This is a genomic window from Xinfangfangia pollutisoli (assembly GCF_020179405.1).
GTDB classification, from domain to species: domain Bacteria; phylum Pseudomonadota; class Alphaproteobacteria; order Rhodobacterales; family Rhodobacteraceae; genus Pseudogemmobacter; species Pseudogemmobacter pollutisoli.
The window spans coordinates 1-52382 of record NZ_JAICBZ010000018.1; the positions used below are offsets into that span (position 1 = coordinate 1).

Below are 52382 nucleotides of genomic sequence, written 5' to 3' on the forward strand. Positions count from 1 at the left end.
GCCGGTCGTGGTGATCGCCGGCGGCGGCCATGTTCGCCGCGACTGGGGCGTGCCCGCCGTTTTGGCCCAGGCCGCGCCCGGGCTGCGGCTTCTGTCGGTCGGCCAGCTTGAGGCCGCCCCCGATGCCGCCCCCGCAACCGCCCCCGCGACTGCCTCCGACCCGGCCCTGCCCTATGACCTTTGGCTGATCACCCCGCCCGCGCCGCGCGACGATCCCTGCGCGGCCTTCTCGGGCGGTTGAGTTTCCCAGCCGCTGCCCCTAGGGTCCGGGGCCAGGCCGGAGGGGTTCGATGCTGCGCGACAGACGCATTCTGCTGATCATCGGCGGCGGGATCGCCGCCTACAAGGCGCTGGACCTGATCCGCCGCCTGCGCGAGCGGGGGGCGAAGGTCCGTGCCGTGATGACGCCGGCCGCCCAGGAATTCGTGACGCCGCTTTCGGTGGGGGCGCTGACGGCGGATCACGTCTTCACCGGGCTGTTCGACCGGCAGGATGAACAGGATGTCGGCCATATCCGCCTGTCGCGCGAGGCCGATCTGATCGTGGTGGCGCCGGCCACCGCCGATCTGATGGCCAAGCTGGCGCAGGGGCTGGCGGGCGATCTGGCCAGTGCCGTCCTGCTGGCCACCGACAAGCCGGTGCTGATGGCGCCGGCGATGAACCCGCGCATGTGGGCCCATCCCGCGACCCGGCGCAACCGCGCCACGCTGGCGGGCGATGGCGTCTTGTTCGTGGGCCCGGGACGGGGCGAGATGGCCGAGGCGGGCGAGGCGGGCGAGGGGCGGATGGCGGAACCGCTGGAGATTGTCGCGACGGCCGAGGCCGCGCTGGGCGGCGGGGTGCTGGCGGGAAAGCATGTGCTGGTGACCTCGGGTCCGACGCATGAGCCGATTGATCCGGTGCGCTATATCGCCAATCGCTCGTCGGGGGCACAGGGCACGGCGCTGGCCGCCGCGCTGCGCGATCTGGGCGCGCGGGTGACCTTCGTCACCGGCCCGGCCACGGTGCCGCCGCCCGGCGGTGTCGCGGTGGTGCGGGTGGAAACCGCGGCGCAGATGCTGGCGGCGGTCGAGGCGGCCTTGCCGGCCGATGCCGCGGTGATGGCGGCGGCGGTGGCGGATTGGCGGGTGGCCAATGCTGGCGCGCAGAAGATGAAGAAAGACGGCTCGGGCAAGGCGCCGGCGCTGGAATTTGCCGAAAATCCCGACATTCTGGCCCGTGTCTCGAAGGGCCAGCCGCGGCCGCGTCTGGTGGTGGGCTTCGCGGCCGAGACCGAAACCGTCATCGCCCATGCCACGGCCAAGCGGCTGCGCAAGGGCTGCGACTGGATCGTCGCCAATGATGTCAGCCCGGCGACCGGGATCATGGGCGGGGCCGAGAATGCGGTGACGCTGATCACCGATGCCGGGGCCGAGACCTGGGAACGGATGGGCAAGGATGCCGTGGCGCGCCGTCTGGCCGCCCGGATCGCCGAGGCCCTGGCATGAGCGGCGCAAAATTCTGGCAAGAATTTTGCCCGGAATTTTCGAAAATTCCGGGGCCCCGGCCATGACCGTGGTGATCCAGCTTCTGCGTGAACCCTGGGCCGATCCCGAGATCGCCTTGCCGCAGTACCAGACCGCCGGGGCGGCGGGCGCCGATCTTTGCGCGAATTTCCCGCCCGAGACACGGGCCGAGGGGCTGACGCTTGCGCCCCTGCAGCGCGCGATCTGCCCGACAGGGCTGCGCCTGGCCATTCCCGATGGCTATGAGATGCAGATCCGCCCGCGCTCGGGCCTGGCCACGCGGCATGGCATCACCCTGCCCAACACGCCCGGCACGATCGACAGCGATTATCGCGGGCCGCTGGGCGTGGCCCTGGTGAACCTGGGGACCGAGCCCTACACGATCCGCCATGGCGACCGGGTGGCGCAGGCGGTGATCGCGCCGGTGATCCGCGCCGCCTGGGCGGTGGTGGATGCGCTGGACGCGACCGAGCGGGGCGAGGGCGGTTTCGGCTCGACCGGGAAGCGGTAGGGGCGGGCGATGGGCGGCTTGCTGGGCTTTGCGCTGATCTCGGGCCTGGCGCGCTGGCGCGGCTGGCCGGCGGGCTTGTATCTCGCACTGCTGGCGCTGTGGTGGGCGGCGCTGGTTCTTCTGACCACGCCGCGGCTGGGCCTGCCGCAGGCGGCCGAATTCCTCGGCGGCAATGTCGTGCTGTGGCTGCTGCTGGGGCCATTGGCGGCGCTGGTCCTGGCCTATCACGCCCTGCTGCGCCGCCTGCGGGCACGGGCGCTGCTGCGGGTGCCGCCTCAGGCCTCTGCCACAGCAGCCCCCCCCGCGGCGCCCGCTGCCGCCTTCTCGGACGCCGAACTGACCCGCTATGCCCGCCATATCTTCCTGCGCGAAATCGGCGGGCCCGGGCAGAAGCGGCTGAAGGCCGCCAAAGTGCTGGTGGTCGGGGCGGGGGGCTTGGGCTCGCCCGTGCTTCTGTATCTTGCGGCCAGCGGGGTGGGCACGATCGGGGTGATCGACCCCGACCGGGTCGAGGCCTCGAACCTGCAGCGCCAGGTGATCCATGCCGAAGACCGCATCGGCCTGCCCAAGGTGGTTTCCGCCGAGCAGGCGATGCGGGCGCTGAACCCGCATATCGCCGTGCGGCCCTATTTTCAGGCGCTGGACGAAACCACAGCCGCCGATCTGATTGCCGAATACGATCTGGTGCTGGACGGGACCGACAATTTCGACACGCGCTATCTGGTGAACCGGGTCTGCGCGGCCCTGGGCACGCCGCTGATCGCCGGGGCGATCACCCAATGGGAAGGGCAATTGTCGCTTTGGCATCCGGCCTCGGGCGGGCCCTGCTATGAATGCGTCTTCCCCACCCGCCCCGCGCCCGGCATGGTGCCGACCTGCGCCGAGGCGGGCGTCGCAGCGCCCCTGCCGGGCATTCTGGGCGCGATGATGGCGATGGAGGCGGTGAAGCATCTGACCGGGGCGGGCGAAACGCTGCGGGGCCGGCTGCTGATCCAGGATGCGCTTTACGCCGAGACAAGGGTGATCGCGGTGAAGAGGCGCGCCGATTGCCCGGTCTGCGGCGGGCATTAGGCCCGCCGCAGCCTCGCCGCCTGCCGATTTTCGACGAAAATCGGCGCCCGCTTGCCAGTGGCGCGCCCACCGGGCTAACTGGGGCCAGTCAAACGGGAGCCTGACCCATGAACCTTTCCGCAGCCTTCGGCGCGGCCGCGCTGTCTTTCGCCGCCCTGTCCGCCTTTTCCGCCGCCGCGCAGGATCTGCCCGATCTTGCCGGGCGCGAAGTGGTGGTCGTCACCGAAAACGCCTATCCGCCGCTGCAATTCGTCGATGCCTCGGGCGCGGCGGTGGGCTGGGAATATGACGCCATGGCCGAAATCGCCAAACGGCTGAACTTTACGGTGAAATACGAAAACAGCTCGTGGGATGCGATGATCCCCGCCGTGGCCGAGGGCCAGTATGATCTGGGCATGACCGGCATCACCATCACCGATGAACGCAAGGGCCAGGTCGATTTCTCGGACAGCTACATGACCTCGGAATCGGTCATGCTGGTGCGCGGCGACGAGACGCGGTTCACCGATGCGGCCAGCTTCAACGCCGATGCCGATCTGCTGATCGGCGCCCAGCCCGGCACGACGCCCTTCTATACCGCGGTCTATTCGGTGCTGGACGGCAACGAGGCCAATCCGCGCATCAAGCTGTTCGAAACCTTCGGCGCTTCGGTCGAGGCGCTGAAGGCGGGCGATGTCGATCTGGTGCTGACCGATTCCACCGGCGGCGCGGGCTATGTGGCGGCCTCGGGCGGGGCGCTGAAGATCGTGGGCGCGCCGCTGGGCACCGAGGAATTCGGGTTCATCCTGCCCAAGGGCTCGGACCTGGCGGGGCCGATCAATGCCGCCATCGCCGCGTTGAAGGCCGATGGCACCTTCGAGGCGCTGAACAAGAAGTGGTTCCTTGATTATGCGATGGGCGGCTGAGGCGCGGATCGGGGAATGACGGAACGCTGACGGGACGATGATCCCGCAACCGAAGGCCGATGGCGATTTTCCCTGGTGGCTGGTGATCCTTGCGGTCACCGGCCTGTGGCTGTTCTGGGAAGTGCTGTCCGAGGCGCATTATGCCGCCGCGCTGGCGACGCTGGCCAAGGGCATTGGCGTGACCATTGCGGTTGCGCTGATCGCCTATGCCGGGGCCTGCGCGCTGGGGCTGGGGCTGGCGCTGATGGGCCTGTCGCGGCATCTGGTGCTGCGCCAGGCGGCGCGGCTGTATATCGAGGTGATGCGCGGCGTGCCGATCATCGTCTTGCTTCTCTATGTGGCCTTCGCGCTGGCGCCGACGCTGGTCTGGGCGGTGAACCAGGTCGCCGGGCAGGAAATCTGGCGGCCGCGCGACTTTCCCCTGATCGCGCGGGCGGTGATCGCGCTGATGCTGGCCTATTCCGCCTTCCTGGCCGAGATCTTCCGCGCCGGGCTGCAGGCGGTGGAAAAGGGCCAGATCGAGGCGGCGCAGGCGCTGGGCCTGAACCGCCGCCAGCGCTTTCGCCATGTGGTCTTCCCCCAGGCGCTGCGGATGATCCTGCCGCCCCTGGGCAATGATTTCGTGGCGATGGTGAAGGACAGCTCGCTCGTCTCGGTGCTGGGCGTGGCCGACATCACCCAATTGGCCAAGATCACCGCGGCCGGCAATTTCCGCTATTTCGAGACCTATAACGTCGCGGCCCTGCTGTATCTGGTGATGACGATCAGCCTGTCGCTGCTCTTGCGCCGGTTCGAGGCGAAGATGCGGGCGCGGTAGGGGAGGGGGCCGTCAGCGCCCCGCCGCCGCGGCGTGTCGCGGGGGCCGCAGGCGGGGAAGGCGATCCATCATTCTTTGGGGAATGGTGGGTGACCCTGCGGACTGTGTGTGCATCCCAGCAGCCCCGTTCGCTGAATGAGGATCGGGCAGGGGCTAATTTCCTTTCGTCCTGTTCGCTATCCAGATCAGTCACCCGGCTGCAGGCCCCGGTTGCAGCGCATAGAGCCGCGTTGCGCCGGGGTCTCTATTCCTCATCCTTCTTCGCGGCTGACGACCCTTTGCCGATTGCAACACCCGCTGTAAACGTAAACGCGGTTCCAACCAGTTTTAGTGCGTCGGCAATCCAAGGGCGTTCCACCGCAGTTCCTAGAAAGAAAAGGACCAAAAGCAGACCCAGCAACGCGACCGAAAGTATGATCGAAGCAGCGTGGCCTTTGTCGTCGGTTCCGTATTCGATTCCCCACCTGCAAAAGCGGAACACCTGATGTGGGGCGCCATTTGGTATGAATGGAGGCCAAGTTTTCGTATATTTATCAGGAGCTTCCGAGTTTACGGCCAGCGGCGGCAAGACAACGGTAAGGTCTTCCTTAGGCTTGTCTTGAGGCAACCAGCTTCCCCTTGAATACATCGCGAATTACTTCGACAGGGATCAAAGGTTTATCCGATAGATCACCATCGTGAAGGTCTTTGATGATTGTCCAAGGCTCACCCGGCGCATGGGTGGCGTTCGATAAAGCGATGCCGGTAAATGGTTTATGCACATCCCAAGTCTGCTTCAGGAACGACATAACTTCCTCGTTCGGAGGTTGCGGCTTCGAAATTCTGAAATCTAGTAAGGAAGTTCCGGTCTTGGTGATGGTGGTTGCGCGTTGATGCGTGATTGGATCGCGACCAGCAGACTTGAAGTCGCCGTATATTTCACGAACAACCGGCCCCCACGGCCACGCATAGACGTCTTCTTCGAACAGGGGGGTGTCCTTCTGCGCCAGCCACCAAGCTTGCGCATAGAAAACGAGCTTATACAGCTTCATTTGGTCAATGCGGGGGAAATTCCCGCTATCGGCAGCTTGGAGATCAAGGAAGGCGTTGGCCACAGCCGCCGCCGAAGTCGGGGCAGAACTGCTAGTCATTTTTACCTCCAATCAAGGGGTGAGTTATGCACAACTTACCCACAGTGTAGCATAGTTTGTTTACAGATGGTGTTTGCCTATCGCAATTGTCAAGATTTCCGGAAAACAGCCTGCCCAAGCGCCTGCATCTGGGTTTCGACGTTGGATCTAGGCATTTGTTGGAACGGCGTCAGGAAAACCACTCATTCCTCCAAGATATTGAGTTTACTTAAAATATCTTGGGGAATGGTGGGTGACCCTGGAATCGAACCAGGCATGGGTCGCCCCGGCGGAGTTACAGTCCGCTGCCGCACCTTGCAGCTCGTCACCCGACGGGGCGGGGTGTAGCCGGGGGCCCGCGGGGCGTCAAGGGTGTTTTGCTTGTGTTTTGCAAGCCTTTGGCGGCCGGGTTTTCCGGTGGCTTCGGCGGCCCCTTCTGCAGGCCTGGGCACGCCGGCGGGCGGGGGGCGCCTGCACCGAGGCGGCTTTGCCCGCCGCTCGGGGCCTTGCGCTGGGCAGGGACTTGCAGGGCGCGGGGTTTCCGCGCATTCAGGGGCGAACGGAAAGGATATGCCGATGAAGAAGCCGGCCTGGGTCGTCGACAAGGAACGCGCCAAGCGCGCCGAGGCGAAAGAGACGGTCTGGCTGTTTGGCCTGCATGCCGTGCGCGATGCCTTGGAAAACCCGCAGCGCGAGAAGCTGCGGCTGATCATCACCAAGAACGCACTCGACAAGCTGGACGCGGCGGTGGCCGCCTCGGGGCTGGAGCCGGAACTGGTCGATCCGCGCAAGTTTGCCGCGCCGATCGACGAAGGCTCGGTCCATCAGGGCGTGGCGCTGGAAGTGCGGCCCCTGAACTGGGGCAGTCTGGAAGATGTGGCGGTCTCGGGGCGGGGGGCGCCGCTCGTTGTGCTGCTCGACCGGGTGACCGACCCGCATAATGTGGGGGCGGTCCTGCGCAGTGCCGAAGTGTTCGGCGCGCGGGCGGTGATCGCGCCGCGCCATCATTCCGCCCCGGAAACCGGCGCCCTGGCCAAGACCGCCAGCGGCGCGCTGGAGCGGCAGCCCTATCTGCGGGTGACGAACCTTTCGGAAGCGATGAGCGCCCTGCGCGAGGCCGGCTATCTGCTGATCGGGCTGGATGGTGCGGCGCCGCTGATGCTGTCCGAGGCGCTGGACCAGGCCGGCACGCGGCCGGTCGGGCTGGTTCTGGGCGCCGAGGGCCCCGGCTTGCGCGAAAAGACCCGCGAGACCTGCGATCTTCTGGCGCGCATTCCCTTTGCCGGCGGCTTCGGCAGCCTGAACGTGTCGAACGCCGCCGCGGTCTCGCTTTACGCGGCCGCCACACACGCCGGCGTGAAGCCGTGATCACGAATGCGCGACACGGCTTTTAATCCGGCATTAGGGCTTCCATGTAACAGTACACAGGCACGGGACCCGGAACCCCCGTCCTTGATTCACTGTCCCTCGTTCCGCGACTTGGCGCCCGGCCCTTTGGCCTGGGCGCCTTTTTCTTTCTGGAGGTGATCATGGCGCATGATGTGACACAGGCTGCGGACAGCGGCGATGCCGCGCTGCGGGCGATCCTGGGCGGGGTGCGGCTGATCGCGCTGGTCGGCTGGTCGCCCAAGCCCGACCGGCCCAGCCATGGCGTGGCGGCCTATCTGGCGCGGCGCGGCTATCGGGTGATCCCGGTCAATCCGGGCCAGGCCGGGCAGCAGGCGCTGGGCGAGACCGTGCGGGCCTCGCTGGCGGACGTGGCCGAAAAGGACGGGCCGATCGACATGGTCGATATCTTCCGCCGCAGCGACGAGGCGGGGGCGGTGGTGGATGAGGCGATTGCGCTGGGCGCCAAGGGCGTCTGGATGCAGCTGGGCGTGATCGACCAGGCCGCGGCGGCACGGGCGCGGGCGGCGGGGCTTTGGGTGGTGATGAACCGCTGCCCGGCGATCGAGATTCCGCGGCTTGGGCTGTAGGGCGCGATTTTTCGACGAAAAATCGCAGCGGCGCCCGCGGGTCAGCCGCGGGCGGCCTTTTCGGCGATGCCGGATGTGCCCTCGCGCCGCGTCAGTTCCGCCTCGACATCGGCCAGCGTCACATCGCGGGCGGCCAGCATCACCAGCAGGTGAAAGATCACATCCGCCGCCTCGGCGGTCAGCTTCGCGCGGTCGCCCTTGACCGCCTCGATGATCGCCTCGACCGCCTCTTCGCCGAATTTCTCGGCGCATTTCTCCGGGCCCTTGGCCAGCAGCTTGGCGGTCCAGGATGTGTCGGGATCGGCCGCCTTGCGGGCGGCGATGGTGGCGGAAAGGCGAGCAAGCGCGCTCATGTCAGCCTCATCGGAATGCCGGCGGCGGCCATATGGGCCTTGGCCTGGCCGATCGTATAGGTGCCGAAATGGAAGATCGACGCGGCCAGCACCGCCGAGGCGTGGCCTTCGGTGATGCCCTCGACCAGATGGTCCAGCGTGCCGACGCCTCCGCTTGCGATCACCGGCACGTCCACCGCATCGGCAATGGCGCGGGTCAGGGGCAGGTTGTAGCCGCCCTTGGTGCCGTCGCGGTCCATCGAGGTCAGCAGGATCTCGCCCGCGCCTTTCGCGGCCACCGTGCGGGCAAATTCGACCGCGTCGATGCCGGTGGCCTGGCGGCCGCCATGGGTGAAGATCTCCCACCGTCCCGGCGCCACGGTCTTGGCGTCGATGGCCACGACGATGCACTGGCTGCCGAAGCGGTCGGCGGCTTCGGCCACCACATCGGGGTTGGCCACCGCGGCCGAGTTGAACGACACTTTGTCGGCACCGGCCAGCAGCAGCGCCCGCACATCGGCATGGCTGCGCACCCCGCCGCCCACGGTCAGCGGCACATAGATCTGTTCCGCCGTGCGGGTGACCAGATCGAACATCGTGCCGCGGTTTTCATGCGTGGCGTGGATGTCGAGGAAGCAGATCTCGTCGGCGCCCGCGCGGTCATAGGCCTTGGCGGCCTCGACCGGGTCGCCCGCGTCGATCAGGTTCACGAAATTCACGCCCTTGACGACGCGGCCATCGGCCACGTCAAGGCAGGGGATGAGACGGGTCTTCAGCATGGGCCGTGCATGAACCCGAAGCGGCAAAAAGGCAAGAGCGGCTCAGCCGCCGATGCGCCGCACCGCGCCGCGCACGATCAGGATATGGAAGGGCATCACCAGAAGCAGATAGGCCCGGCCCCACAGATTATGCGGATGCACCCAGGTCGACAGATAGATCCGCGCCCCCTGGCGCAGCACGGCGATGCGGAAATTCAGATGCCGGTCGTCAAAGCCCAGCACGCATTCGCCGGGATCGTCCTTCTGGACCGGGAACAGGCCCAGCGCCTCGGCGCCGCGCGGGGCCGCGGTCTGCAGCCCGAAGGGCCGCACCAGCGCATGGCGCAGCGCCAAAAGCGCCCGGGCCCAGCGCGGCATCTGCAAGCCACGCTCGGCCGCGGCGCGGGGCGACAGCGGGCTTTCGACGGAATAGCAATCCAGGAAATCGCCGGGCCGGTGCATGGACCAAAGGCTGGAGGCGGACGGCAGCGGGTCGGTGCGGATCTGGGCGGACATGCGGGCAGGGTGACAGGGCCGGGAGGCAGGCGAAAGACGGCATCTCGCCGCGCCCCGTCGCCCCGGCGCGCCCCGGCGCCCCGTTCAGCCCCAAAGCCGCGGTTCGGCGAATTCCAGCGAATTCCCGGCCGGGTCGCGGATATAGATCGAGCGCGGCGGCGTGCCCGCATGGCCGGGCCAGTCGACCACCGACTCAATCGTGACGCCGGCGGCTTCCAGCCGCGCCTGCCAGCGCGCCAGATCGTCGCGCGTGGCGGCAAAGCACAGATGGCCCGGCCCGCGCGTGCCATGCGCGGGCACGGGCAGGCGGCCCGCCGGGGCGGGAATCTCGGTTTCGGCGGGGTTGAAGACCAGAAGGATGCCCGCACCCACGCGGAAGAACAGATGCCGGCCGGGTTGTTCGCCGATCAGCTCCAGCCCCAAAATCTCGGTATAAAAGGCGCGGGCCGCGTCAAGATCGGCGGCATAAAGCGCGGATTCCAGGATGGCGGTGGGCCGAAGGTCTTGCGGGCGCAGGTCTTGCGAGGTCGGGTCTTGGGTCATGGCCCCAGCCTGCGCCAGGGGGCATCCGGGGTCAACCCGGCCGGCCCGGCGTCAGCCGCCGCCGCAGCGCTTGCAGGCGCGGAAGCCCGCCGCCTCGGCCGCGGCGCGGCTGTCAAGGATGCGCAGGTTCTGCCGCAGCGGCCGGCCGGGGCAGCCGTCGCGGCAATGAATGCCGGTCGTCGCCACCGCCCAGACCAGGCCGGTCCGGTCGCCCGCCTGAAAGGCCGCCCATTCGGAATCGCTTACCGCGCGCCCCGCGTGGCGCCGCGCCACTTGTCCAACCATATGCCGATCCTTCCCTGCATTGCCATCAGCCCCAAGGCGATCAGCAGGAAGCCGGCCAGATGCCGGGGCCGCAGCGCCTCGCCCAGAAAGATCCCGCCCAGGGCCGCGGCGCTGACCGGGATCAGAAAGGTCACCAGCGACAGGTTCGTCGCCCCCGCACTGGCCAGCAGGCGGAAAAAGATCAGATAGGCCAGCGCGGTGGACAGGGCCGCCATCGCCGCCACCGCCGCCAGCGGCGTGAGGCCCGGCCATTCCATCTGCCAGGGGCGATCCTGGGCCAGCCACAGCGGCAGCAGCAGAAGGCTGGCCGCGGTGACCTGGCCGAAGGCCGTGGCCAAAGGCGGCACGCCCATGCGCTTGAAGCGCCGACCCCAGATCGCCGCCAGCCCATAGCTGAAGGCCGCGCCCAGACAGGCCAGGATCGCCAGCGCCTCGCCTCCGGCCGCCCCGCCCACCATGACCGAGACCCCGGCCAGCCCGCAGACCAGGCCCAGGGCCTTCTGCGGGGTGATCCGTTCGTCGGTGGTGAAAAGATGCGCCAGGACCACCGTCCAAAGCGGCGTCGTGGCGTTGACGATCGCGGCCAGCGCGCCGTCGATCCGGCCCTGCGCCAGGGCGAACAGCGTGAAGGGCAGGGCCGAGTTCAGCGCCCCCATCACCAGAACCGCCCCCCAGGCCCGCCGCGGCAGGCCCTGGCCGCGCAGCGCCAGCACGGCCCCCAGGATCAGCGCCGCCAGCGCCACCCGGCCGAAGACCACGCTCAAGGGCGGCAGGTCGCGCAGGGCCAGCGCCACGAAGAAGAACGAGCCGCCCCAGAGAAGCGACAGCAGCAGAAGCAGGGCCCAGTCGGTGCGGCGCATCGGTGTCTCCTTCGCGCCTGTCCTGCCAGACCCGGGCCGCGAGGGCGACCCGGAATCTGCGCTTCCCGAGCGAAAGCCCGCGCCGCGGTTACTTGACCCGCGTCCAGGTGCCGCCATCGCGGCAGATGCCGATCACGCAGCCATAGACCTTCAGCGTATTGCCCGAGAGATCCATTTCCGAATTGTAGGTCTTGTCGCGGTCGGGCGACCAGATCTTGCCATCGTCATAATGACCGCCCTCATAGGCGACCATGTCCCAGACGATGCGCTTGCCCACATTCGGGCTTTCGATCTGCTTGCCCGCGCCGTCGAAGGCCTTGACCAGCGTGCCGCAGAAGGCAGCGCCGCAGGGCTTGATCTGGACATGGCCGAAATTGCCGTTGTCGTCGGGCTTGGTCTTCCAGGTGCCCTCGATCGGGTCGGCAAGCGCCGCCGTGCCCAGGCAGGCCAGCGCCATGGCCAGTGCGAATGTCTTCATCGGATCCTCCTCCGCTGATGTCTCCTCGGGGAGAATCCTTTGCGCCCTTGGCCCCGCCGATCAAGCGTGACGTGGGGTCGGGTGGCGGGTCGGGTGCGGGGCCGGGTGCGGGGCCGCGCGCCTCGGGCCGATCCGCGCCCCCTTGGCTTGGCCCGCCGCCCGTGCCAAAGACCGCCCAAAGCCGCAAGCCGCAAAAGGGGAAGCCCGATGATCCTTTATCCCGCCATCGACCTGAAAGACGGCCAATGCGTGCGCCTGTTGCGCGGCGAGATGGAGGCGGCGACCGTCTTTGGCGACGATCCGGCCGCGCAGGCGGCCAAGTTCCAGGCGGCGGGCTGCCGCTGGCTGCATCTGGTCGATCTGAACGGCGCCTTTGCCGGCCAGCCGGTCAATGCCGCCGCGGTCGAGGCGATCCTGGCGCGCATCTCGGTGCCGGCGCAACTGGGCGGCGGGATCCGCGACATGGCGACGATCGAGATGTGGCTGGAAAAGGGCCTGGCGCGGGTCATCCTGGGCACGGTCGCGGTGGAGAATCCCGATCTGGTGCGCCAGGCGGCGCGGGCCTTTCCGGGCAAGGTGGCCGTGGGGATCGACGCGCGCAAGGGCCGCGTCGCCACCAAGGGTTGGGCGACCGAGACCGGTGTGATGGCCACCGACCTGGCGCGCAGCTTCGAGGATGCGGGCGTGGCCGCGATCATCTACACCGATATCGACCGCGATGGCGCCATGCAGGGCCCGAATATCGAGGCGACCGAGGCGCTGGCGCGGGCGGTGACGATTCCGGTCATCGCCTCGGGCGGGGTGTCGCGGCTGGCCGATCTGATCGCGCTGCGCGAGACCGGGGTCATCGCCGGGGCGATCTCGGGCCGGGCGCTGTATGACGGGGCGATCGACCTGGCCGAGGCGCTGGCGGCGCTGGGCTAAGCGGCAAACCTCGCCCCCGGCCTTAGCCGAAGACCGACCAGCCGGTTTCGCGCGCCAGCCGCTCCATCGCCAGCGTGCCCAGATGCGAATTGCCGCGCGCGTTCAGCCCCGGCGACCAGGTGGCAATGGCGGCCCGGCCCGGGGCGATGGCCAGAATGCCGCCGCCCACGCCCGATTTGCCCGGCAGGCCGACGCGATAGGCGAATTCGCCCGATCCGTCATAATGGCCGCACATCATCATCAGCGCATTGATCCGCCGGATCCGCGCCGGCGAGACCAGCCTTGGCCCGCCCGGCGCGCCGGTCAGGAACAGCCCGGCCCGGGCGAGCTGCGCGCAGCTCATCTCGACCGCGCATTGATGCACATAGGTGCCGATGGTCAGCGCGGCGGGATTGCGCAGATTGCCATGCGCCGCCATGAACTCGGCCAGGGCGATGTTCCGATGCGCCGTCGCCTGTTCGCTGGCCGCCACCGCCTTGTTGATGTGAATGTCGTCATCGGCCGCGGCCAGGCGGATGAAGCGCAGCAACTCGCCCAGAACCTCGCGCGGCTGGTGGCCGGCCAGGATCGCATCGGTCACCACCAGCGCGCCGGCATTGACGAAGGGATTGCGCGGGATGCCGTTCTCATGTTCCAGCTGCAGGATCGAGTTGAAGGCATGGCCCGAAGGCTCGCGCCCGACCCGCAGCCACAGCTGATCGCCCAGCCGCCCCAGCGCGATGGCCAGGGTGAAGACTTTCGAGATCGACTGGATGCTGAAGCCCTGATCGGCATCGCCCGCCCGCAGCACCTGCCCGTCGGGCAGGGCCAGGGCGATGGCGAAGGGGGTGGTGGACTGGCGCGCCAGTTCGGGAATGTAGCTGGCGACCTGGCCGCGCTCGGGTTCCTGCGCCATCTCGGCGGCGATCCGGTCCAGGACCGGCTGCAGGGCCTCGGGCGTGAGGGGCGGGGTCAGGGTGCCCATTTCAGGAAGTTGGCGATGATCCGCAGCCCGGTGGCCGAGGATTTTTCCGGGTGGAACTGGGTGCCGATGATCGTGTCGCGCCCGATGATCGCGGTGATCGGGCCGGCATAATCGACATGGGCCAGCAAATGCGCCGGATCGGCGGTGCGGACCTGGTAGGAATGCACGAAATAGGCATGATCGCCGGTTGCGATCCCGTCCAGAACCGGGTGAGGGCGGTCGATCACCAGATCGTTCCAGCCCATATGCGGCACTTTGAGATGCGCCGCACCCGGTACGATTTCGGGCTCGATCCGCGTGACCTCGCCGCCGATCCAGTCGAAACCCGGGGTCTCGACATATTCCAGCCCGCGCGTGGCCAGCATCTGCATGCCGATGCAGATGCCCAGGAAGGGGCGGGCGCGGGTGGTGGCGGCCTCGGTGATCGCCTCATACAGGCCCTCGCGCGCGACCAGCGCCCGGCGGCAGGCCGGAAAGGCGCCGTCGCCCGGCAGGACCACGCGGTCGGCGCGGGCCACATCCTCGGGCCGGGACGAGACGATCACCTCGCCCGCGCCGGTTTCTTGCGCCATGCGCTGAAAGGCCTTTTCGGCCGAATGCAGATTGCCGGACTCGTAATCGACAAGGACGGTCAGGCTCATGCCGCGGCTCCGCCGCGGGGCAAGAATTTTCGAAAATTCTTGCTCGGAGTTTTCGAAAACTCCGGGCAAATTTCTTCGAAGAAATCTGCGCCCCGCATCACAGCGCCCCCTTGGTCGAGGGCAATTGCCCCGCCATGCGCGGATCGGGCTCGACCGCGGCGCGCAGGGCGCGCGCGACCGCCTTGAAACAGGCCTCGGCGATGTGGTGGCTGTTCAGCCCATGCACCAGATCGACATGCAGGGTGATGCCGCCATGGGTGGCCAGCGCCTGGAAGAATTCGCGCACAAGTTCGGTGTCGAACGTACCGATCTTGGCCGTGGGCATCGGCAGCGACCACACGAGATAGGGCCGGGCCGACAGATCCAGCGCGCAGGCGACCTGCGCATCGTCCATCGCCAGGTTGAAATGGCCATAGCGGCGGATGCCGGTCTTGTCGCCCAGGGCGCGTGCCAGCGCCTGGCCCAGCGCGATGCCGCAATCTTCCACCGTGTGGTGATCGTCGATATCCGTGTCGCCCTGCGCCTGGATGCGCATGTCGATCAGGCTGTGCCGCGCCAACTGATCCAGCATGTGGTCGAAGAAGCCGACGCCGGTGGCGATCTCGGCCTTGCCGGTGCCGTCCAGATTCACCGCCACCTCGATGGCGGTTTCCTTGGTCTTGCGGGTGATCTCGGCCTTGCGCATGGCTTTGTCCTTTCGCAGGTGCCTGCGCAGTAACCCGGGAAGGCCCGGCGCGGCAAGAGGGGGCGGCGTTTTGGCAGGGTCCGGCGGCCGGCGGTTCAGGCGGCCACAGGTTCAGGCGGCCGGGGCGGCGGCGGGTTGCGCGTCGGTGGCCCGGCCCAGCGTCTCCGAGGCGACCTCGCGCACGGTTTCGGCCACTTGCAGAAGCTGGCGGGCAAGCGGGCTGGTGCGGCGCCAGATCATGCCGATCGTGCGGCTGGGCTGCGGGGCCGCGAAATGCGCGATGGCCACGGGCGCGCTGGCCGGTGCCGCCCGGGTTTCGACCGCGACCGCCATTTCCGGGATCAGCGTCACCCCGATGCCGGCGCTGACCATCTGCACCAGCGTCGACAGCGAGGATCCGTCCAGCAATTCGCGCGGCTGGCTGGCGGCCAGGTTGCAGAAGGACAGCGCCTGATCGCGGAAGCAATGGCCCTCTTCCAGCAGAAGAAGCCGCATCTCGCGCAGCGCCGCGCGGTCGGGCACCGGCTTGCGGGCATCGGCACCGGGCCGCACCAGCACGAATGTCTCGGCGAACAGCGGCACCTCGCTGAGCGCGGGTTCCGAGACCGGCAGCGCCACCAGCGCCGCATCCAGACGCCCTTCGTGCAGTTCGCCGATCAGCCGCGCGGTCAGGGTTTCGCGCAGATGCAGGTCCAGCCCCGGAAACCGCTGGGCCAGGGCGGCCACGATGCCGGGCAGCAGATAGGGCGCGACCGTGGGGATCACACCCAGCCGCAGCCGGCCCGACAGGGCCGCGCCCTCGGCCCGGGCCAGATCGCCCAGCTCGTCCACCGCGCGCAGGATGTCGCGCAGCCGCGCTGCCACCGCTTCGCCAAAGGGTGTCAGCCGCACCTGCCGCGCCCCGCGTTCGAACAGGGGCGTGCCCAGCGCCGCCTCCAGCTCGCGGATCTGCATCGACAGGGCGGGCTGCGAAATGGCCGAAGCCTCGGCCGCGCGGCCGAAATGGCCGTGGCGGGCCAGCGCCTCGAAATAGCGGAACTGCCGAAGGGTGACGTTTAGCATTATAAGTTGCGCTTATCAGACCGATCAGGAAATACAAGTTTTGCCGATGACATCTGCCTGTTAGAACGATTCCAGACAGTGGGAATCGCGGGCGCCCAACCCTGGGCGCACCGGCGATCGGCATGACAAGCAGGAGAGCCAGATGGACGGCAACGGTGCGGGCAAATGCCCGGTGATGCATGGGGCGATGACGACCGGGGGCCGGTCGGTGACCGAATGGTGGCCGAATGCGCTGAATCTGGACATCCTGCATCAGCATGACACGAAGACCAACCCGCTGAAGGGCTTTGACTATCGCGCGGCGGTCAAGACGCTGGACTATGCCGGGGTGAAGGCCGATCTGCTGGCCCTGATGACCGACAGCCAGGAGTGGTGGCCGGCCGATTGGGGCCATTATGGCGGGCTGATGATCCGCATGGCCTGGCATGCCGCGGGCACCTATCGCCTGGCCGATGGCCGCGGCGGTGGCGGCACCGGCAACCAGCGCTTCGCGCCGCTGAATTCCTGGCCGGACAATGTCTCGCTGGACAAGGCGCGCCGGCTGTTGTGGCCGGTGAAGAAGAAATACGGCAACAAGATCAGCTGGGCCGATCTGATCATCCTGGCCGGCAATGTGGCCTATGAATCGATGGGCCTGAAGACCTTCGGCTTCGGCTTCGGCCGTGCCGACATCTGGGCGCCCGAGAAGGATGTCTACTGGGGCTCCGAGAAGGAATGGCTGGCGCCCTCGGACAGCCGCTATGGCGATGTGTCCAAGCCCGAGACGATGGAAAACCCGCTGGCCGCAGTGCAGATGGGGCTGATCTATGTGAACCCCGAAGGGGTGAATGGCCAGTCCGACCCGCTGAAGACCGCCGCGCAGATCCGCGAAACCTTTGCCCGGATGGCGATGGATGACGAGGAAACCGTGGCGCTGACCGCGGGCGGCCATACCGTGGGCAAGACCCATGGCAATGGCGATGCGAAAGCGCTCGGCGCCGACCCGGAAAGCGCCGGCCCCGAAGCGCAGGGTCTGGGCTGGGCCAACCCCAATCAGGGTGGCAAGGCCGCCAATGCGGTGACCTCGGGCCTGGAAGGCGCCTGGACCACGCATCCGACCGTCTTCGACATGGGCTTCTTCGAGATGCTGTTCGGCCATGAGTGGGAGCTGCGGAAATCCCCCGCCGGCGCCACCCAATGGGAGCCGGTGTCGATCCGCGAAGAGGACAAGCCGCTGGACGCGACCGATCCGACCCGGCGGCGCAATCCGATGATGACCGATGCCGACATGGCGATGAAGGTCGACCCGATCTACAACGCGATCTGCCGGAAATTCATGGCCGATCCCGACTATTTCAAGGAAACCTTCGCCCGCGCCTGGTTCAAGCTGACGCATCGCGACATGGGGCCGAAGGCGCGTTACATCGGGCCGGAAGTGCCGGCCGAAGATCTGATCTGGCAGGATCCGGTGCCGGTCGGGCCCAAGGGCTGGGACGTGGCGGCGGTGAAGGCGGCGATTGCGGGCTCGGGTCTGACGGTGGCCGAGATGGTGTCGACCGCCTGGGATTCGGCCCGCACCTATCGCGGCTCGGATATGCGGGGCGGCGCGAATGGCGCCCGGATCCGCCTGGCGCCGCAGAAGGACTGGGAAGGCAACGAACCCGCCCGGCTGCAGAAGGTGCTGGCGGTGCTGGAGCCGATCGCGGCCCAGGCCGGTGCCTCGCTGGCCGATGTGATCGTGCTGGCGGGCGGCGTGGGCGTCGAGCAGGCGGCCAGGGCCGCGGGCTTCGATGTGACCGTGCCCTTCACCCCGGGCCGCGGCGACGCGACCGCGGCGCAGACCGATGCCGACTCGTTCAAGGTGATGGAGCCCTTGGCGGATGGCTATCGCAACTGGCTGAAGAAGGACTATGTCGTCAGCCCCGAAGAGCTGATGCTGGACCGCACCCAGCTTCTCGGCCTAACCGCGCCCGAGATGGTGGTTCTGGTGGGCGGCATGCGCGCGCTGGGCACCAATCACGGCGGCACGAAGCACGGGGTCTTCTCGGCCCGTGAAGCGGCGCTGACGCCCGATTTCTTCGTCACCCTGACCGACATGGCCTATACCTGGGTTCCGGCCGGCAACGGGATCTATGAGATCCGCGACCGCAAGACCGGCGCCGTCAAGGGCACCGCCACGCGGCTGGATCTGGTCTTCGGCTCGAACGCGGTGCTGCGGGCCTATGCCGAAGTCTATGCCCAGGACGATTCGGCCGAGGCCTTCGTGACCGACTTCATCGCCGCCTGGGTGAAGGTGATGGAGGCCGACCGCTTCGATCTGCTGTAAGCGGCAGGGATCTGGCGATATCCTGGGCGTTTCGGCGCCCGGGGCTGCAAAAGCGGCGGCGACTTCGATCCGGGGTCGCCGCCTTTTTTCATCCGGTCTTTGCTTTTCGGCGCAAAACTCGGCGATGCTTGGGGCAGGTCTTGGGCGGGCAGGGGGCGGCGGCGATCATGGGCGCGATGCTGAACGGGCTGGGCGAGGTCGCGCTGGCGGCGATTGCCGTGTCGCTGGCGGGCACGATCGGGCTGTTGCTGGGGCGGGTGCAGATCCGCGGCGTCGGGCTGGGGATCGGCGGCGTCCTGTTCGCCGGCATCGCGCTGGGCGATCTGGCCGCGCGGGCAGGCGTGCATTTCAACGCCGAAATGTTCGATTTCCTGCGCGAATTCGGGCTGATCCTGTTCGTCTTCACCATTGGCGTGCAGGTGGGACCGGGCTTTTTCGGCTCGTTGCGGAAATCGGGGCTGCAATTGAACCTGGCCGCGCTTTCCGTGGTGGTGCTGGGCGTTCTGGTGACGCTGGCGGTGCATTGGATCTTCGATGTGCCGGTGCCGGCGCTGGTCGGGCTGATGTCGGGGGCGGTGACCAACACGCCCGGCCTGGGCGCCGCGACCCAGGCGCTGGCCGATCTGGGCGCCGGGCCCGAGGTGACGGCGCTGCCGCCCCTGGGCTATGCCATGGCCTATCCTTTCGGCATCGTCGGCATCCTTCTGGCGATGCTGCTGATCCGCTTCCTGACCCGGGTCGAGATCGGGGCCGAGGCGGCAGCCTATGACCGCCAGCGCCGGGCGGGGGCGGGCGAATTGCCCTCGATGAACGTGACGCTGCGCAATGCCAATCTGGACGGTCTGCCGCTGGCCGAGGTGCCGCGCCTGTGGGATGCCGGCGTCGTCGCCTCGCGCATGATGAAAGAGGGCGCGCTTCTGGTGCCCCGGCGCGAGACGGTGGCGCATCTGGGCGACACGTTGCATCTGGTCGGCCCGTCCGAGAAGCTGCATGCGATGCAACTGGTGCTGGGCGTGCCCAGCGACACGCCGCTGACCACCAAGGGCACCGATCTGACCTGGACGCGGCTGGTCGTGACCGACAAGCACGCAACCGGCCACCGGCTGGGCGCGCTGGGGCTGGACGGAACCGGGATCGCCACGGTCAGCCGGGTCATGCGGGCGGGGACCGAACTGCCGGCGCAAAGCGATCTGGTGCTGGAATTCGGCGATATCGTCACCGTGGTCGGCCCCAAAACCGCGGTGGCCGACACGCGGCGCGTCCTGGGCGATGAGAAGCGGCGGCTGGATCTGGTCGATTTTCCCGGCGTCTTCCTGGGCATAACGCTGGGCATCCTGCTGGGCTCGATCCCGATTGCCATTCCGGGCCTGTCGGCGCCGTTGAAGCTGGGGCTGGCGGGGGGGCCTTTGGTGGTGGCGATCCTGCTGGGGCGCAAGGGCAGCTGGGGGCCCTTCACCTGGGTCATGCCGCCGGTCGCCAATCATGCGCTGCGCGAGTTCGGCATCATCCTGTTCCTGGGCGTGGTCGGGCTGAAGGCGGGCGGCCGGTTCCTGGACACGCTTCTGCAGGGCGACGGTCTGGCCTGGGTCGCCTATGGCGCGCTGATCACGCTGATACCGCTGCTGATCGTGGGCTTCCTGGCCCGGCTGGTCTTCGGCTTCAATTATCTGACGCTGTGCGGCGTTCTGGCCGGGTCGATGACCGACCCGCCGGCCCTGGCCTTTGCCAATGCCCAAAGCGAATCCTCGGCGGCCTCGGTCGCCTATGCCTCGGTCTATCCGTTGGTCATGGGGCTGCGGATCTTCGCCCCGCAGCTTCTGGTCCTTTTGTTGATGTCATGACGGGGCGCGGGGAATGGCCCCGGGGGCAAGCCTGTCCCGGGGCCGGGTAGGGGCGGGTGCCTATTCGCCTTGCGCAGTCACGCTGCTGCCAGGCAGCGCGCCGATCAGGTCTTTCGGAGCGAAAAGCACCACCAGCGCCGCGACATAGACGGCAAGGAACAGAAGCACGGCAAGCAGCGGGCGGGCGGTCGGACTGCGTCTTTGGCTGTAGGTGTCGGACATTTCGGTCTCTCCCTTGGGCAGCTTCTCAGATGGGCCGATGCCGGGAAGAATAGCACGTCGCGCGCCAAGCCGGGTTTCTCATCTTCCGCGTGTATGCGGAATATTTTCCCGGTTCAGCGCGGGATCGGCAGAATATTGCTGCCGAATCGGCCAAGCCTTGCCGTTCAGGGGAAAACTTTCCGCAGTTGCAGCATGCCTCGGCCGCAGCGCGGCATGAAAAAGGCCGGCCTGGATGTCCAGGCCGGCCCGGTCTGCCGATCCGCAGGGATCAGTAGCAGACATACCAGTATTCGCAGTAGCCGTACCAGTCGCACCAGTATTCCCAGTAGCAGGCGCCGCGGGTCTTGGTTTCGGCGGCATCGCGCAGGCTGTCGACCTTGGCCACGATCATCGGATCGTCCTTGCCCAGTTCGGCCGCCTCATCCAGGATCTTGCCCAGGTCCATCGCCTGGCCCTTTTCCTCGATCGTGGTGCCTTCGGCCACGGCCAGCATCATTTCAACGCCGGTCACCAGCGCCAGGGCGTCGCCCTTGGCGCGGCCATAGTTGATGACGGCGGTCGCGGTCTGCAGGGTGGCCCGGGCCTCGGCCTGTTCGGTGGCGTTCGGGGCGGGGGTTTCGGCCATGGCGGCGGGGGCGGAAAGCACGGCGACGGAAAGGGTCAGGGCAGTGAGAAAGCGCTTCATGTTGAGTCTCCCATAATGAAATGTGCGCCCGCCCCTCGGATCGTCCTCTGCATCACCCTTGGGCCGGATGTAGGCAGACTTTGCCCCGCCGGGGCGCGCCGTTCAAATGAAAAACCCCGTCACCAAAGGCGACGGGGTTGGGATTTCCACACCTTGGGCGGGCGGGTGCAACCATGGGTAGAGATGGCCCCTCCGGGCCGCCCTAGCTGCGAATGCCGGCGAAACGGGCCTGCCAGTCGGAGCGTTCCTCGTCGGTGATCTTGCGGAACAGATTCTCGGGCACCGAGAACCCTGCGCCCGGCGCCAGATGGCGCATCGCGGCGGGCATGTCGCTGGGCCAGGACCAGTCGTCACAGCCCAGCGCCGCCATCATCGCCTCGGCCGCGTCGGGGATGAAGGGGCGCGACAGGACGGCGTAAAGCCGGATCAGGTTCAGCCCCAGCCGGATCTGCGCCTGGGCCTGTTCGGGATCGGTCTTGACCACCGTCCAGGGCGCCGAGGCCTGCAGATATTCATTGCCCGCAACCCAGATCGCCCGCAATTCGGCCGCCGCCTTGCGCACTTCGATCGCGTCCATCAGCCGTTCATAGTCGCGCACCCGCGCGCCCAGATCGGCGATCAAAGCCTCTTCCATCGGGCCGTAAGACCCACCCGCCGGCACCGTCTCGCCGAATTTCGACCGGGCGAATTTGGTGACCCGGCTGACCAGATTGCCCAGCACATCGGCCAGATCCTTGTTCACCGAGACCTGGAAATTCTCCCAGGTGAATTCGCTGTCCGAAGATTCGGGGGCGTGCGACAGTAGCCACCAGCGCCAGTAATCCGACGGCAGGATCGACAGCGCCTGGTCCATGAACACCCCGCGCCCGCGCGAGGTGCTGAACTGGCCGCCGTCATAATTCAGGTAATTGAAGGACTTCAGGTAATCGACCAGCTTCCACGGCTCGGCCGAGCCCAGGATGGTGGCCGGGAAGGACAGCGTATGGAAGGGCACGTTGTCCTTGCCCATGAACTGGTAATAGGTCACGTCCTCGGCGCCCTTGTCGGTGCGCCACCAGCGTTCCCAATCGGCATCCGGCCGGCCGTTCGCATCGGCCCATTCGGCGGTGCCGGCGATATATTCGATCGGCGCGTCGAACCAGACGTAGAAGACCTTGCCCTCCATCCCCGGCCAGGGCTGATCGCCCTTCTTCACCGGGATGCCCCAATGCAGGTCGCGGGTGATGCCGCGATCCTGCAGACCGTCGCCGTCATGCAGCCATTTCTTGGCAATGGACGTGGTCAGGATCGGCCAATCGGCTTTCGAGTCGATCCAGGCCTCGATCCGGTCCTTCAGCGCCGATTGGCGCAGGTACAGGTGCTTCGTCTCGCGCAGTTCCAGTTTGGTCGAGCCCGAGATCGTCGAATGCGGATCGATCAGGTCGGTCGGATCCAGCTGTTTGGTGCAATTGTCGCATTGATCGCCGCGCGCGCTGGTGAAGCCGCAATTCGGGCAGGTGCCCTCGATATAGCGGTCGGGCAGGAAGCGGCCGTCATCGACCGAGTAGAACTGCTTCTCGGTCACTTCGCGGATCAGCCCGGCCTCGTCCAGTTTCCCGGCGAAATGCTGGGTCAGCCGATGGTTGCGCGCGCTGGAGGACCGGCCGAAATGATCGAAGCTCAGCCGGAAGCCGCGGGCCAGATCGGCCTGTACCTCATGCATCTGGGTGCAGTATTCGGCGACGGGCTGCTTGGCCTTGGCCGCGGCCAGCTCGGCCGGGGTGCCGTGTTCATCGGTGGCGCAGATGAACATCACCTCATGCCCGCGCCCGCGCATGTAGCGCGCAAACAGATCGGCCGGCAGCTGGCTGCCCACCAGGTTGCCCAGATGCTTGATGCCGTTGATATAGGGAATGGCCGAGGTGATGAGGATGCGTGCCATGCGTGCGCCCTTCCAGAATTGCCCGCGCGATGTAGCGCATAGCGGCGCCAAGGACCAGAGACCAGCGTGGCCCGGCCGCTCGCGATTGCGTTGCTTGCCTGTGACGGCAGGCAGGTTAGCCTGTGGCGAACTGGGAGTGATGCGATGAAGATGATTCCGCTGGGCAAATCGGGCCTGACCGTATCCGAACTGTGCCTGGGCACGATGACCTGGGGCAGCCAGAACACGGTGGCCGAGGCGCAGGCGCAGGCCGATCTGGCGCTGGAGCGTGGCGTGACCTTCTGGGACACGGCCGAGATGTATCCGACCAATCCGGTCCGGGCCGAGACGGTGGGCCGCACCGAAGAGATCATCGGCGAATGGCTGGCCGCGCGCGGCGGCCGGTCGCGGTTGGTGATCGCGACCAAGATCACCGGCAAGGGCGCGGTGGTGCGGCCCGGAGAGCCGATCACCGGCCGCAGCATGCGCGCGGCGCTGGAAGGATCACTGCGGCGGCTGGGGACGGATTACGTCGATCTGTATCAGCTGCACTGGCCGAACCGCGGCAGCTATCACTTCCGCCAGGCCTGGTCCTATGCGCCGCATGGCGCCGACAAGGCGGCCGAGACGGCGCATATGACCGATGTGCTGACCACCGCCAAGGCACTGATCGACGAGGGCAAGATCCGCGCGATCGGCCTGTCGAACGAAAGCACCTGGGGTGCCGCGCGCTGGCTGCATCTGGCCGATACGCTGGGCCTGCCGCGCATGGCCTCGGTGCAGAACGAATATTCGCTGCTGTGCCGGCAGTTCGATACCGATTGGGCGGAATTCTCGATGATCGAGGACATGCCGCTTCTGGCCTTCTCGCCGCTGGCGACCGGGCTTCTGTCGGGCAAATATGCCGGCGATGTCACGCCCGAGGGCACGCGGCGCAGCTTTACCCCCGATCTGGGCGGACGGGTGACGCCGCGGGTGTTTCCGGCGGTGGCGGCCTATCTGGGCATTGCCGCGCGCCATGGTCTGGATCCCTGCCAGATGGCCATCGCCTTCTGCCGGTCGCGGCCCTTCACCACGCTGCCGATCATCGGGGCCACGTCGGTGGCACAGCTGGCCAGCAATATCGACGCGGCCGGTCTGACCCTGCCGCAGGTCGTGCTGGACGAGATCGTCGAGGCGCACCGGGCCCATCCGCGGCCCTACTAGGGCTTGCGCAGGCGCGGGTTTCGGCCCAGGACGGATCGGGATCGGGGGGCCAATGGCGGGGTTTGCGGCACGGCTGGGGGGCTTGGTTCTGGCGCTGGCGCTGGGCGGTTGCGTCTTGCCCGGCGGGGGCGGCGGCGGGAAGGCCCAGGCGCCGAACCCGGTGACCGGCGGCGAGATCGAGGTTTCGGCCCTGGACCCCCCGGCGCCCGAGGCTGTGGCTGTGGCTGTGGCGGCGCCCGTGCCTGCGCCGTCGGCTGTTCCGGCCGTCCCGGCCGCTGCATCAGCCCCGGCCGCCCCGGTCGTGGCAGCCGATCCGGCGCCGGCGCCGGCGGTTGCGAAAAGCCCCGAACAGATCGCCTGCGAGAAGAAGAAGGGCAGTTGGGCCAAGGCCGGCAAGGCCGGTTTCGCCTGCATCTTCCCCACCCGCGACAGCGGCAAGGCCTGCCGCAAGGGCGCCGATTGCGAGGGCCTGTGCCTGGCGCGCTCGGGCACCTGCGCGCCGATCAAGCCCTTGTTCGGCTGCAACGAGATTCTGGACGATATGGGGCGGAGGATGAGCCTATGCGTCGATTGACCCTTGCGCTGGTGCTGGCGCTGGCCGCCTGCGCGGCGCCGCCTCCGGTTGCGGCCTTCCGCAAGGCGGGGGCGCCGATCTGGTCCTCGGCCGCCTTCACCCCGGCGCGGATCGCCGGCGACTGGCAGCAGGCGGCGGTGTTTGCCTCGGGCAAGGGCGCGGGCTGTGCGCCGGGGCGGCTGCAGGTGGATCCGGGGCCGGGGGGGCTGACGGTGTCGGGCCGGCTGTGTCTGGACGGGCAGCAGGTCGCGCTGTCGGGCCCGCTGCGCCCGGTCGGGCCGGGGCGGCTTGCGGTGGCGGGAATGGAGGATTGGTGGGTGATCTGGGTCGATGCCGATTACCGCACCCTGGCCGTCGCCACGCCCTCGGGCCGGTTCGGCTTTGTTCTTGACAGGGGAAAGATTGGCCCAGACCGGCTGAAGGCCGCGGGCGAGATCTTTGACTTCAACGGGTATTCCAAGGCCCGGATGATCGCCTATTAGGCCCCGGGGACTGCGATTTTTCGACGAAAAATCGCAGCCTTCCCAGGCTGTTACAGCTGGAACTTCAAGGCCCGCAGATGGCGGGCCGCGTCGCGGGCGCCGATCTCGGCCTCGCGCACCAGCCAGTCGAAATGGCCCGAGACCGCCTCGACCCGCGGCGCATCGCGGAAGGCGATGTAATGCCTGCCCAAATAGACAACGGCAAGATTGGGCCCGAAGACGGTGACCGGGGCGGAAAACACCCGCCGCGCGTCAAAAAGGCAAAGCCGCAGCGTGGGATAAAGCTGGTCGCACAGATCGGCCATCCGGTCGATCTGGTCCAGCCTGACCTCGGCGGGCAGGCCGCGGTAATAGCCCGTTCCACTGGCAAGATTGTCCAGCTCATGCAGCGGCAGGGCGATTTCGTAATCCGACCGCGCCCCGCGCATCCAGGCCAGCCGCTCTTCAAAGGCGCGCAGCGCCTGGTCGGGGCTGCGGCCCAGTTGCGGCGCATATTCCCATTCCACCATCGCGCGCGTCTTCAGCATGTCGGGCAGGGTGGCCGGCACATGGCGGATCTTGTAGCCCGCCGCCTCGCGATGCCAGGCGAAGATCGTCTCGTCGATCAGCGCCCGCGGCGCCTCGGTCATGGTCAGCGAGGCGGCCAGCAGGTTCGCCGTGGGCTCGGGCCGCGCCGACAGGCCCAGCAGCCAGTCGCAGGACACGCCCAGCGCCAGCGCGCAATCGGCCGCCAGCTGCGCATTGGGCAGCCGCTTGCCCTGCGCCAGCAGCGCCGAGACGGTCGAGCGGTCCACCCCCACCGCCCGCGCCAGGGCCGCCTGGCTTAGCCCCGCGCGGCCCATCGCCTCGGCCAGGCGCAGGCGGAACAGGCTGGCGCGGTCGCGCTTGTCCATCATCTCGGGCATGTGTTTACCAAAGTCACCGATGTTGACCAAGTGTTGCGCATCTTCCGAATTCCCGGCCCCCTGCGCAAGCCCTATGCTGCGCCGTAAGATGTGGCAAAGGTTTCCCATGCGTGACAGCGCCTTCCCCGCAGGCTGGGCCGAAGAGGCGCCGACGCTTGCCCTGCTTCTGGCCAGTTACGGGCTGTTCGGTCTGGGCACGACCTGGCTGTGGCACGCCCAGCCGCTGCTGGCGGTGCTGGTGGTGGGCTGGGCCGCGGCGCAGTTCTGCTCGCTTCAGCATGAGGTGCTGCATGGCCATCCCTTCGCCAACCGCCACCTGAACCATGCGCTGGTCTTTCCGGCGCTGGGCTTTTTCTACCCCTATCTGCGGTTTCAAGAGACGCATCTTGCCCATCACCACGACCCGATCCTGACCGATCCCTATGACGACCCGGAATCGAACTATCTTGATCCCGCGGTCTGGGCCGGGCTGCCGCGCGGGCTGAAGGCGCTGTTGCGGGTGAACAACACGCTGGCGGGGCGGATGCTGATCGGGCCGCTGATCGGCTTCGGCTTTTTCCTGGGCGCGGATGCGGCGCTGATCCGGCGCGGCGTGCCGGGTGTGGCCCGGGCCTGGCTGCTGCATCTGGCGGGGATCGGGCTGGTCGTGCTGTGGCTGCGCGCGATGGGCGGCATGCCGGTCTGGGCCTGGCTGCTGGCCTGTTACCTGGCGGCGGCGCTGCTGAAGATCCGCACCTTCCTGGAACATCGCGCGCATGAGCTGTTCCGTGCCCGCACCGTGGTGATCGAAGATCGCGGCCCGCTGGCGCTGCTGTTTCTGAACAACAATTTCCATGTCGTGCATCACATGCACCCGGCCGTGCCCTGGCACCGGCTGCCGGCCTTGTACCGGCAGAACCGCGACCATTACCTGCGCCGGAACGAGGGCTACCTCTATCGCAACTATTGGCAGATCGTCCGCGCGCATCTGTTCCGCGCCAAGGATCCGGTACCGCATCCGGTCTGGCCGGTGGCGCGCGGTGAGGCCGAGGCGCCGCGGCGCGCGGCGGCGGAATAGCCGCTAAAGAAGGCGGCGGAAGGTCGGCACCGCGCCGGAATTGTCGAAGAAGGGCACGCCGGGCTGATCGCCGCCGCGCAGAAGATGCGTCACCTCGGCCAGCACGACTTCGGTGATGAAGGGCAGATCCAGCGCCCGCGCCTCGGCCAGGCCGATCCAGTGCAGATGCGACAGCTCGGCCCCGGCGCGGGACAGATCCTCGGGGTCTTCGGCCAGGCCCGCGGCATCGGCCAGGAAGAAGCGGGCGTCGAAGCGGCGGGTCCGGCCCGGCGGCGTGATGGCGCGGAAGACAAAGCGCAGCGGCGGGGTGTCGGCGCGCAGCGACAGGCCGGTCTCCTCGGTCAGCTCGCGCAGGGCGGCGGCGACCAGCGGCCCGGGCGGCGTTGGCCCCTGGGCCAGGCGCCCGGCGCAAAGGGGGGCCAGCGGCAGCGGCAGCGGCCAGTCGTCGCCCGGATCGACCGCGCCGCCGGGAAAGACGTATTTCGACGGCATGAAGGCCGCGCCGGCGCCGCGCTGGCCCATCAGGATGCGCGGCTGGCCCTGGTCATGCCGCGCCAGGATCACCGTCGCCGCCGGCCGGATCGGCGGCTCGGCCCTGTCAGGCGCGATCATTCAGGCGCGGTCGTCTTGCGCGGGCAGGGGCTCGCCAAAGCCATGCATGCGCTTGGCCCATTGCACCCCCACCAGCGCGCCTTTCAGCCGTGGCAGCAGGAACAGCGACAGCGCCACACAGCCCACCGACAGGATCGAGGCGGTGATCAGCGGATCGGGATCCCAGGCGGTGAACAGGAAGATCATGATCGGCGCCAGAAGATGGCCGACGATCAGGATGGTCAGATAGGCCGGGCCGTCATCGGCACGATGGTGATGCAGCTCTTGCCCGCAGACCGGGCAGGTGTCGCGGACTTTCAGATAAGCGCGCATCATCGGGCCGGCGCCGCAATTCGGGCAGCGCTGACGCCAGCCGCGCGCGATGGCGGGCCACAGCGGTCTTTCCGCTTCGGCGCCGCCGGCGGGCTCGGCGAAGGCGGGCAGGGCGGCAGAGGCAGGTGTCTGGATCATGGGCCTGTTCTTCGGTCGGACAATCTGGGGCTCGGCGGCCCAGAATGGGGCGAGCGTGGAAAAGATAGGCGCTCTTGGCACCAATTGACAGGCCAGGGCAAGGGCTGTGGCCGGATGTCGCAAGAGCGGGCGACGGAAATGCGCGGCCGCGGCGTTTGTCCTGGCAGAAATGGGGCGCAGCAGGCGCTTCGCCGATGAAGGAGTTTCCGATGAAAACCGATCGCCGTCTGGTCTCGGCCCTGATGCTGGCCGCCCTGTCTGCCGCGGCGCTTTCGACGGCGGCCCTGGCCAAGGGCAAGGGCGACATGCCGCTGCCGGTGCTGCTGGAGCGGTTCGAGGCGATGGATGCCGACAAGGACGGCAAGCTGAGCCAGGCCGAGATCGCCGCCTATCGCAGCCAGCGCTTTGCCGCGGCGGACGCGAATGGCGATGGCAAGCTGGACAAGGCCGAGTTGATGGCCTTTCAAAGCGACGAAAGGCAGGCCAAGGCCGAGGCCCGCGCCGCGCGGATGATCGCCCGCTTCGACAAGGGCGGCGACGGGGCGCTTTCGGCCGAGGAAATGCCCGCGGCCCGGGCCGGCGGGCGGGGCTTCGCCAGGTTGGATGCCGATGGCGACGGCGCCCTGTCGCGCGATGAACTGGCCGCGGCCCAGGCCGCCTTTGCCAGGCATGCCTGCAAGGGGGCGGATGCGGAAAGTTGCCGGGCCGGTCTGAACGGCGGTGCGGCGGGCCAGGCGGTTCCGGCCAACTGAGGCCCCGGGGCTTTGCGCATGGCGCGGGGATGCGGCTAAATGGCGGGGATGACCATGCCACGCGACCTTCAGGCCGAAACCTCGGACGAGGATCTTCTGGCGCTTTATGCGCTTGGCGATCCGGCTGCGGCGCGGGCGCTGACCCAGCGTCTGGTGCCGCGGGTGCTGGGCTATGCGGCGCGGCTTCTGGGCGGCGACCGGGCCGAGGCCGAGGATGTGGCGCAAGAGGCGATGCTGCGGCTGTGGCGCGCGGCGCCGGGCTGGCGGCCGGGCGAGGCGCAGGTCTCGACCTGGCTGTATCGGGTGGTGACCAATCTGGTGACCGACCGGCACCGGGCGCGGCGGCGGCGCGGCGGCGGCGCGCTGGGGCTGGACGAGGCGCCCGAAGTCGCCGATGCGGCGCCGGGCGCGGTGGCGCAGCTGATCGAGGGCGACCGGCTGGATGCGCTGGGTCGCGCCCTGGCCGCGCTGCCCGATCGCCAGCGCGAGGCGGTGGTGCTGCGGCATCTGGAAGGCCTGTCCAACCCCGAGATCGCCCAGGTGATGGGCATCGGGGTCGAGGCGGTGGAAAGCCTGACCGCGCGCGGCAAGCGCGCTTTGGCCGCTTCCCTGCAGGGGCAGCGCGAGGAGCTGGGATATGAAGGGAGATGAGACGATGACCGACACCGATCTCGACCACCTTTTCGCCGCGGCGCGGGCCCATTCCCTGCCGCCGGGCAAAGATCTGATGGCGCGTGTGCTGGCCGATGCGCTGGCCGAACAGCCGCGGGCGGCGGCGGGGCCGGTTCCCGTGCCCGTGCCCGTGCCGATGCCGATGCCGATCCGCAGCGCGCCGCGCCGCGGGCTTTGGGCCCGGCTGGCCGAGGCGGTCGGCGGGCGCGGGGTTCTGGCGGGGCTGGGCGGCGCGGCCTGTTTCGGGCTGGTGATCGGCTATGCCGATCCCACGGCGCTGGGCTGGCTGACCGGCGGCTTCGTCCCCGTCTCTGTGACCGAGGTGCAGCTTCTGCCGGGCACCGATTTCTTCCTGTCCGAGGGATAATTCATGACCGAGACCCAGACCTCTTCGCTCCCTCCGCAGATGCCGCCTCCCCCCCCGATCCCGCCCCGGGCGCCGGCGCCCGAGTACCGGACGCGCGGCTGGGTCAAGGCGGTGCTGGCCCTGTCGCTGGCGGCGAATCTGGCCGTGGCGGGGCTGGCGGTCGGCGCCTATGTGAAGAATGGCGGCCCGCCGCCCCGGCGTGACGAGATGGGGCTGGGCCCCTTGGGCGATGCGCTGAATGCCGAGGATCGCCGCGCGCTGCGGGCGGCCTTCCTGGCCGAATTCCCCGATCTGAAGCGGGGCCGGGCCGCGGTTCAGGCCGATTTCGCGGCGCTGGTCACCGCGCTGCGGGCCGAGCCCTTCGACGCCAAGGCGCTGGAGCAGGCGATCCAGGTCATCGCCGAGCGCAATGCGGCGCGGCTTTCGACGATCCGCGCCATCCTGACCCGCTATCTGGAAACGCTGGACCCGGCGGCGCGGGCGGCCTTTGCCGACCGGCTGGAAAAGGCGCTGGATCACGCCGCGCGCAAGGCCGAGGGCCGGCATGGCGACCGCGACAAGGGCGAGGAAAAGCGCAAGCCCGGGCACAAGGACGACAAGGCGCCCGGGACGACTGACCAGGACGACGACTGAAGACGCCGGGCCACGGCAAGCGGCCCTTGCGTCCCGTTCAAAGCCGGCCGTTCAGGCGGTGATGAAATCGCGCACGAAGGGTGTGGCGGGGCGGGCGCGGATGTCCTGCGGACGGCCGACCTGCTCGATCCGCCCGCCCGCTTGCGAGCCCGACATCACCACGACCAGATCGGCCAGTTCCATCGCCTCATCCTGATCATGGGTGACGAAGACGGTGGTCAGCCCGGTCTCGTCATGAATGTCGCGCAGGCCCTGGCGCAATTCCTTGCGCACCTTGGCATCCAGCGCGCCGAAGGGTTCGTCCAGAAGCAGCATCCGCGGCTCGATCGCCAGGGCGCGGGCCAGGGCTACGCGCTGGCGCTGGCCGCCGGACAATTGCGTCGGATAGCGCGGGCCGATCTCGGGCAGCTGGATCAGCTGCAGAAGCCGGGTGACGCGGCGGGCGATTTCCGCCTTGGGCGGGCGGCTGGCGCGGGGCCGGGCCTTCAACCCGTAGGCGATGTTTTCGAACACCGTCATGTGCCGGAACAGCGCATAGCTTTGAAAGACAAAACCCGCGCGGCGATCCTGCACCGAAAGCCCCGTCGCATCCTGCCCGTCAAAGCAGACCCGGCCCGATGTCGGGTATTCCAGCCCGCCCAGAATGCGCAGCAGCGTGGTCTTGCCCGAGCCCGAGGGCCCCAGCAGCGCCACCAGCGCGCCCGAGGGGATCGACAGCGAGACAGGGTGCAGCGCGGTGGTGCTGCCAAAGCTTTTGGCGATTTCGTCGATCTCGATCTGCATCGGACGTGGCTCCTTTTGGCGGATCGCCGGGGGCGCTGCCCCCGGACCCCGGGGATATTTGGACAGAGAGGAAGGTGGCAGGATCAATGGCGGTGCGCGGCGGAAAGCTGGTCGGCATGGCGCCGTTCCAGCGCGGTTTTCAGCAGAAGCGTGATCAGCGCCAGGCAGGTCAGCAGCGCTGCCATCGAGAAGGCGGCGACCGAGAGATATTCGTTATACAGCATCTCGATGGTGATCGGCATGGTCGCGGTCTGGCCGCGGATCTTGCCCGACACGACCGCCACCGCCCCGAATTCGCCCATGGCGCGGGCGTTGCACAGCAGAACGCCGTAAAGCAGCGCCCAGCGGATGTTCGGCAGGGTCACCGTGCGGAACACCCGCCATCCGCTGGCGCCCAGCGTCAGCGCCGCCTCTTCCTCGGCCCGTCCCTGTTCGATCATCACCGGGATCAACTCGCGCGCGACGAAGGGGAAGGTCACGAACATCGTGGCCAGAACGATCCCGGGCAGCGCGAAGACCACCGGAAAGCCCTGCGCGACCAGCCAGCCGCCCAGCAGCGAATTTGTGCCGAACATCAACACGATGCACAGGCCCGCGACCACGGGCGAGACCGAGAAGGGCAGGTCGATCAGCGTGATCAGGAAGGCCTTGCCGCGGAAGTCGAATTTGGTGATCGCCCAGGCGGCAGCGATGCCGAAGGCGGCGTTCAGCGGCACCGAGATCGCGGCGATCAGCAGGGTCAGCTTGATCGCCGAAAGCGCGTCGCGGCTGGCAAGGCTGGTGACCGCGGCCAGCCAGCCTTTGGCCAGCGCCTCGGCAAAGACCACAAGCAGCGGCGCGAAGACCAGAAGCGCCAGGCCCAGCACCGCGGCCAGGATCGCCAGGCGGCGGACCAGCGGCGTCTCTTCGGTGGGGTTGCGGAAGCGGGCGGGGCGGATGGGGAAGGGGGCGGTGTCAGACATGTCCGATCCTCCGGCGGCTCCAGATCTGGATCAGGTTGATCACCAGAAGCATCGCGAAGCTGATCAGCAGCATGGCAATGCCGATGGCGGCGGCGGCGTCGTAATTGAATTCCTCAAGCTGGATCACGATCAGCAAGGGCGCGATTTCGGTGACCAGGGGAATATTGCCGGCGATGAAGATGACCGAGCCGTATTCGCCCACCGCCCGCGCCAGGGCGAGCGCAAAGCCGGTCAGCGCGGCCGGGGCCAGCATCGGCAGGATGATGCGGGTGATCGTGGTCAAGCGCCCGGCGCCCAGCGTGGCCGAGGCCTCTTCAACCTCGCGGTCGATTTCTTCCACCACCGGCTGGACGGTGCGGGTGACGAAGGGCAGGCCCACGAAGACCAGCGCCAGGAAGATGCCCCATTGCGAATAGGCGATCTTCCAGCCGATCTCTTTCGCCAGGCTGCCGAAGGCGCCGTTCGGCGCGTAAAGCGCGGTCAGCGCGATGCCGGCCACGGCGGTGGGCAGGGCGAAGGGCAGATCGACCGCGGCATCCAGCAGGCGCCGGCCGGGAAAGCGGTAGCGCACCAGAACCCAGGCCAAGAGCGTGCCGAAGACCAGGTTGAACAGCGCCGCAAACAGCGACAGGCGGAAGGACAGGAAAAGCGCCGCCCAGACCCGCGGGCGGTTGACCGTGTCCCAGATTCCGGCCGGTCCGAAAGCGGCGCCCTTCATCAGAAGGGCGCCGATCGGCAACAAGACCACCAGGGACAACATCGTCAGGGTGACCCCCATGCTCAGGCCGAAGCCCGGCATGGGAGAGCGCTGGAACAGCGGGCGCGCGGTCATGCCCGGCTCACTTCGGCACATAGATCTGGTCGAAGATCCCGCCATCGCCGAAATGCTCGGGCTGCGCCTTCTTCCAGCCGCCGAAATCGGCGATCGTCACCAGATCCAGCTTCGGGAAACGTGCCACATCTTCAGGGGCGGCCTTCGACGTGTCCCAGCCGCGGTAGAAGTTCTTCCAGACCACGGCCTGGCCTTCCGGCGTGTAGAGGAAGTTCAGATAGGCCTCGGCCAGTTCGCGCTGCGCATCGGTCTTGATGTTCTTTTCGACCAGTGCCACCGGCGGCTCGGCCAGGATCGAGACCGAGGGCACGACGATGTCGAACTGATCCTCGCCCAGTTCGGCCAGCGCCAGATAGGCCTCGTTCTCCCAGGCCAGCAGCACATCGCCGATGCCGCGCTGAGCGAAAGTGGTGGTGGCGCCGCGGGCGCCCGAATCCAGCACCGGCACATGTTTGAACAGATCGCCCACGAAGGCTTTCGGGTCCTTGCCGTTCTTTTCCGCCCAGGCCCAGGCCGCCAGATAGTTCCAGCGCGCGCCGCCCGAGGTCTTGGGATTGGGCGTGATCACCTCGACCCCGTCGGCCACCAGATCGCCCCAGTCCTTGATGCCCTTGGGGTTGCCCTCGCGCACCAGGAAAACGATGGTCGAGGTATAGGGGCTGGAATTGTGGGGCAGTTTCGACTGCCAGTCCTCGGGCAGCAGGCCGGCCGCGGCGATCTTGTCGATGTCCGAGGCCAGGGCAAGCGTCACCACCTGGGCTTCCAGCCCGTCGATCACCGCCCGCGCCTGGGCGCCCGATCCGCCATGGCTGACCTCGATCTGCGCCGGGTCATGGCCCTGGGCCACCCACCAATCGGCAAAGACCTGATCCAGTTCGCGGTACAATTCACGCGTCGGATCGTAGGAGACGTTCAGAAGCGTCTCGGCCTGGGCCGGCTGGAAAGCGGCGCCGCCGCCAAGCCCCAGCACCGCCAGCGCCAGGCCCGACAGCGCGCCGCGCAGGCTGCGGGCGATCGGCCAGCCGGTCACCTCGCGGCTGCCATCATGCACGGTGATGCGGCCATCGGCATGCGCGCCGGTCTGCGGGCCCTGGGCGGTGACCGTTCCGGCAAGGGTGATGGTGGCATACATGGGCGGTTCCTTCGATTGCGTGTTGCGCCGGCGGGGCAGGGGAAGCGCCGGCATCAGGCCCAGGATCAGAGAGGGATAGGGGGCAAGGGCGATCATCGGCGATCTCCGATCTGGATTTGGTCGATGCGGATTTCCCAATGCTGCGGGTCACGGCCCTGCAGCAATTCGGCTTCCGCCTCGGCGGTGTTGCGGGTGTAAAGCACCAGGGGGGTGCCGTTGATCCGATGGGCGCGGCCGGTGCGGCGGTCGATCAGCCGGACGGCGGCCAGGCCCGAAAGGGGGGCGCCGGACAGGGCGGGGTCGATGCGGCTCATGCCAGCACCAGAAGGGCCAGGGCGACCCAGAAGACAGCGCCCAGCAGGACGGCACAGCAGAGTGCGGCACCGCCCGGGAAGGCGGCCGTACGGGCTTCGGGGCGCTGCGGTTCCAGCGCGCGGCGCGGAGCGAGAAGCTGAACACTCATGGCGGTCTCCTTCGGCAAGGAGGGCAGACGACCTGCCCGTCATGGGTTAATTACGACATGACAGGTCGAGTATTTCAAAGGAATATTCACGTCAAAATTGGTCGTTTTAATAGAATTTCATTCCCCGAGTCGAGGCGGGGCCGAGGCGTCGCTTTCGGGGAATATCGTTGTTTGCCCGCGGCTTGCCGCAGAAGGGCCGATGGCTGCCCGGCAGGGGCAGCGCCGGGGCCATGAGTCGGGCCAAGAAAAAGGGGGCCGAGACGGCCCCCTTGGCTGCTGTCGCGTGCGATGGTCCGGCGCGGGGCGGGGGCCTGGACTGGCCCCCCGTCGCCGGGGTCAGGCCACCCGCTCGCCCGCGACCCAGGTGCCGCGCGGCATGCCCGTGCCGGCGATGCGGCGCACGCGGACCAGATCGGCGCGCTTGCCCGGGGCGATCTCGCCCCGGTCGGTCAAGCCCGTCGCCCGTGCCGGTGCGGCGGTCACCGTGGCCACGCCGCGCGGCAGGTCATCCCACAGATCGCCCAGCATCAAGGCCGCCGACAGCAGCGCCGCCGGCACGTAGTCGGACGAGACGATGTCCAGAAGCCCGGCCTCGGCCAGCTCTCCGGCGGCGATATTGCCGGAATGCGACCCGCCGCGGATCAGGTTCGGCGCGCCCATCATCACCGCGATGCCCCGGGCGCGGCAGGCCTGCGCCGCCTCGCGCGTGGTCGGAAACTCGGCGAAGCGCACGCCATGGCCGGCACTTTGCCCCACATCGGCGGCGGTCGTGTCGTCATGACTGGCCAACACCGCGCCATAGCGCCGCGCCGCCGCCACTGCCGCCTCTTCATGCGCCTTGCCCATCAGCGCCGACAGCGCCTTCTGGTTCTCGACATGGGTGTCGAATTCCGCCTCGGACAACCCGTGCTTGCCGCGCACATAGGCCGCCAGCTGGGTCAGGTCGCGGAACTGGCGCTGGCCTGGCGTGTGATCCATCAGGCTGACGATCCCCACCCCGTCGTCGGGGCCGAATTTCGCCAGCTCGGCAATCAGCGTCTCGGAACAGACCTCGGCCCGCAGATGCAGCAGATGGCTGATCCGCAAGGCGCCCGCCCCCCGCAGGGCCAGGATCTCATCGGCCAGCGCGCGGGCATATTCGCCATAGTTCGACTTCGTGCGCGACACGACCGAGCCCACGCGCAGCGCGTCAAAGACCGTGGTGATCCCGGTTCCGGCCAGTTCCGCGTCATGGGCGATGATCGCCGCCGCATGCGGCCATTTCACCCGCGGCCGCGGCTCGATATGGCGCTCCAGATTGTCGGTGTGCAATTCGATCAGCCCGGGCAGCAGCAGATCGCCCTCTAGGTCGAGCGCGCCCGAGGGCACCGCGGCGCCCGGCTCGATCGCGGCGATCCTGCCGTCGCGGATCAGCAGACTGCCGGTCAGAACCGCATCGGGCAGCACAAGGCGGGCATTGGCGAGGATCGTCTCAGGGCTGGCTTGCATCTTCAAGGTCCGGTCGTTTCAGGGCAGGGTAGGGGCAATAGGACGGGCGCGTCACATCCATGTGACATCGGGGCAGTAGGGCGGCAGGCATGACAGACTACAGACGCTACGCGATCTATTACGCGCCCCCGGCGGGTGACTTCGCGCGCCGCACCGCCGAATGGCTGGGCTGGGATGTGCAGGCAGGGCAGGACATGGCCCAGCCCGATCTGCCGGGCCTGCCGCGTCCCCTGGCCGATCTGACCCGGGATCCGCGCAAATACGGCTTTCACGGCACGATCAAGGCGCCGTTCCGGCTGGCCGAAGGGGCCGATGCCGCAGGGCTTTCCGCCGCCGTCACGGCGCTGGCCGCGCGTCTGGCGCCGGTCGTCCTGCCGGGGCTGGCGCTGAAGCGGCTGGGCGGCTTCCTGGCGCTGCTGCCGGAAGGCGACGAGACCGAACTGATGGCTTTGGCGGCCGAGGTGGTCACCGGGCTGGACGCGTTCCGCGCGCCTCTGACCGAGGCCGAAATCGCCAAGCGCCGGCCCGAGCGGCTGAACCCGCGCCAGCGCGATCTGCTGGCGCAATGGGGCTATCCCTATGTTCTGGAAGAGTTTCGCTTCCACCTGACCCTGTCCGACAAACTGGATGAGGTCGAAGGCGCGGCGCTGGCCGCCGTGGCGGCGCGCTATTTCGAAGGCGCGCTGCCGCAGCCCTTCACGATCGGCGATCTGTGCCTTTGCGGCGAGGATGCGGCGGGGAGGTTCCATCTGCTGTCCCGTCACGCGCTGACCGGCTGAAGTGCGGCCAGCAGCCGCGCCGCGCCGATCTCGGGGCTTTGATCGTTCATCACCTCGACCCGGGCCAGACCTGCCGGGATCTGCAGCGCCGCCCTGGCGACCCGCGCGGCGATATCGGCCGGCGCCTCGCGTCCGCGGGCGGCAAGGCGGGCGGCCAGCACCGCGGCTGGTGCGGTGATCACGATCACCACCAGCCCGGGAAACTGCGCCGCGGCCGCCTGCAGCGCGGCGCGCGAGCCGTTGAAGATCACGTCGCGACCGGCGTCAAGCGGCGCCAGTTCGGCGCGGGGAATGCCATAGCCCAGCCCATGCGCGCGCCAATGCAGCGCGAAATCGCCCGCCGCCCGCCGCGCCTCGAATTCGGCTTCCGAGATCCCCTGGAAATCCTCGCCCCCCGCCGCTTCCGGCCGCGTGATCGCGCGGCGCACCACCGCCAGATCGGGCCGCGCCGCACGGGCCAGCGCGATCAGCGTATCCTTGCCCGCGCCCGAGGGCCCGACCACGGCGAAAAGCCTGCCACTCATGCCGCCAGCCCCGGGGTGAAGCCCGTCACATCGACCACCCGGTCGCAGACGCGCGCCCGGGCGCCTTCGTCATGGAAGATCCCCAGGATCGCCGCGCCGCGCGCCTTGGCCTCTTCGATCAGTTGCAAGACCACCTCGCGGTTGCCGGCATCCAGGCTGGCGGTGGGTTCATCCAGCAAAACTGCGGGATAGGCATGCACGAAGCCGCGGGCGATGTTCACCCGCTGCTGTTCGCCGCCCGAGAAGGTGGTGGGCGACAGGGCCCACAGCCGTTCGGGGATGTTCAGGCGCGACAGCAGGTCTTCGGCCCGGGCCAGCGCCTGATCGCGCGGATGGCCAAGCGCCAGCAGCGGCTCGGCCACCACGTCGCGCGTGGGCACGCGGGGGACAACGCGCAGGAACTGGCTGACATAGCCAAGCGTCGCGCGGCGCAGCGCCAGAACCTCGCGCGGGGCGGCGGTGGCGACATTCACCCCGGCCACCAGGATCTCGCCCCCGGCGGCCAGGTAATTGCCATAGACCATGCGCATCAGGGTGGATTTCCCCGCCCCCGAAGCGCCGATCAATGCCACACATTCGCCCGGAGAGACGGAAAGCGTGGCGCCGGCCATGACCGGGATCACCGCGCCGCCCTGATTGTGCAGGGTGAAGGATTTCGAAAGGTTGCGGATCGCGATCATGGGCCTAGACCTGCAGCACGGAAGAGACGAGAAGTTGCGTATAGGCATGCTGCGGGTCGTCCAGCACCTGATCGGTCAGGCCCTGTTCCACCACCCGCCCGCCCTTCATCACCATCAGCCGATCGGCCAGAAGCCGCACCACGGCCAGATCATGGGTGACGATGATCACCGACAGGCCCAGATCGCGCACCAGCCCGCGCAGCAGGTCCAGAAGCCGGGCCTGCACGCTGACATCAAGGCCCCCGGTCGGCTCGTCCATGAAGACAAGACGCGGCGCGGTCACCAGATTGCGGGCGATCTGCAGGCGTTGCTGCATGCCGCCGGAAAAGGCCGATGGCCGGTCGTCGATCCGGTCCGCGGCGATTTCCACCCGGCCCAGCCAGTCGGTGGCCTTGTCGCGGATCGCGCCGTAATGCCGGGCGCCCACGGCCATCAGCCGCTCGCCCACATTGCCGCCGGCCGACACGCCCATGCGCAGCCCGTCGCGCGGGTTCTGATGCACGAAAGCCCAATCGGTGCGCGACAGGCGGCGGCGGTCGGGTTCGGTCATCTGCAACGTGTCGCGCGGGCCTTCCGCCGTGGCGAAGATCACTTCGCCCGCATCCGGGGCCAGATGGCCGGCCAGGCAGGACAGCAGCGTCGATTTGCCCGAGCCTGATTCTCCGACGATCCCAAGGACTTCGCCCGGGAACAGATCGAAACACACATCGGCGCAGCCGATCCGCGCGCCATAGCGTTTCGTCAGGCCCGAGACCCGCAACAGCGGCTGGTCGGGGGCGCGAATTTTCTGCGAAAATTCGGGGCCGGTCGCAGATTGCAGCGTCATGCTTCGCCTCCCAGCCGGCCGACATGGCCCGCCTCGCGGCGGCAGCGGCAGAAATCGGTGTCGGAACAGACGAACATCCGCCCGCCCTGATCGTCGGTGATCACCTCGTCCAGATAGCTGTCCGAGGCCCCGCACAGGTCGCAATCGTGGTCGGCCTTCGACGGCGTGAACGGGTGATCTTCAAAATCCAGGCTGACCACCTTCGTATAGGGCGGCAGCGCGTAGATCCGCTGCTCGCGCCCCGCGCCGAACAGCTGCAAGGCGGCGCAATCCGACAGTTTCGGATTGTCGAATTTCGGGATCGGCGAGGGGTCCATCACATAGCGCCCCTCGACCTTGACCGGATAGGCGTAGGACGTGGCGATCTGGCCGTGCCGGGCGATGTCTTCATACAGTTTCACATGCATCAGCCCGTATTCCTCAAGCGCATGCATCTTGCGCGTCTCGGTCTCGCGCGGTTCCAGAAAGCGCAGCGGTTCGGGGATCGGCACCTGATAGACCAGGATCTGATCCTCGCGCAGCGCCTGTTCGGGGATGCGGTGCCGGGTCTGGATCACCGATGCCTCGCCCGTCGCCTCGGTCACCGCAACCCCGGCCGTGCGCTGAAAGAACTTGCGGATCGAGACCGCATTGGTGGTGTCATCCGCGCCCTGGTCGATCACTTTCAGCACGTCCGCCGGCACCAGACAGGCCGCCGTCACCTGCACGCCGCCCGTGCCCCAGCCATAGGGCATCGGCATTTCGCGGCTGGCGAAAGGCACCTGATAGCCCGGCACGGCGACGCCCTTCAGGATCGCGCGGCGGATCATCCGCTTGGTCTGTTCATCCAGATAGGCGAAGTTATACTCGTCCGGCACAGGGGCAGAGGCCGCATGATGATCAGCCTGGACGGTATCCTGACCCTGGTCGCCCTGGCGCTGATCTTCGGCGGCGCCTTTGCGCTTTACGCCTTCCTGATCGCGCGCGGCACCCGAAACTTCCTGCGCGCCATGCTGCGGCTGCGCGACCGGATCGACCGGTCCGACGATTCCCTGCGATAGTCCGATCACAGCAGCCCCCTGTCCTGTAGCGCGCCTTCCAGCGCGGCGGAATCGGTGAAAAGCACGGCCTCCATGCCGAAATCCCGCGCGCCGGCCACGTTCCTGGCGCTGTCGTCGATGAACAGGCAGGCCTGCGGGTCCAGCTCGGCCCGGTCGCAGAGACGCGCGAAAATCGCCGGATCGGGCTTGATGCAGCCCTCGTGCCCCGAGACGACCGTGACCCCGAAACTGGCGCCAAGCCGCGGATGGGCGGCCAGCCCGGCCGGCCAGGTTTCGGCCGACCAATTGGTGATCGCATGGATCTGCAGACCGCGCGCCTTCAGCCGCGGGATCAGCGCCCATGTGGCCTCGATCGGCTCGGTGATGCTGCGCGGGTAGTTCGGCAGATAGGTCGAAAACACCGCGCGGTCGGCTGGATCGGCGATCTCTTGCGCCAGGTCGGCGAAGGGCACGCCCGCATCGCCGCGCAGGTTCAGCGCCGGGAAATGGATGCGGTCCAGAAAAGCGTCAACCTTGGCGCGGTCGCCCAAGGCGGGCAGGAAGGCCTGCACGGGATCCCACCGGATCAGGACATTGCCGATGTCGAAGACCACGGCCTTGAGAGCGGGCGTCATTCTGCGGCCTCCTGCCGGGCTGCCTGCGCTTCGGCGCGCAAATGTCGGATAAGTTCAAGCTCTGACTGGAAATCCACGTAATGCGGCAGTTTGATATGCTCGAGAAATCCAGTCGCCTGGATGTTATCGCAATGGGCCAGAACGAATTCCTCATCCTGCGCCGGGGCGCCGCTGTTGTCTTCGCCCAGTTCCTTCCAGCGCAGCGCCCGATCGACCAGCGCCATGGCGATGGATTTGCGCTCGGTCTGCCCGAAGCTGAGCCCATAGCCGCGGGTGAATTGCGGCGGCTCGGTCTTCGACCCCTTGAACTGGTTCACCGTCTCGCATTCGGTGACCTCGATCTCGCCGATCTCGACGGCGAAACCCAGTTCGGGGACCTGCATCTCGACCGCGACCGTGCCGATCCGCAACTCGCCCACAAAGGCATGCGTGCGGCCATAACCGCGTTGGGTGGAATAGGCGAGCGACAGAACGAAGCCTTCATCGCCGCGCGCCAGCGCCTGCAGCCGCAGGGGGCGGCTGGCCGGAAGGCTCAGCGGTTCGCGCGTCAGGTCGGCGGGCGTGTCCTCGGCAGGCGGGGCGGTTTCGATCAGCCCGTCGCGGTTCAGGAACTTGGTGATATGCGGAACCGGATCCGGGCTTGCCGGCGCCACTGGCGCGGCCGGCGCCTCGCCATTGGCGGCCAGGGTGAAATCCAAGAGGCGGTGGGTATAGTCGAAGGTCGGGCCCAGGATCTGCCCGCCCGGCGCATCCTTGAACGTGGCCGAGACCCGGCGGGTGATCGACATCTTTCCAGTGTCAATCGGCTGCGAGGCGCCATGGCGGGGCAGGGTGGTGCGATAGGCGCGGATCAGGAAGATTGCCTCGATCAGATCGCCGCGCGCCTGCTTGATCGCCAGCGCCGCCAGATCCGGATCGTAAAGCGAACCCTCGGCCATCACCCGGTTGACGGCCAGGCGCAACTGCTCGCGGATCTGCGGCACGGTCAGTTCGGCGATGTCTGGGGCGCCCCGGCGCTCTTCGGCCAGGAAGGCATGGGCATTGTCGATGGCGCGCTCGCCACCCTTGACGGCGACATACATCAGACAAGCTCCACACGGGTTGAGCGCGGCAGGCCGGCGACCTGGTTTCCGCAGGTGAAGAAGATATCATAACCCAATGGAAACAGATCGTTATTTTCCGCAAAGCTAGGGCTTTCGGGCAGGCTGAGCCGTGCCGTGTCGCGGATCCCGGGGCCGGTCAGCCGCGATCCTTCGGGCGCGAGCCGCGGCAGTTCGGCGATCAGCGTGGCGGCGCGGTCGGGGTATTCGGCAGTGCCGATCGCAAAGCGCGACAGCGGCTGCAGCGCATCCCAGTTGCCAAAGGCGAAGGCCGCCGCCTCGGGCCCCACCAGCGGCGCGCCGGTCTGGAAGGCCAGCCAGTCGCGCACCGCCGGAAGATCATGCGAGGGCGCCAGGAAGACGGGCGTCGTGCTGTCCAGCAGAACCAGCGCCAAAGTCCCGGCCGCAGGGGAAAGCGGGGCGGGGGGCGCTAATCTTTCCAGCGTCAATATCGTTCCGGGCCGCGACAGGACGCTCAGCGCCGTGCGGAAGGCGCGGGCGCTGTCTTGCGGGGGAGTGACGAAGCCGCCGGTCAGGGATTCGGGCCTCATGCGTCTTCTCCGCGCACCAGGGTGAAGAATTCCACCCGCGTCGCCGCTGCCTTGGCGGCGCGCAACCCCCGCGCCGCGGCTTCCTCGGCCGCCAGCGGATCCAGCACCTGGGCGCGCAGCGCTGCCGCCCGCCCGGTCTGCATCAGCGCATCGACCAGCGCCGCGCGCCGGGCATGGTCACGGTCGCGGCCCTGCACATAGGCATGGCCCACCGTGCCGCAATCGGTCAGGCGCAATGCGCAGCGCGTCACCGTCATCTCGCCCAGATTGAACGGCGCGCCGCTGGCCGAGACCCGGCCCCGCACCATCACCGCGCCGATTTCCGGGGCGCGCAGGTCGGCATGGGCGGGAAGCGGGGCGGGCAGCAGCGCCGCCAGCCGCTCGGGCCGGGCCCGGGCCAAGAGGCCCATCCAGGCGCGGCGGTCTTCGGTCGGGAGTTCCTGCACAGACATCTTTCCCACTTGTCGAGTTATATAGACAACTATACAAATATCCGGCGCGCCGCGCTACCCCTGCTGTGCGATTCCTTGATGAAGATTAGGTGACAGATGGCCCGATCCGCCCTGTGGCGCGAGATTGCCGAGACGCTTGCGGCCGAGATCGCCCGCGGCCAGTTCCCGCTGGGGGGCAAGCTGCCGACCGAAGCCGCGCTTTCGGCACGCTTTGGCGTCAACCGCCATACGGTGCGCCATGCGCTGGCCGATCTGGCCGCGCGCGGGCTGACCCATGCCCGCCGCGGCGCCGGGGTCTTCGTGACCGGCAGCAGCACCGACTACCCGCTGGGCCGCAGGGTGCGCTTTCACCAGGCGGTCGAGGCCTCGGGCAAGGTGCCGTCGCGCCGGCTGACCCGGAACGAGACCCGGCCGGCCGATGCCGAAGAGGCCGCGGCGCTGGGCCTGTCTGCGGGCGATCCGGTGCATGTGGTCGAGGGCGTGTCGATGGCCGATGGCCAGCCGATCGCAGTGTTCCGATCTGTCTTTCCAGCGGAAAGATTTGCCGATCTGCCGGCGGCGCTGGCCCTGCACCAGTCGATCACCGCGGCGCTGGCCGATTGCGGCCTGCCCGATTACACCCGCGCGACGACCCGGCTGACCGCGACGCTGGCGCCCGCGACGCTGGCGCTGCAACTGCAGCTGCCGGCCGGGGCGCCGGTGTTGCAATCGGTGGCGGTCAATGTCGATGGTGCGGGCAATCCAGTGGAATTCGGCACGACCTGGTTTGCGGGCGAAAGGGTGACGCTGACCGTCGCCGGCGGCTGAGCTGTCATATCGGCGTTGCAGCTTGCAGTTATCCACAGCAGACACCCTTCACCTGCGAGCTGAAAATGCCGGATCTTCTGCCTCCGCTGCGCCTGACCGGCGCGGCCGTTCTGATCGACGGCGCCCTTCGGCCCGAGGCGCTGGGTCTTTCCAGTGGAGAGATCACCGCCGGCGGCGATCTGCCCGAGGTCGATCTGTCGGGCTACTGGCTGTTGCCGGGGATCGTCGATCTGCATGGCGACGGGTTCGAACATCAGATCCATCCGCGCCCCCGCGCCGACTTTCCCCTGCGCGCCGCCCTGGCCTCGACCGAGCGCGAGGCGGCGGCGCATGGGGTGACCACGGCCTATCTCGCCCAGGGCTGGAGCTGGGAGGGCGGGATCCGCGCGCCCGATCAGGCTGAAAAGCTGATCGAGGCGGTGCAGGCCTATCGCGCCGAGGCGCTGATCGACCTGCGGGTGCAGATCCGGGCCGAGACCCATCTGGTGGCCGAAGTGCCGCGGCTGATCGCGGCGGTGGAACGGTTCGGCGTGGGCTATGTGGTCTTCAACGACCATTCCGAGGAAGGCGTGCAGACCCGCCGCCGCGACCGCGAAACCTTTGGCATCTGGGCGCGCAAGGCCGGGCTGACCGGCGAAGAGCTGTCGGCGCGGCTGGATGCGGCGCGGGCACGGGCGCGTGAGGTGCCGCGCGCGCTGCATAGCCTGGCCGAGGCTTTCGACAGGCTGGGCGTGCGCTATGGCAGCCATGACGACCCCGATGCCGAGACGCGGGAATTCTACCGCATCCTGGGCGCGCGGATCGCCGAATTCCCGATCCGCCGTCCGGCCGCGGCCGCGGCCAAGGCCAATGGCGATCCGGTGCTGATGGGCGCGCCGAATGTGGTGCGGGGCGGCAGCCAGGCCGCCAATCTGTCGGCCGAGGCGCTGATCCGCGACGGGCTGTGCGATGCGCTGGTCTCGGATTACCACATTCCGGCCTTGCCGATGGCGGTCTGGGCCCTGGTCGATCGCGGCATCCTTCCCTTTGAAAAGGCGTGGAAACTGGTCTCGGCGGCACCGGCGCGCATCATCGGCCTGGCCGATCGCGGCCGGATCGAGATCGGCCGGCGCGCCGATCTGGTGGTGATGAACCCCGCGACCCGCGGGATCGAGGGCGTCATCGCCGGTGGGCGGCTGGCGCATCTGTCCGCCGGGCTGGCGGGGCGCTTTCTGCGGCTGCCGGCGCGGCTGCGGCTGGCGGCGGAATAACGCGGGCTCAGCCCTGGTATTTCTCAAGAAACTCCTCGGCGGGCAGGGCGCGGAAATCGGCCAGGGCCGCGCGCAGCCGGGCGTGATCCCAATCCCACCAGGCCAGGGCCAGCAGGCGCTGGGCCACCGCATCGGGAAAGCGGGCCCGCAAGGGCGTGGCGGGGCAGCCGGCGACGATCATGAAGGGCGCGACATCGCGGGTCACCACCGCGCCCGAGGCGACGATGGCACCGACGCCCACGGTGATCTCGGGCTTGATGATCGCGCCATGGCCGATCCAGCAATCGGCGCCCAGGCGGGTGCGGCGGGCGGCGCGGGTGGCGAAGAAATCCGCGTCATCCTCGACATCGTCCCAGTAACTGGCCGAGCGGTACAGGAAATGGTGCTGGGCGGCATTCCTGTAGGGGTGATCGGTCGGGCCGATCCGGGTCATCGCGGCGATATTGGCGAATTTGCCGACCGTGCTATTGGCGATATCGGCCAGCCGGTCGCAATAGGCATAGTCCTGGAAGGTCGAGTTCAGCACGATGCTGCCCGCCCCCACCTCGCACCAGGCGCCGAAGGTCGAGTTCACCACCCGGGCGCCGGAATGGATCAGGGGCGTGTCGGGGGAAAGCTTGGGCATTGCGGGGTCCTTTTGTGCAAGCTGCGGCGCGTTCCGGCAGTCAGGGCCTAGCCCTTGTCCGTCGCGCCACGGATCAGCCGGCGGCGCAGCCAGCCCGAGAAGGCGTCCATCGCCATGACCATCAGGATGATCAGCACGATGTAATAGGCGACTTCTTCCCAGTCCTTCTGGGTGATGATCGCCTGGGTCAGCAAAAGCCCGATCCCGCCGCCGACGATGGCGCCGATCACCGTCGCGCTGCGGGTGTTCGATTCCAGATAGTACAGGACCTGGCTCAGCAGGATCGGCGTGATCTGCGGAATGACGCCGACCCGCGCCCTTTGCACCGCATTCGCCCCGGTCGAGCGGATGCCCTCGACCTGCTTTTCGTCAATATTCTCAAGCGCCTCCGAGAACATCTTGCCGAACGACCCGGTGTCGGTCAGGAAGATCGCCAGGGCGCCGGTCATTGGGCCCGGGCCGAAGGCGCGCGACAGGATGATGGTCCAGATCAGCCCGTCCACCCCGCGGATGAAGTCGAAGACCCGGCGGAAGGCAAAGCGGATCGCGCCCAGCGGCATGAAGTTCGACGCGGCCAGGAAGGCCAGCGGCAGGGCCAGCATGGCGGCCAGCATCGTGCCCAGGAAGGCCATCAGCACGGTTTCGAACAGCGCCCAGGCCACGTCGCGATGGTGCCACATCTTGTTGGTCCAGATCTCGGACAGCATGTAGCCCAGATTGGTTTGGCCGGCGTCGATCCGTGGCGCGGTGGTGGCCAGCTGCAGCAGCTCAAGCGGGCCCTTGCCATAGAAGGGGCTGTCGAGGGTGAAGAAGAACAGCTCCCACCCGGGCTGGTATTTGAAGGTTTCCACCTTGGAGCGGGAATAGCTGAACCGTCCCGCCGGCGTGGTGACCGAGATCTTGTTGTCCGAGGCGTTGATCCATTTCGGCAGCGGCTGCGGCGCCTCCAGCGCCAGCTTGCCGCCCGCGGGCCGGATCGCGACCGTGCCATAGCCCGGGATCACATAGCGCGCGCCCTGATCGTCATAGGTGACGATGTTTCCATCGCCAAGATCAATGGTCGTGACATCGCCCGCCACCGTCACCCAATCGGGCAGCCGGCCCGGCGGATAGGTGCCCTTCGCCTCGCCCTCGATCGCCACGGTCAGCTTGCCCGATCGGTTGTCGCGGGTGACATGCGTCTTGTAGGACCAGAAATCCGACAGAAGGATGCCGGCATTGTCCCAGCGCGCCCGCGCGGCAAGCCCGGCCAGATCGAAGGCGAGGGCCGCGTAAAGCAGATAGGCCAGCACCGCCACCGGCACGGCAAAGGACAGAAGCCGCCGCCGCGCCATGCCGGTCAGAACGGTCTGGGACAGCGCCGGGGACAAGGTGGGGGACATCGGGGCCGAGGTCATGCGCCTGCTCCTTTCACCAGCCGCGCCCGTGCCGTGTCGGACAGGCGGTCGATGATCACGATGGTCAGAAACAGCAGCAGGAAGATCGCCACGACCTTGTCGTAGCGGCCCTGGCCCCATTGCATCGCCAGTTTCAGATCGTGGCCGATGCCGCCTTCGCCGACAAAGCCCAGGATCGCGCTGGCGCGGACGTTGATTTCAAGCCGCATCAGCGCATAGGACAGCCAGTTCGGCGCCACTTGCGGCAGGATGCCCAGCGCCATGCGCTGCCCCCAGCCGGCGCCGACCGAAGCCAGCCCCTCGACCGGCTTCAGATCGGCGTTTTCGGCCACTTCCGAAAACAGCTTGCCCAAGGCGCCCGAGGTATGCAGCGCAATGGCGATCACCGCCGGCACCGGCCCGCCGCCGAGAATATAGATCAGCACCAGCGCGATGACGATTTCCGGCATGGCGCGGGCGGCATCCATGAAGCGGCGGAAGACCGGGATCAGCCGCGGCCAGGGCGCCAGGCCCCGGGTCGACAAAAGCGCCAGCAGCACGGCGGCCAGCCCGCCCAGCAGGGTTGAGACCGCGGCGATGTTCAACGTTTCCACCAGCGAGGGCAGGAATTGCACGAACAACGCGGGCAGATTGGCACGGTTGCGCCAGGCTTCCGACAGAACCTCGGCCGGGAAGGCGCCCAGCATCGGCAGGCCCGACAGGAAGCCGCCGGCATTGCGGTATTCGGCCAGCCGGAAGCCCGACACCATCATCGCGACGAAGATCACCAGCAGGATCCCGCCATACATCCGTTTGCGGCGCAGCTGATCAAGATAGGCGGTCTGGATCCCGGGCAGGGCCCGGGGGGCGGCAGCAAGGGGGCCGGCGGCGGTCTGGGCCATGCGGTCACGGGTCCTTGGTCAAGCGGGAAAAGCTCCGGCCGGGTGCCGGACATGAAAAGGCCGGGCCCCGATGCGGGGGCCCGGCCGGGTGAAGTGGCGGTTACTGGCCTTCCTGCAGCTTGCGCGCCGCCACGATGCCCAGATAGTCCTCGTGCTTGACCGGCACGAAATCCTTGGCATCGCCGGCGGCGACGGCATAGGCGCAGTCGGGGTTCTTCTCCCACAGATCGGCGGTCAGCGTGGTGACCTTGTCCTTCACGTCTTCCGGCAGCGCCTTGCGCACCACCATCGGGCCTTCGGGGATCAGCTTCGACTGCCAGATCTGCACCAGATCGTTCATGTCGACCAGGCCCGCATCGGCGGCCTTGCGGAAGGCGCCGGAATTGTAGCCGTCTTCCCAGTTGCCCAGGCCATCGGCCCAGCTCACGCCCGCGTCGAAATCGCCATTGGCGACGCCGACGATGGTCTGCTCATGCCCGCCCGACATCTTGACCGCGGAAAAATAGTCTTCCAGCTTGCCGTAGGTCTCGGTCAGCTCGGCGCCCGGCACCAGATAGCCCGAGGTCGAGTTCGGATCGGCAAAGGCGAAGACCTTGCCCTTGGCATCGTCCATCGAGGTGATGCCCGAATCCTTGCGGGCGAAACCGATGGAGTAATAGCCGGTCGAGCCATCGGCATTCTGCTTGGTCAGCTTGACGTCCACCGCGTCCGGGTCGGTCAGGTAGATCTTGGCATAGCCCGAGGCGCCCAGCCAGGCCATGTCCAGCGTGCCGCCCAGCAGGCCCTGGATCACGCCGTCATAGTCGGCCGGGGTGAACAGCTTGACCGGCACGCCCAGCGTCTCTTCGATCGCCTTGCGATAGCATTCGTTCGAGGTCATCCGGTCCTGGGCGTTTTCGCCGCCCAGAATGCCGACGTTGAATTCCTTGATCTCTTGCGCCTGGGTGGCGCCGGCCAGCGCGGTGGTGGCGGCAAGCGCCAGGACGAGGTGTTTCATGGGATGCTCCATGCGGGGGTTAAGGGAAAGCGTCGGCCCCGAAAGCGGGGCGGGGAAAGGTGATCAGGCCATCAGGCTTTCGGCATAGGCGTCATCGGCCCGGTGATCGCTGGGGATGGCGGTCGAGGTCGCGGCCTCGTTGAACGTGTCATCGGCGCCGTAGATCTCGCGCGCGACCTGGGTCGACAGCTGGTCGGGCGTGCCGTCAAACACGATGCGGCCGTCGCGCATGCCGATGACCCGGTCGCAATAGCGCCGCGCCGTGTCCAGCGTGTGCAGATTGGCAATGACCATGCGGCCGTCTTCGACATTGATCCGCTTCAGCGTGTCCATCACGACCTGCGCATTCATCGGATCAAGGCTGGCGATCGGCTCGTCTGCCAGGATGATCTTCGGGTCCTGCATCAGCGCGCGGGCAATCGCCACGCGCTGCTGCTGGCCGCCCGACAGCGCCTCGGCCCGTTTCGGCGCCTGTTCGGCAATGCCCAGCCGGTCCAGAATCTCCAGCGCCTTCAGAATGTCGGCGCGCGGCCACAGGTTGAACAGTGTGGCCAGGGTCGAGCGGCGGTTCAGCGTGCCATGCAGCACGTTCGAGGCCACATCCAGCCGCGGCACCAGGTTGAACTGCTGAAAGATCATCGCGCATTGCGATTGCCATTCCCGCTTGGCGCCGCCCTGCAGCGCCAGAACGTCGCGGCCTTCGAACAGGATCTGCCCCGCCGTGGCATCGGTCAGCCGGTTCATCATCCGCAGGAAGGTGGATTTTCCGGCGCCCGACCGGCCGATGATGCCGACAAAGCCGGCCGTGGCGACCTGAAAGCTGATCGCATCGACGGCGGCCTTCTTGCCGAAGACGCGGCTGACGTTCCTGACCTGCAGCAGCATGCGCCCTCCTGGGGCTGGTGATATCCTGCCGACCGGCTAGAGGCCGCGGGTTACGATCGCGCGGCGAAACGGTGAAAGTTTTGCAACGCCGGGCGCGGCGACTGTCGTGAAACTGTCGCAGATCCGAGACGATAAGCCGGGCCACAGGCGCGGCGTGGCCGCGGCAGATTCGGGATCGGACGAAGGGCAGGCCGGTGGCGGAAGACGAGGATCAGCTCCCCCAGGGGGCAGAGGCGGACCTGATCGCCGCCGTGGCGCAGGCCGAACAGGGCGATCCGGCCTTGCAGCGCAGCGACCTGGCCTTTTCGGCCTTGCTGCACGAGGTCGTGGTCGAGATCGACCGGCAGATGGCGGTGTTTCTGGGATCCGAACAGGACAGCGGCCCGCACAAGACCCGGGTGGCCTTGCGGCGCCTGACCACGGCGCTGGATGCCTTCGCGCCGATCCTGAAGCGCAAGGCGGCGGGCCGGGCCCGGGCCGAGGCGAAGTGGATCTTCCGCCGGCTGGGACGGGTGCGCGATGCCGATGTCTATCTGGCCGGGCGGCGCAAGCGCGGCGCGCCCGCGGCCGAGATCGAGGCGCTGGCGCGCGACACGCTGGCGCTGCGGGCAGAGATGCGCGAGGCGCTGCGGCTGAAGAAGGCGGTGGCCTTCGCGCCGGCGCTGCTGCGCGATCTGTCCGAGGGCTTGCTGCTGAAGACCGGGCAAAGGGGGCTTGCCGCGCGGGCGCGCCCGGTCTCGCGCCTGGCGGCGCGGGCGCTGGATGCGGCCTGGGCCGCGGGGCTGAGCCATGGCAAGGACATTGCCGGTCTCAGCGAAGAGGCGCGGCATGAATTCCGCAAGGACATGAAAACGCTGCGCTATACGGCCGAATTCTTCGAACCGCTCTGGCCGGTGGACCGCTGGGCCGAATTCGAGGCCGCGCTAGAAGATCTGCAGGATGCGCTGGGTCTGTTGAACGACCTGGCGGTGGCGCGGCGCAAGGCCGGCAAGAAGGCCCCCGCCCGCGCGACAGATCGCGGCGACGAGGCGCAGGCGCTGGAGGCGGCCGAGGCGCTGTGGCGCCGGCTGCTGCAGGCCGGGCCATTCTGGACCTCGGGGGGCTGATTTCGCGCATCGGGCATGCCTTTGATCCGGATCAAGGCCGGCTGCCTGAAATCCGGGCAGAAAAAGCACCGACGCGCAGAAAATAGCCAGAGGACGCCATGCATCGCCTGTTCATGATTCTATATTCCATCATCGGCACCTCGCTGGCCGGGGCCTTCGTGGTCGCGGCGCTGGTGCTGAGGATGGATACGCTGCAGCCGATCATCGTTGCCGCGGCGGTGGGCGCGGTTCTGGCGCTGCCGGTGGCCTGGATGGTGGCGCGGCGTCTGGCCGGGTAAGGCGCCTGCGCCGGGGGATCAGGCGGTCAGGAAGACCCGCACGGTTTCCTCGAATTCCCGGGGCTTGTCGGCATGCAGCCAATGGCCGGCCCCGGGCAGTTTCGCAAACCGCGCCTTGGGAAACAGCGCCCGGATCCGGTCGCGGTGTTCCGGCCGGACATAATGGCTTTCGGCGCCGGTCAGAAACAGCGCCGGCCCGTCGAACTGGCCCTCGGTGTCGGGCCAGCCGACGATCTTGTCCATCTCGGATTCCAGCACCGGCAGGTTCAGCCGCCAGCGCGGCCCGCCCTGGGCCTTCAGGTCCAGCGATTGCAGGAAGAAGGCGCGCAGGCCCGGGTCGTCGATCGTCTCGGCCAGCCGCCGGTCGGCCTCGGCCCGGGTGGTCAGGCCGGTCAGGTCCAGCGCCTGCATGTCACGGGCATATTGGCTTTGGTCATGGCGATAGGCGACGGGGGCGATGTCGGCCACCACCAGCCGCCGCAGCAGTGCGCCTTCGGTCAGCGCCAGCTGCATCGCGGCCTTGCCGCCCATCGAATGACCCAAAAGATCGACCGGCCCGCCCAGGCTGCGGATCACCTGGGCCAGATCGGCGGCCATGTCGGGATAGGACTGGCTGGCAAAGCGCGGGCTTTCGCCATGGTTGCGCATGTCGACCGCCACCACCTCGCGGATATCGGCCAGGCGGCGGGCAATGACGTTCCAGTTCCGCGCCGAGCCGTACAGCCCATGGGCGATGACCAGGGGCGGGGCGCCCGAGGGCGTGGCGGCGGGGTGGCGAAGCGTGGCAAGCATGCCGGTTTCCATAGCGAAACGATCTGTCCGGGGCCAGAGTGGTTGAAGCCGCCGCCGTCACGGCGCTATGAAGCCAGGGGAAGCGCGGGCCCGGGGCAGGAAGATGAGTGCGGTGACGATCATCCAGATGGCGGATCGCGTGGCCTCGCTGTTGGAGGACCGGCTGGGCGCGCGCGGCAAGACGCTGCGCGACAAGCTGCGCCGGGCCGGACGGCGCCTGCCGCGGCGGGTGCGGATGGCCGGGCTGGCCCTGGCCGAAGCGGCCGAGATGGCGCAGAACCCCAAACTGCTGGTGCGGGTGGACGAGGCGCAGGTCGCGGCCGATTACGACATCGTGCTGCGGCATCTGGGCGGGGTGAACCCGGCCGCGCGGCGCCGCGGCGCGCTGCTGGATTTCGCGGCCTCGGTGGCCTTCGGGCTGCTGATGCTGGGCGTCGCCCTGGTCTTTCTGCTGGTTTGGCGCGGCCTGGTCTAGGGGTCAGCGCCCGCGCGCCCTGGCCTGGGCGGCAAAGCCGCGGCCCAGCGCGCCCCAG

General features: G+C 68.1%; 64 protein-coding genes, 1 tRNA gene and 1 pseudogene. 26 read left to right on the forward strand and 40 right to left on the reverse strand.

The window, feature by feature from the left end:
• The 6 genes and pseudogenes from K1Y73_RS07840 to K1Y73_RS07865 form a co-directional block, all read left to right on the forward strand.
• Positions 1-241: pseudogene (locus tag K1Y73_RS07840) on the forward strand (hypothetical protein); the annotation flags it as partial.
• Between the two features lie 49 nt (positions 242-290).
• A complete protein-coding gene (coaBC, locus tag K1Y73_RS07845) occupies positions 291-1487 on the forward strand; it encodes a bifunctional phosphopantothenoylcysteine decarboxylase/phosphopantothenate--cysteine ligase CoaBC (RefSeq protein WP_225027695.1) in 1197 nt (398 codons plus the stop codon).
• A gap of 61 nt (positions 1488-1548) precedes the next feature.
• On the forward strand, positions 1549-2016 hold the full coding sequence (gene dut, locus K1Y73_RS07850) for a dUTP diphosphatase (protein WP_225027696.1): 468 nt from the start codon (positions 1549-1551) through the stop codon (positions 2014-2016).
• An 18-nt stretch (positions 2017-2034) separates the two neighbouring features.
• The gene (locus tag K1Y73_RS07855) at positions 2035-3087 is read left to right on the forward strand and encodes a HesA/MoeB/ThiF family protein (RefSeq protein ID WP_404819071.1); all 1053 of its coding nucleotides are present in this window, start codon (positions 2035-2037) and stop codon (positions 3085-3087) included.
• Positions 3088-3194: 107 nt separating this feature from the next.
• Positions 3195-3992, forward strand: coding sequence for a transporter substrate-binding domain-containing protein (locus K1Y73_RS07860; RefSeq protein WP_225027699.1), 798 nt, complete (start codon positions 3195-3197; stop codon positions 3990-3992).
• 37 nt (positions 3993-4029) lie between these two features.
• Positions 4030-4809, forward strand: a complete 780-nt coding sequence (locus K1Y73_RS07865; RefSeq protein WP_225027701.1) for an amino acid ABC transporter permease — start codon at positions 4030-4032, stop codon at positions 4807-4809.
• A 587-nt stretch (positions 4810-5396) separates the two neighbouring features.
• Here K1Y73_RS07865 and K1Y73_RS07870 read toward each other — a convergent pair.
• Both K1Y73_RS07870 and K1Y73_RS07875 read right to left on the reverse strand, forming a co-directional pair.
• Positions 5397-5939, reverse strand: a complete 543-nt coding sequence (locus tag K1Y73_RS07870) for a Panacea domain-containing protein (RefSeq protein ID WP_225027702.1) — start codon at positions 5937-5939, stop codon at positions 5397-5399.
• A 226-nt stretch (positions 5940-6165) separates the two neighbouring features.
• Positions 6166-6249: transfer RNA gene (locus K1Y73_RS07875), tRNA-Tyr, on the reverse strand.
• Between the two features lie 245 nt (positions 6250-6494).
• Here K1Y73_RS07875 and rlmB point away from each other — a divergent pair.
• Positions 6495-7286 carry a 23S rRNA (guanosine(2251)-2'-O)-methyltransferase RlmB gene (rlmB, locus tag K1Y73_RS07880; protein WP_225027703.1) on the forward strand — a complete coding sequence of 264 codons (792 nt, stop codon included), beginning with the start codon at positions 6495-6497 and terminating at the stop codon, positions 7284-7286.
• Positions 7287-7447: 161 nt separating this feature from the next.
• Complete coding sequence (locus K1Y73_RS07885; protein WP_225027704.1) at positions 7448-7894, forward strand: CoA-binding protein; 447 nt, start codon at positions 7448-7450, stop codon at positions 7892-7894.
• A gap of 41 nt (positions 7895-7935) precedes the next feature.
• On the opposite strand, the gene K1Y73_RS07890 is transcribed toward K1Y73_RS07885, so the two are convergent.
• From K1Y73_RS07890 to K1Y73_RS07920, 7 genes are all read right to left on the reverse strand, one after another.
• A complete protein-coding gene (locus K1Y73_RS07890) occupies positions 7936-8247 on the reverse strand; it encodes a phosphoribosyl-ATP diphosphatase (protein ID WP_225027705.1) in 312 nt (103 codons plus the stop codon).
• On the reverse strand, positions 8244-9005 hold the full coding sequence (gene hisF / locus K1Y73_RS07895) for an imidazole glycerol phosphate synthase subunit HisF (RefSeq protein WP_225027706.1): 762 nt from the start codon (positions 9003-9005) through the stop codon (positions 8244-8246). Before hisF ends, K1Y73_RS07890 begins: the two co-directional genes overlap by 4 nt.
• 42 nt (positions 9006-9047) lie before the next feature.
• Positions 9048-9500: a DUF2867 domain-containing protein gene (locus tag K1Y73_RS07900; protein ID WP_225027707.1), complete on the reverse strand. Its 453-nt coding sequence runs from the start codon at positions 9498-9500 to the stop codon at positions 9048-9050.
• An 84-nt stretch (positions 9501-9584) separates the two neighbouring features.
• The gene (locus tag K1Y73_RS07905) at positions 9585-10043 is read right to left on the reverse strand and encodes a VOC family protein (RefSeq protein WP_225027709.1); all 459 of its coding nucleotides are present in this window, start codon (positions 10041-10043) and stop codon (positions 9585-9587) included.
• A gap of 51 nt (positions 10044-10094) precedes the next feature.
• A complete protein-coding gene (locus K1Y73_RS07910; RefSeq protein WP_225027710.1) occupies positions 10095-10328 on the reverse strand; it encodes an Ada metal-binding domain-containing protein in 234 nt (77 codons plus the stop codon).
• Positions 10286-11188: a DMT family transporter gene (locus tag K1Y73_RS07915; protein ID WP_225027711.1), complete on the reverse strand. Its 903-nt coding sequence runs from the start codon at positions 11186-11188 to the stop codon at positions 10286-10288. The genes K1Y73_RS07910 and K1Y73_RS07915 overlap by 43 nt, the downstream gene beginning before the upstream one ends.
• Positions 11189-11276: 88 nt before the next feature.
• Positions 11277-11666, reverse strand: a complete 390-nt coding sequence (locus K1Y73_RS07920; protein WP_225027712.1) for a DUF2147 domain-containing protein — start codon at positions 11664-11666, stop codon at positions 11277-11279.
• 207 nt (positions 11667-11873) lie between these two features.
• Between K1Y73_RS07920 and hisA the strand changes: the two genes are divergently transcribed.
• On the forward strand, positions 11874-12590 hold the full coding sequence (hisA, locus tag K1Y73_RS07925) for a 1-(5-phosphoribosyl)-5-[(5-phosphoribosylamino)methylideneamino]imidazole-4-carboxamide isomerase (RefSeq protein ID WP_225027713.1): 717 nt from the start codon (positions 11874-11876) through the stop codon (positions 12588-12590).
• 22 nt (positions 12591-12612) lie between these two features.
• On the opposite strand, the gene K1Y73_RS07930 is transcribed toward hisA, so the two are convergent.
• The 4 genes from K1Y73_RS07930 to K1Y73_RS07945 form a co-directional block, all read right to left on the reverse strand.
• Complete coding sequence (locus K1Y73_RS07930; RefSeq protein WP_225027714.1) at positions 12613-13554, reverse strand: glutaminase; 942 nt, start codon at positions 13552-13554, stop codon at positions 12613-12615.
• On the reverse strand, positions 13542-14195 hold the full coding sequence (gene hisH / locus K1Y73_RS07935; RefSeq protein WP_225027715.1) for an imidazole glycerol phosphate synthase subunit HisH: 654 nt from the start codon (positions 14193-14195) through the stop codon (positions 13542-13544). The genes K1Y73_RS07930 and hisH overlap by 13 nt, the downstream gene beginning before the upstream one ends.
• Before the next feature lie 97 nt (positions 14196-14292).
• Positions 14293-14880 (reverse strand): imidazoleglycerol-phosphate dehydratase HisB, encoded by a 588-nt coding sequence (gene hisB / locus K1Y73_RS07940; protein WP_225027716.1) that lies wholly within the window; start codon positions 14878-14880, stop codon positions 14293-14295.
• 111 nt (positions 14881-14991) lie between these two features.
• Positions 14992-15942 carry a LysR substrate-binding domain-containing protein gene (locus K1Y73_RS07945; protein WP_225027717.1) on the reverse strand — a complete coding sequence of 317 codons (951 nt, stop codon included), beginning with the start codon at positions 15940-15942 and terminating at the stop codon, positions 14992-14994.
• A gap of 142 nt (positions 15943-16084) precedes the next feature.
• Here K1Y73_RS07945 and katG point away from each other — a divergent pair, with 142 nt between their 5' ends.
• Positions 16085-18247, forward strand: coding sequence for a catalase/peroxidase HPI (gene katG, locus K1Y73_RS07950; protein ID WP_225027718.1), 2163 nt, complete (start codon positions 16085-16087; stop codon positions 18245-18247).
• Positions 18248-18387: 140 nt separating this feature from the next.
• The gene (locus K1Y73_RS07955; RefSeq protein WP_318248228.1) at positions 18388-20088 is read left to right on the forward strand and encodes a putative transporter; all 1701 of its coding nucleotides are present in this window, start codon (positions 18388-18390) and stop codon (positions 20086-20088) included.
• 60 nt (positions 20089-20148) lie between these two features.
• On the opposite strand, the gene K1Y73_RS07960 is transcribed toward K1Y73_RS07955, so the two are convergent.
• The 3 genes from K1Y73_RS07960 to metG form a co-directional block, all read right to left on the reverse strand.
• Positions 20149-20310 (reverse strand): hypothetical protein, encoded by a 162-nt coding sequence (locus tag K1Y73_RS07960; protein WP_225027719.1) that lies wholly within the window; start codon positions 20308-20310, stop codon positions 20149-20151.
• Positions 20311-20578: 268 nt separating this feature from the next.
• On the reverse strand, positions 20579-20995 hold the full coding sequence (locus K1Y73_RS07965; RefSeq protein ID WP_225027721.1) for a hypothetical protein: 417 nt from the start codon (positions 20993-20995) through the stop codon (positions 20579-20581).
• Between the two features lie 202 nt (positions 20996-21197).
• Positions 21198-22916, reverse strand: a complete 1719-nt coding sequence (gene metG / locus K1Y73_RS07970; RefSeq protein ID WP_225027723.1) for a methionine--tRNA ligase — start codon at positions 22914-22916, stop codon at positions 21198-21200.
• A 144-nt stretch (positions 22917-23060) separates the two neighbouring features.
• Here metG and K1Y73_RS07975 point away from each other — a divergent pair, with 144 nt between their 5' ends.
• From K1Y73_RS07975 to K1Y73_RS07985, 3 genes are read left to right on the forward strand one after another with little or no spacing between them, the layout of a single operon-like run.
• Positions 23061-24101: an aldo/keto reductase gene (locus K1Y73_RS07975; RefSeq protein WP_225027725.1), complete on the forward strand. Its 1041-nt coding sequence runs from the start codon at positions 23061-23063 to the stop codon at positions 24099-24101.
• Between the two features lie 52 nt (positions 24102-24153).
• Entirely contained in the window at positions 24154-24675 is a 522-nt protein-coding gene (locus K1Y73_RS22010) for a hypothetical protein (protein WP_263626559.1), read from the forward strand.
• A complete protein-coding gene (locus K1Y73_RS07985; protein WP_225027727.1) occupies positions 24663-25157 on the forward strand; it encodes a lipocalin/fatty acid-binding family protein in 495 nt (164 codons plus the stop codon). Before K1Y73_RS22010 ends, K1Y73_RS07985 begins: the two co-directional genes overlap by 13 nt.
• 50 nt (positions 25158-25207) lie before the next feature.
• On the opposite strand, the gene K1Y73_RS07990 is transcribed toward K1Y73_RS07985, so the two are convergent.
• Entirely contained in the window at positions 25208-26062 is an 855-nt protein-coding gene (locus tag K1Y73_RS07990) for a helix-turn-helix transcriptional regulator (RefSeq protein WP_225027728.1), read from the reverse strand.
• 106 nt (positions 26063-26168) lie between these two features.
• Between K1Y73_RS07990 and K1Y73_RS07995 the strand changes: the two genes are divergently transcribed.
• Entirely contained in the window at positions 26169-27119 is a 951-nt protein-coding gene (locus tag K1Y73_RS07995) for a fatty acid desaturase (RefSeq protein ID WP_225027730.1), read from the forward strand.
• 3 nt (positions 27120-27122) lie between these two features.
• Here K1Y73_RS07995 and K1Y73_RS08000 read toward each other — a convergent pair whose 3' ends face one another.
• Together K1Y73_RS08000 and K1Y73_RS08005 are read right to left on the reverse strand one after the other, a co-directional pair.
• Positions 27123-27731: an NUDIX hydrolase gene (locus K1Y73_RS08000; RefSeq protein ID WP_225027731.1), complete on the reverse strand. Its 609-nt coding sequence runs from the start codon at positions 27729-27731 to the stop codon at positions 27123-27125.
• On the reverse strand, positions 27732-28181 hold the full coding sequence (locus tag K1Y73_RS08005; RefSeq protein ID WP_225027733.1) for a DUF983 domain-containing protein: 450 nt from the start codon (positions 28179-28181) through the stop codon (positions 27732-27734).
• A 209-nt stretch (positions 28182-28390) separates the two neighbouring features.
• Between K1Y73_RS08005 and K1Y73_RS08010 the strand changes: the two genes are divergently transcribed.
• From K1Y73_RS08010 to K1Y73_RS08025, 4 genes are read left to right on the forward strand one after another with little or no spacing between them, the layout of a single operon-like run.
• Complete coding sequence (locus K1Y73_RS08010) at positions 28391-28933, forward strand: EF-hand domain-containing protein (RefSeq protein ID WP_225027734.1); 543 nt, start codon at positions 28391-28393, stop codon at positions 28931-28933.
• Between the two features lie 48 nt (positions 28934-28981).
• Entirely contained in the window at positions 28982-29584 is a 603-nt protein-coding gene (locus tag K1Y73_RS08015) for an RNA polymerase sigma factor (protein ID WP_225027737.1), read from the forward strand.
• Complete coding sequence (locus tag K1Y73_RS08020; protein ID WP_225027738.1) at positions 29571-29972, forward strand: dihydroorotate dehydrogenase; 402 nt, start codon at positions 29571-29573, stop codon at positions 29970-29972. Before K1Y73_RS08015 ends, K1Y73_RS08020 begins: the two co-directional genes overlap by 14 nt.
• 3 nt (positions 29973-29975) lie before the next feature.
• Positions 29976-30605, forward strand: coding sequence for a periplasmic heavy metal sensor (locus K1Y73_RS08025; protein WP_225027739.1), 630 nt, complete (start codon positions 29976-29978; stop codon positions 30603-30605).
• A 51-nt stretch (positions 30606-30656) separates the two neighbouring features.
• Here the strand turns inward: K1Y73_RS08025 and K1Y73_RS08030 are convergent, their stop codons facing one another.
• The 7 genes from K1Y73_RS08030 to K1Y73_RS08060 form a co-directional block, all read right to left on the reverse strand.
• A complete protein-coding gene (locus K1Y73_RS08030; protein ID WP_225027740.1) occupies positions 30657-31388 on the reverse strand; it encodes a sulfate/molybdate ABC transporter ATP-binding protein in 732 nt (243 codons plus the stop codon).
• A gap of 83 nt (positions 31389-31471) precedes the next feature.
• Positions 31472-32350, reverse strand: a complete 879-nt coding sequence (gene cysW / locus K1Y73_RS08035) for a sulfate ABC transporter permease subunit CysW (protein WP_225027741.1) — start codon at positions 32348-32350, stop codon at positions 31472-31474.
• Complete coding sequence (gene cysT, locus K1Y73_RS08040) at positions 32343-33182, reverse strand: sulfate ABC transporter permease subunit CysT (protein WP_225027742.1); 840 nt, start codon at positions 33180-33182, stop codon at positions 32343-32345. The genes cysW and cysT overlap by 8 nt, the downstream gene beginning before the upstream one ends.
• A 7-nt stretch (positions 33183-33189) precedes the next feature.
• Positions 33190-34314 (reverse strand): sulfate ABC transporter substrate-binding protein, encoded by a 1125-nt coding sequence (locus K1Y73_RS08045; RefSeq protein WP_225027779.1) that lies wholly within the window; start codon positions 34312-34314, stop codon positions 33190-33192.
• Positions 34315-34406: 92 nt separating this feature from the next.
• Positions 34407-34628, reverse strand: coding sequence for a hypothetical protein (locus K1Y73_RS08050; protein ID WP_225027743.1), 222 nt, complete (start codon positions 34626-34628; stop codon positions 34407-34409).
• Positions 34625-34777, reverse strand: coding sequence for a hypothetical protein (locus K1Y73_RS08055; protein ID WP_225027744.1), 153 nt, complete (start codon positions 34775-34777; stop codon positions 34625-34627). The genes K1Y73_RS08050 and K1Y73_RS08055 overlap by 4 nt, the downstream gene beginning before the upstream one ends.
• Positions 34778-35113: 336 nt before the next feature.
• Entirely contained in the window at positions 35114-36265 is a 1152-nt protein-coding gene (locus K1Y73_RS08060; protein ID WP_225027746.1) for an alpha-D-ribose 1-methylphosphonate 5-triphosphate diphosphatase, read from the reverse strand.
• An 89-nt stretch (positions 36266-36354) separates the two neighbouring features.
• On the opposite strand from K1Y73_RS08060, the gene K1Y73_RS08065 reads away from it, so the two are divergent.
• Positions 36355-37044: a DUF1045 domain-containing protein gene (locus K1Y73_RS08065; protein WP_225027747.1), complete on the forward strand. Its 690-nt coding sequence runs from the start codon at positions 36355-36357 to the stop codon at positions 37042-37044.
• On the opposite strand, the gene phnN is transcribed toward K1Y73_RS08065, so the two are convergent.
• Genes phnN through K1Y73_RS08085 form a run of 4 tightly spaced genes read right to left on the reverse strand, consistent with a single transcriptional unit; the run spans position 37026 to position 39931 of the window.
• On the reverse strand, positions 37026-37568 hold the full coding sequence (gene phnN, locus K1Y73_RS08070) for a phosphonate metabolism protein/1,5-bisphosphokinase (PRPP-forming) PhnN (RefSeq protein WP_225027748.1): 543 nt from the start codon (positions 37566-37568) through the stop codon (positions 37026-37028). The two genes, K1Y73_RS08065 and phnN, sit on opposite strands and share 19 nt — an antisense overlap.
• Entirely contained in the window at positions 37565-38248 is a 684-nt protein-coding gene (phnL, locus tag K1Y73_RS08075) for a phosphonate C-P lyase system protein PhnL (RefSeq protein ID WP_225027749.1), read from the reverse strand. Before phnL ends, phnN begins: the two co-directional genes overlap by 4 nt.
• Positions 38249-38252: 4 nt before the next feature.
• A complete protein-coding gene (gene phnK / locus K1Y73_RS08080) occupies positions 38253-39074 on the reverse strand; it encodes a phosphonate C-P lyase system protein PhnK (protein ID WP_225027750.1) in 822 nt (273 codons plus the stop codon).
• Entirely contained in the window at positions 39071-39931 is an 861-nt protein-coding gene (locus tag K1Y73_RS08085) for an alpha-D-ribose 1-methylphosphonate 5-phosphate C-P-lyase PhnJ (protein ID WP_225027751.1), read from the reverse strand. Before K1Y73_RS08085 ends, phnK begins: the two co-directional genes overlap by 4 nt.
• A 15-nt stretch (positions 39932-39946) precedes the next feature.
• On the opposite strand from K1Y73_RS08085, the gene K1Y73_RS08090 reads away from it, so the two are divergent.
• On the forward strand, positions 39947-40114 hold the full coding sequence (locus K1Y73_RS08090) for a hypothetical protein (RefSeq protein WP_225027752.1): 168 nt from the start codon (positions 39947-39949) through the stop codon (positions 40112-40114).
• Between the two features lie 5 nt (positions 40115-40119).
• Here the strand turns inward: K1Y73_RS08090 and K1Y73_RS08095 are convergent, their stop codons facing one another.
• From K1Y73_RS08095 to phnG, 4 genes are read right to left on the reverse strand one after another with little or no spacing between them, the layout of a single operon-like run.
• On the reverse strand, positions 40120-40728 hold the full coding sequence (locus K1Y73_RS08095) for an HAD family hydrolase (protein WP_225027753.1): 609 nt from the start codon (positions 40726-40728) through the stop codon (positions 40120-40122).
• Positions 40725-41810, reverse strand: a complete 1086-nt coding sequence (locus tag K1Y73_RS08100; RefSeq protein ID WP_225027754.1) for a carbon-phosphorus lyase complex subunit PhnI — start codon at positions 41808-41810, stop codon at positions 40725-40727. Before K1Y73_RS08100 ends, K1Y73_RS08095 begins: the two co-directional genes overlap by 4 nt.
• Positions 41810-42379, reverse strand: a complete 570-nt coding sequence (gene phnH / locus K1Y73_RS08105) for a phosphonate C-P lyase system protein PhnH (protein ID WP_225027756.1) — start codon at positions 42377-42379, stop codon at positions 41810-41812. Before phnH ends, K1Y73_RS08100 begins: the two co-directional genes overlap by 1 nt.
• On the reverse strand, positions 42376-42831 hold the full coding sequence (phnG, locus tag K1Y73_RS08110; protein WP_225027758.1) for a phosphonate C-P lyase system protein PhnG: 456 nt from the start codon (positions 42829-42831) through the stop codon (positions 42376-42378). Before phnG ends, phnH begins: the two co-directional genes overlap by 4 nt.
• Before the next feature lie 96 nt (positions 42832-42927).
• On the opposite strand from phnG, the gene phnF reads away from it, so the two are divergent.
• Entirely contained in the window at positions 42928-43638 is a 711-nt protein-coding gene (gene phnF, locus K1Y73_RS08115; protein WP_225027759.1) for a phosphonate metabolism transcriptional regulator PhnF, read from the forward strand.
• A gap of 65 nt (positions 43639-43703) precedes the next feature.
• Entirely contained in the window at positions 43704-44888 is a 1185-nt protein-coding gene (locus K1Y73_RS08120; protein WP_225027761.1) for an alpha-D-ribose 1-methylphosphonate 5-triphosphate diphosphatase, read from the forward strand.
• A gap of 7 nt (positions 44889-44895) precedes the next feature.
• On the opposite strand, the gene K1Y73_RS08125 is transcribed toward K1Y73_RS08120, so the two are convergent.
• The 5 genes from K1Y73_RS08125 to phnC form a co-directional block, all read right to left on the reverse strand.
• Positions 44896-45513 carry an LbetaH domain-containing protein gene (locus K1Y73_RS08125; RefSeq protein WP_225027763.1) on the reverse strand — a complete coding sequence of 206 codons (618 nt, stop codon included), beginning with the start codon at positions 45511-45513 and terminating at the stop codon, positions 44896-44898.
• A 47-nt stretch (positions 45514-45560) separates the two neighbouring features.
• Positions 45561-46910 (reverse strand): phosphonate ABC transporter, permease protein PhnE, encoded by a 1350-nt coding sequence (phnE, locus tag K1Y73_RS08130; protein WP_225027764.1) that lies wholly within the window; start codon positions 46908-46910, stop codon positions 45561-45563.
• Positions 46907-47791, reverse strand: a complete 885-nt coding sequence (gene phnE, locus K1Y73_RS08135) for a phosphonate ABC transporter, permease protein PhnE (protein ID WP_225027766.1) — start codon at positions 47789-47791, stop codon at positions 46907-46909. Before phnE (K1Y73_RS08135) ends, phnE (K1Y73_RS08130) begins: the two co-directional genes overlap by 4 nt.
• A gap of 100 nt (positions 47792-47891) precedes the next feature.
• Positions 47892-48788: a phosphonate ABC transporter substrate-binding protein gene (gene phnD, locus K1Y73_RS08140; RefSeq protein WP_225027768.1), complete on the reverse strand. Its 897-nt coding sequence runs from the start codon at positions 48786-48788 to the stop codon at positions 47892-47894.
• A 63-nt stretch (positions 48789-48851) separates the two neighbouring features.
• Positions 48852-49673, reverse strand: a complete 822-nt coding sequence (phnC, locus tag K1Y73_RS08145; RefSeq protein WP_404819070.1) for a phosphonate ABC transporter ATP-binding protein — start codon at positions 49671-49673, stop codon at positions 48852-48854.
• 194 nt (positions 49674-49867) lie between these two features.
• Here phnC and K1Y73_RS08150 point away from each other — a divergent pair, with 194 nt between their 5' ends.
• A complete protein-coding gene (locus K1Y73_RS08150; RefSeq protein WP_225027769.1) occupies positions 49868-50779 on the forward strand; it encodes a CHAD domain-containing protein in 912 nt (303 codons plus the stop codon).
• A gap of 98 nt (positions 50780-50877) precedes the next feature.
• Positions 50878-51057, forward strand: a complete 180-nt coding sequence (locus tag K1Y73_RS08155; protein WP_225027771.1) for a CTP synthetase — start codon at positions 50878-50880, stop codon at positions 51055-51057.
• An 18-nt stretch (positions 51058-51075) separates the two neighbouring features.
• Here the strand turns inward: K1Y73_RS08155 and K1Y73_RS08160 are convergent, their stop codons facing one another.
• Entirely contained in the window at positions 51076-51849 is a 774-nt protein-coding gene (locus K1Y73_RS08160; protein ID WP_225027773.1) for an alpha/beta fold hydrolase, read from the reverse strand.
• Positions 51850-51952: 103 nt separating this feature from the next.
• Here K1Y73_RS08160 and K1Y73_RS08165 point away from each other — a divergent pair, with 103 nt between their 5' ends.
• Positions 51953-52324, forward strand: coding sequence for a hypothetical protein (locus K1Y73_RS08165; RefSeq protein ID WP_225027775.1), 372 nt, complete (start codon positions 51953-51955; stop codon positions 52322-52324).
• Positions 52325-52382: the final 58 nt, after the last annotated feature.

Coding starts and splice junctions, on each gene's coding strand:
- coaBC (WP_225027695.1), top strand. CDS start 291: ATGCTGCGCGACAGACGCATTCTGCTGATCATCGGCGGCGGGATCGCC.
- dut (WP_225027696.1), top strand. CDS start 1,549: ATGACCGTGGTGATCCAGCTTCTGCGTGAACCCTGGGCCGATCCCGAG.
- K1Y73_RS07860 (WP_225027699.1), top strand. CDS start 3,195: ATGAACCTTTCCGCAGCCTTCGGCGCGGCCGCGCTGTCTTTCGCCGCC.
- K1Y73_RS07865 (WP_225027701.1), top strand. CDS start 4,030: ATGATCCCGCAACCGAAGGCCGATGGCGATTTTCCCTGGTGGCTGGTG.
- K1Y73_RS07870 (WP_225027702.1), bottom strand. CDS start 5,939: ATGACTAGCAGTTCTGCCCCGACTTCGGCGGCGGCTGTGGCCAACGCC.
- rlmB (WP_225027703.1), top strand. CDS start 6,495: ATGAAGAAGCCGGCCTGGGTCGTCGACAAGGAACGCGCCAAGCGCGCC.
- K1Y73_RS07885 (WP_225027704.1), top strand. CDS start 7,448: ATGGCGCATGATGTGACACAGGCTGCGGACAGCGGCGATGCCGCGCTG.
- K1Y73_RS07890 (WP_225027705.1), bottom strand. CDS start 8,247: ATGAGCGCGCTTGCTCGCCTTTCCGCCACCATCGCCGCCCGCAAGGCG.
- hisF (WP_225027706.1), bottom strand. CDS start 9,005: ATGCTGAAGACCCGTCTCATCCCCTGCCTTGACGTGGCCGATGGCCGC.
- K1Y73_RS07900 (WP_225027707.1), bottom strand. CDS start 9,500: ATGTCCGCCCAGATCCGCACCGACCCGCTGCCGTCCGCCTCCAGCCTT.
- K1Y73_RS07905 (WP_225027709.1), bottom strand. CDS start 10,043: ATGACCCAAGACCCGACCTCGCAAGACCTGCGCCCGCAAGACCTTCGG.
- K1Y73_RS07910 (WP_225027710.1), bottom strand. CDS start 10,328: ATGGTTGGACAAGTGGCGCGGCGCCACGCGGGGCGCGCGGTAAGCGAT.
- K1Y73_RS07915 (WP_225027711.1), bottom strand. CDS start 11,188: ATGCGCCGCACCGACTGGGCCCTGCTTCTGCTGCTGTCGCTTCTCTGG.
- K1Y73_RS07920 (WP_225027712.1), bottom strand. CDS start 11,666: ATGAAGACATTCGCACTGGCCATGGCGCTGGCCTGCCTGGGCACGGCG.
- hisA (WP_225027713.1), top strand. CDS start 11,874: ATGATCCTTTATCCCGCCATCGACCTGAAAGACGGCCAATGCGTGCGC.
- K1Y73_RS07930 (WP_225027714.1), bottom strand. CDS start 13,554: ATGGGCACCCTGACCCCGCCCCTCACGCCCGAGGCCCTGCAGCCGGTC.
- hisH (WP_225027715.1), bottom strand. CDS start 14,195: ATGAGCCTGACCGTCCTTGTCGATTACGAGTCCGGCAATCTGCATTCG.
- hisB (WP_225027716.1), bottom strand. CDS start 14,880: ATGCGCAAGGCCGAGATCACCCGCAAGACCAAGGAAACCGCCATCGAG.
- K1Y73_RS07945 (WP_225027717.1), bottom strand. CDS start 15,942: ATGCTAAACGTCACCCTTCGGCAGTTCCGCTATTTCGAGGCGCTGGCC.
- katG (WP_225027718.1), top strand. CDS start 16,085: ATGGACGGCAACGGTGCGGGCAAATGCCCGGTGATGCATGGGGCGATG.
- K1Y73_RS07960 (WP_225027719.1), bottom strand. CDS start 20,310: ATGTCCGACACCTACAGCCAAAGACGCAGTCCGACCGCCCGCCCGCTG.
- K1Y73_RS07965 (WP_225027721.1), bottom strand. CDS start 20,995: ATGAAGCGCTTTCTCACTGCCCTGACCCTTTCCGTCGCCGTGCTTTCC.
- metG (WP_225027723.1), bottom strand. CDS start 22,916: ATGGCACGCATCCTCATCACCTCGGCCATTCCCTATATCAACGGCATC.
- K1Y73_RS07975 (WP_225027725.1), top strand. CDS start 23,061: ATGAAGATGATTCCGCTGGGCAAATCGGGCCTGACCGTATCCGAACTG.
- K1Y73_RS22010 (WP_263626559.1), top strand. CDS start 24,154: ATGGCGGGGTTTGCGGCACGGCTGGGGGGCTTGGTTCTGGCGCTGGCG.
- K1Y73_RS07985 (WP_225027727.1), top strand. CDS start 24,663: ATGCGTCGATTGACCCTTGCGCTGGTGCTGGCGCTGGCCGCCTGCGCG.
- K1Y73_RS07990 (WP_225027728.1), bottom strand. CDS start 26,062: ATGCCCGAGATGATGGACAAGCGCGACCGCGCCAGCCTGTTCCGCCTG.
- K1Y73_RS07995 (WP_225027730.1), top strand. CDS start 26,169: ATGCGTGACAGCGCCTTCCCCGCAGGCTGGGCCGAAGAGGCGCCGACG.
- K1Y73_RS08000 (WP_225027731.1), bottom strand. CDS start 27,731: ATGATCGCGCCTGACAGGGCCGAGCCGCCGATCCGGCCGGCGGCGACG.
- K1Y73_RS08005 (WP_225027733.1), bottom strand. CDS start 28,181: ATGATCCAGACACCTGCCTCTGCCGCCCTGCCCGCCTTCGCCGAGCCC.
- K1Y73_RS08010 (WP_225027734.1), top strand. CDS start 28,391: ATGAAAACCGATCGCCGTCTGGTCTCGGCCCTGATGCTGGCCGCCCTG.
- K1Y73_RS08015 (WP_225027737.1), top strand. CDS start 28,982: ATGACCATGCCACGCGACCTTCAGGCCGAAACCTCGGACGAGGATCTT.
- K1Y73_RS08020 (WP_225027738.1), top strand. CDS start 29,571: ATGAAGGGAGATGAGACGATGACCGACACCGATCTCGACCACCTTTTC.
- K1Y73_RS08025 (WP_225027739.1), top strand. CDS start 29,976: ATGACCGAGACCCAGACCTCTTCGCTCCCTCCGCAGATGCCGCCTCCC.
- K1Y73_RS08030 (WP_225027740.1), bottom strand. CDS start 31,388: ATGCAGATCGAGATCGACGAAATCGCCAAAAGCTTTGGCAGCACCACC.
- cysW (WP_225027741.1), bottom strand. CDS start 32,350: ATGTCTGACACCGCCCCCTTCCCCATCCGCCCCGCCCGCTTCCGCAAC.
- cysT (WP_225027742.1), bottom strand. CDS start 33,182: ATGACCGCGCGCCCGCTGTTCCAGCGCTCTCCCATGCCGGGCTTCGGC.
- K1Y73_RS08045 (WP_225027779.1), bottom strand. CDS start 34,314: ATGTATGCCACCATCACCCTTGCCGGAACGGTCACCGCCCAGGGCCCG.
- K1Y73_RS08050 (WP_225027743.1), bottom strand. CDS start 34,628: ATGAGCCGCATCGACCCCGCCCTGTCCGGCGCCCCCCTTTCGGGCCTG.
- K1Y73_RS08055 (WP_225027744.1), bottom strand. CDS start 34,777: ATGAGTGTTCAGCTTCTCGCTCCGCGCCGCGCGCTGGAACCGCAGCGC.
- K1Y73_RS08060 (WP_225027746.1), bottom strand. CDS start 36,265: ATGCAAGCCAGCCCTGAGACGATCCTCGCCAATGCCCGCCTTGTGCTG.
- K1Y73_RS08065 (WP_225027747.1), top strand. CDS start 36,355: ATGACAGACTACAGACGCTACGCGATCTATTACGCGCCCCCGGCGGGT.
- phnN (WP_225027748.1), bottom strand. CDS start 37,568: ATGAGTGGCAGGCTTTTCGCCGTGGTCGGGCCCTCGGGCGCGGGCAAG.
- phnL (WP_225027749.1), bottom strand. CDS start 38,248: ATGATCGCGATCCGCAACCTTTCGAAATCCTTCACCCTGCACAATCAG.
- phnK (WP_225027750.1), bottom strand. CDS start 39,074: ATGACGCTGCAATCTGCGACCGGCCCCGAATTTTCGCAGAAAATTCGC.
- K1Y73_RS08090 (WP_225027752.1), top strand. CDS start 39,947: ATGATGATCAGCCTGGACGGTATCCTGACCCTGGTCGCCCTGGCGCTG.
- K1Y73_RS08095 (WP_225027753.1), bottom strand. CDS start 40,728: ATGACGCCCGCTCTCAAGGCCGTGGTCTTCGACATCGGCAATGTCCTG.
- K1Y73_RS08100 (WP_225027754.1), bottom strand. CDS start 41,810: ATGTATGTCGCCGTCAAGGGTGGCGAGCGCGCCATCGACAATGCCCAT.
- phnH (WP_225027756.1), bottom strand. CDS start 42,379: ATGAGGCCCGAATCCCTGACCGGCGGCTTCGTCACTCCCCCGCAAGAC.
- phnG (WP_225027758.1), bottom strand. CDS start 42,831: ATGTCTGTGCAGGAACTCCCGACCGAAGACCGCCGCGCCTGGATGGGC.
- phnF (WP_225027759.1), top strand. CDS start 42,928: ATGGCCCGATCCGCCCTGTGGCGCGAGATTGCCGAGACGCTTGCGGCC.
- K1Y73_RS08120 (WP_225027761.1), top strand. CDS start 43,704: ATGCCGGATCTTCTGCCTCCGCTGCGCCTGACCGGCGCGGCCGTTCTG.
- K1Y73_RS08125 (WP_225027763.1), bottom strand. CDS start 45,513: ATGCCCAAGCTTTCCCCCGACACGCCCCTGATCCATTCCGGCGCCCGG.
- phnE (WP_225027764.1), bottom strand. CDS start 46,910: ATGACCTCGGCCCCGATGTCCCCCACCTTGTCCCCGGCGCTGTCCCAG.
- phnE (WP_225027766.1), bottom strand. CDS start 47,791: ATGGCCCAGACCGCCGCCGGCCCCCTTGCTGCCGCCCCCCGGGCCCTG.
- phnD (WP_225027768.1), bottom strand. CDS start 48,788: ATGAAACACCTCGTCCTGGCGCTTGCCGCCACCACCGCGCTGGCCGGC.
- phnC (WP_404819070.1), bottom strand. CDS start 49,673: ATGCTGCTGCAGGTCAGGAACGTCAGCCGCGTCTTCGGCAAGAAGGCC.
- K1Y73_RS08155 (WP_225027771.1), top strand. CDS start 50,878: ATGCATCGCCTGTTCATGATTCTATATTCCATCATCGGCACCTCGCTG.
- K1Y73_RS08160 (WP_225027773.1), bottom strand. CDS start 51,849: ATGCTTGCCACGCTTCGCCACCCCGCCGCCACGCCCTCGGGCGCCCCG.
- K1Y73_RS08165 (WP_225027775.1), top strand. CDS start 51,953: ATGAGTGCGGTGACGATCATCCAGATGGCGGATCGCGTGGCCTCGCTG.